This window comes from Mucilaginibacter myungsuensis, assembly GCF_015222005.1.
Lineage (GTDB): Bacteria > Bacteroidota > Bacteroidia > Sphingobacteriales > Sphingobacteriaceae > Mucilaginibacter > Mucilaginibacter myungsuensis.
On record NZ_JADFFL010000006.1, the window covers coordinates 115,344 to 173,014 of the forward strand.

Here is a 57,671-nt window from a genome sequence, read left to right on the forward strand (position 1 = left end):
TTTGCCGGGCCGGAATTGTCGCTGTTCGCACCCGCTACAGAGCCGCAGATGGAGATATGGCTGTCGTGCAAGTTAGGCGGTCAGGAAGCTTCGTGCGCTTATAACGAAAGTTTCGCGTTGCGGTTGCACGGCGCTGTAGATATCGAGATATTGAAACGTGCGGTCGAGGCTTTGGTGACCCGTCACGAATCTTTACGTAGTGTGTTCAGTCCTAACGGGGCGAGCATGCTTACTTATAGCTATTTGGCACCTGAGTTGAGTGTGGAGGACCTATCGTCCAAACACCCCAACATCTTGCAAAGCAGCATTGATGGGTACATCGACAGCACCATGAAAACGCCGTTCGACCTGGTGAACGGCCCGCTTTTCAGGGTGAAGATATTTAAGCAGGACGCGCAATTATATACCCTGATCCTGACCGTTCACCACATCATTTGCGATGGCTGGTCATTCGGGGTGATCATGCAGGAGCTGAGTAAATATTACTCGGCATTTTTAGCTAATACGGTACCTAATTTAGCTGTTGCGCCAAAATTCAGTCAGTACGCGCAAGATCAGGCTAATTTCCCCGCTACAGCAGATTATCAGGAGATAGAAACTTTTTGGCTGGACCAGTACAAAGAATACGTCCCCGTTGTCGACCTGCCTACCGACCGCGCTCGGCCCGCCATGCGCACCTTCGCCAGCAAGCACTATAAAAAAGACTTTGAACCCGGTCTCACCGCCGCCATTAAGCAACTGGCAAGCAAAGCCGGCTGTAGTTTAGTGACCGTTCTATTAGCCGGTTTTGAGACCTGGCTGCAACACGTGACCGGTCAGGATGAAGTGGTGGTGGGTGTCCCTGCTGCCGGGCAGCTGGCATCGGGGAATATCGATCTGGTCGGTCATTGCGTTAACCTGCTACCGGTGAAAAGCACCATGGACAGCGAGAGCACCTTCCTGCAATACCTGAAGCAGCGCCGCCCGCAGATCCTGGATGCTTACGACCATCAAATGATCACTTTTGGTCAGCTGATCAAAAAATTGAATATCAGCCGCGACCCGTCGCGTGTGCCATTGGTGCCGGTGGTGTTCAACAGCGATATGGGGATGAACGAAGGTATCATCTTCCAAAACCTGACGCACGAGCTGTTCCCGGTGCAACGCAAGTTCGAGAACTTTGAGATATTCATCAACGTGAACGATATTGGCTCGGGCCTGACGATGGATTGGGGTTACACCTCGGCCTTGTTCGATCCCGAGACCATCGAGGCGATGGCAGGCGGCTTTGAACAATTGCTGGCGATCGTGACCGCCGATCCCGAAAAACGCATCCGCGATATTTTCAGTGGAGATAAACAGGATCAGGTATCTGACGCATCTATCTTAGCGGATACTGATGCCCCATACCCTGCCAAACCTTTGCATCAGCTGATCAAAGGCATCGCACAACAATATCCTACTAATACCGCCGTACAATTTGGCGATACCAAGCTAAGCTACAAACAACTGGACGAGGCTTCGGATAAACTGGCAGCCTTGCTTATTGGCAAAGGCATCCAAAAAGGCGATCTGGTGGCTTTGGCCGTAAACCGTACCGCCGATATGATGACCGCCTTGTTAGGCATCCTGAAAACAGGCGCGGCTTATTTGCCTATCGACCCGGAATATCCGGTGGAGCGCATCAAGTACACCCTTAACGACGCGGATGCCAAACTGATGATCATCCCGCATGATCACAGAGATCATTTTGTAACCGACACCGAGCAGCTGTTGATCGAGGACGCTATAGTTGAAAGTTCTGCGATCGACAGTCCTTCGCCGGATGTCCAGGTTGACCCAAGCGATCTGGCTTATGTACTATACACCTCGGGCACCACAGGTTACCCTAAGGGCGTACAGATCACGCATGCCAATCTGGTCAACTTTTTGGTGAGCATGCAAAGCGCACCGGGGATGAAGCCAGCTGATAAATTGCTGGCCGTTACTACCATTTCTTTCGATATTGCAGGTTTGGAATTATTTCTTCCGCTGATCACCGGGGCTTGTGTGGTTATTACCGATACACAGACCGCCCGCGATGGCCGTGCCTTATTGCAGATCGTTCGTGATCAGCAGATCAGCATGATGCAGGCTACGCCTTACACGTGGAAAATGTTGCTGGAAGCGGGATGGAACGAACAGTTACCGCTAAAGGTATTATGCGGCGGCGAGGCTTTGCCAAAAGACCTGGCCATGAAACTGCTGGAAAAGTGCGGCGAACTTTGGAACATGTACGGCCCGACCGAGACAACCATTTGGTCGACCGTGAAGCAGGTGACCCCATCGGATACCATCATTAGCATCGGGAAACCGATCGCTAATACACAAGTATATATTTTAGACGAGAAACGAAAGGCTGTGCCGATAGGCGCGACCGGCGAGATATACATTAGCGGCGATGGCGTAGCGCCGGGTTACCTGTATCGTGATACACTGACCAGGGAACGCTTTGTGGCCGACCCATTCCGCCCGTCGGCTACCATGTACCGCACCGGCGACCTTGGCCGTGTGATGCCAAGTGGTGAGATCCAATGCCTTGGCCGTACCGATCAGCAATTAAAGATCCGCGGTTACCGCATCGAACCGGAGGGCATCGCCCAACATATCAAAGACATCCATAACGTTAAGGACGCGGTAGTTACCTCAAAGAATGACCCGGCGGGTAACGCCCAATTGGTGGCTTACGTAGTGCTTCGCCATAAATTACATGTCGACGTACCCTTGCAGGTAAAAGAATGGCGCGATGAATTGCGCAAGCACCTTCAGGAATACATGGTGCCTAACTACATCGTCATCCTGCAAGCACTACCGCTCACGCCAAATGGTAAGATAGATATCAAGTCGCTGCCCGAGCCTGATTATACCCAGAACCGCCCCGCCTACGTGGCCCCACGTACCAGTATAGAAAAACAGGTGGCCGAAATATGGCAGCAGTACATGAATATCGAGAAGGTAGGTATATATGATGACTTTTTCGAGTTAGGCGGGCACTCACTGACCGCGGTAGAGATCATGACCGCGTTGGAAAAGCAGACCGGACAGGTATTGCCGCTGGCAAGTTTGTTCAATCATGCTACAGTAGAGAGACTGGCGTTGTTGCTAAAGATGGACGGCCGCTCGGTAACCTGGGATTCGTTGGTGCCGATAAAACCTTTGGGCGATAAGATGCCGTTGTACATCGTCCATGGTGCGGGGCTGAACGTATTGCTGTTCAATACCCTGGCCCAAAATATGGCGCCCGACCAGCCTGTCTACGGCTTACAAGCCCGTGGCATGAACGGCATCGACGAGCCGTTGAACCGCATGGAAGATATCGCAGGCCATTATGTGTCCGAGATATTGGCCCAAAACCCCGAAGGGCCTTATGCGCTGGCGGGATATTCTTTCGGTGGTATAATCGCTTACGAGATGGCCAAACAGCTGGATCAGATGGGCAAAAGGGTGAAGATGCTGGCCATGTTCGATACCTATGCTTATCGGTCGGACTATTTTGACCCGATGATCAAAAAGTTGGCGCACAGGGCATGGTTCTTTATTATGCAGGTACTCCACTCGCTGTGGTTGCTTATCAAAAAGCCAAAGGATACGTTCACTTATAAATCAGAGATGATCCGCCGCCGTTTGATACGGAAGTATTGGGCCATCCGCTATGGTAGAGAGCAGCAGCAGGAAGGTTTTTTTGGCTACTCTAACAAGATCGACCTGATGAATGAGGAGGCCGAGCGTAACTACAAACTGGAACCATACCCTATCGAGGTAGAACTGTTCCGTGCACGCGAGGTCACTTTCTATATGGAGGACTTTAAATACCTGGGGTGGAAGAAATACGCGCTGAAAGGTGTCAACATCCACGATATCCCCGGCGAGCATAACTTTATTTTTGCCCCTCCTAACGATAAGGAATTTGCCCGCGTGTTGCAGGAATGCCTGAACAAGGCCGAGCAAAAACGCTAAGCGCAAAACATATTGTACAGTGGTCCGGTTTACCGGATCACTGTTACCCAACCCGTCAATCTGCCCTTCAATTTAGTATCTATCACGTAGTAATAAACCCCGGCGGGTACTTGCTGTCCGTTAGCTGTGCCGTCCCATGGTACAGGGTAGCCTAACGAGCGGAAAACGCGCTGCCCGTTGCGGTTGTAAATGTCCACAGTGGCTTCTTCGTAAGCAACCAGTCCTGTAATGTTCCACCGGTCATTAATACCATCGCCGTTAGGGGTAAAGGTATTAGGGAGTGTTAACTCGGGCGATACGCGCACCATCACTTCTGCAGTTGTGGTACAGCCGCGGTTATCTGTTATTGTTAGCGTGTATCTGGTATCTACATCACCGGTGATCACCGGGTTCTTCACCGTAGTACTGCTGATATTTACATTAGGCGACCATGAATAGGTCACGCTCTCGTCGCTCACCGTTGGCACCAGGGTGATCTGCCTGCCTTTAAGCACATATCGCGTACCGCCTGCATCAAGTGTCGGTGGCGGAGTGAATACGATCGTGACTTCATCGGCAGGGCTATAGCAGCCTCCTGCATCAGCAACAGTGAACGTCAGCTTAACTTGTCTGGCGGCTATATCGGCAGCGCTTGGGATGTAAACAGCATTGATCTGCGAGGCATTGTTAAATACGCCCGATCCGCTGGTGGTCCATGTCCCACGTGTCCCGGCCAATATCCGGGCGTTCAATTGTACGGCGGTCGACTGTGCGCACACATTCTGATCCGCGCCGGCTTCGGTGGCAGGTTGCAGACCAAAGGTAATGGTCAGGTTAGATGCAGCGGCCGCGCAATCATCGGTGCTGGTAGATGTTAACGTTAGTATGACCGATCCGGCTGTTTTATCGGCAGCCGAAGGGATGTAGGTTGCGTTGAGTACATTGCCGGCGGGTGAGAAAGTCCCGGTGCCGGATGAGCTCCACAGTCCTGTAGTAGCTCCGCCACCTATACGCCCTGTCAGCGGGATCGCGGTTGCCGAAGGGCAAATGATCTTGTCATCCCCGGCGGTAGCTGTCGGGGCCGGGTTAACTATCACGTCAACAAAAGACGAAGGACCGGGACAACCGTTGATCTGCAAAGTAAGCGTATATCTGCCCGCTGCCGCGGCTGATGCCGGGATGGTCGGGTCTTGCTCTTGCGAGGTAAAGCCGTTAGGGCCGGTCCACAGGTAAGTAGCCCCGGCAACAGGTTTTGCAAAAAGCGTGATGGTACTGGCCACGCACACCGGCGAATTGCTGGTGACCACCGGGGTAGGCGGTGTAGGGTAAACTGTAACTGCATAGGTGAAAGAAGCGCCTGTGCAGCCGAATGCCGTAGGCACGATCGTATAAACGGCAGTGATAGGGTTGGATGTGGTGTTTACTAATCGCTCGTTAATAATACTACCGGTCTGGTTCCCGCTTGCAGGGTTGTTGCCTACTGCCGGCCTGCTCCACGCAAAGGTGGCCGATGGTACGTTGGACTGTATATTGTAAGGCAAGGCTATATTATTACAAGCGGTGCCTTTATCGGCGCTGGTGATATCTACCCTGGGTTTTACATTAACTGTAAAAGTGAATGTGCGGTTGCAGGTGCCAAGGCTGTAACTGAACACATAGACAACATCGATAGGTGCGTTGGTGGTATTGAACAATACTTCGCGGAGTATCGGTGCGCCCTGCCCCGATACTGCCGTATTGCTAATGCCGGTCACGGCGGCCCTGCTCCAGGTGAAACCACTTACCGCTTTATCAAAGGTAATGGTATAGTTGCTTGCGTTGCCATTACAAACGCTCATGGTGGCAGGGCTGGTCACGGTCACATCGGGGTAAACGGTCACCACATAGTCGAATGGTCTGCCCGGGCATGTGCCCATCAGCGGTACAATGTGGTAAGTTACATCGATAGCATTCGCGCTGGTGTTGATAAGGGTTTCGGTTATCGTGCCCGATGTTTGGTTAGATACTGCCGTGTTGGTAATGCCTGCCACTGCCGCCCTCGACCAGGTGAATGTAGCCTCAGGCTCGTCTGACGTGATAGTGTAATTTAACGGTGTGCCGCCGCAAACTTCGCCAAAGCCCCCGCTGACTATCATGGCATGTGCGTTAACTTTTACGTTGACACGGGTGCGGGTACTCACACAGCCGTTAGCAACCGCTTCTACATATAATGCCGTAGTGGTGTTCAACTCCGGGGTGGTGTAGCTTGTACCGATGTCCAGCAGATTGCCGCCCGTAGCGGCGCTGTACCAATTATAAGTTGCAGTCCCGGCATTGCTGACGGTAAGTACCGCTTTATCACCCATACAAATAGCGGGCGAATTAACGATGGGTGCCAACGGCGATGCGGCTACCGTTACCGTTACGGCCCGCCTTACGCCGGTAAAGCCGTTCAGTTCGGTAGATACGTAGAAGGTGCGGTTGGCGGTCAGCACAGGTGTTAGGTAGGTATCGCCTGTGCTTAGCAGGTTGCCGCCCGTAGCAACATCATACCAGCGATAGATACCACCCGGCGCGGTAGCTTGCAGTGTAGCCGTGTTGCCCGAGCAAATGGTAGTGCCCTGTGCAGTTGGCGCAGGTGGTACATCATTAAAATATATCCTTACCACATCTGCACCAGGACCACAAGACCCTGCCGGGTTTGCAGATGTGAGCGTTAATGTGGCCACCGTTTCGCCCGGGCCTGCTGTGTAAACGGGGTTTAGTGCAGTTGGATCGGAGAAGGTACCGCTGCCTCCGGTCCATCGGCCTGTGCTTGCACCGCCGGTGATGCTTCCGTTCAGTTGGGCGATGTTGCCGCTGGCTATCGACTGATCAGGGCCCGCATTCACCGCCGCGCTTGCATCAATGGTAACAGTATATTGGGCGGTCCTTGGCGCACAAACTCCCGATCCGTTAATGGTATTGGTGATGGTATAAGTGCCGGGCAAACTCGCTGCCAGGTTTATTTGTCCCGTGGCGGCGCTTACAAATACCAGGCCCGCCGGCGATGCTGTAAAACTACCTGCGCTATTGCCGTTAGGGAACGCGGGTGATGGGTTGGCATTGCTTTGGCAAAATGGGCCGGCATAGCTAAAAGTCGCGCCTTGCCCTGCCCCGATAGTGAATTGGGCCGTGGTTACGCCGGTACAGGATCCGCTGCTTGCAAAAGATATGGTGTACGTGCCGGGTAAGCTGGCGTTCACATTTATCTGCCCAGTGGTGTTGCTCACAAATGTTAACCCTGCAGGCGACGCGCTGAAGGTACCCCCGGCCGGATTATTGATCACAGGTGTGGTGTTACCCGAGCCTGCACATACCGTGCTGCTTGGATACTGAAATTGTGGTGTTGGCCCGGTGATGAGCGTCACGGTAACAGCCGTGCGCGGGCTTGCGCAGCCGTTGTTCTGAGTTTCGGCGTAGAAGGTTGTTTGCTGGTTAATGGCCGGTGTGGTAAAACTGTTACCGGTACCCACCATGTTACCGCCAATGGCAGCATCATACCAGGCAATAGTGCCTGTACCTGTACTTGCTGACAGTGTAGCCGTGCTGCCCGGACAGACCAATGCCCCCGTACCCGATGGTGCAGACGGCAACGGAGTTACAACTACTGATACCGCGCTGCGGGCACTTACACAACCATTGGCAGATATGGCCTGCACATAATAATCAACACTGGCCGTTAATTGCGGGCTAACGTAGGTAGATCCGGTACCAAGCAGGTTGCCGCCGGCAGGGGCATCATACCATTGAAAATTAGTGCCGCCCGTTGCTGTTAATACGGCCCGGTTACCCGCACAAATAGTGGTGCTGTTGGCCACAGGTGCGGCTACCGGTGGTTGCACTGTAACATCTACAGCGGTGCGGTTACTGGCGCAGCCGTTTGCCGACATAGCCTGCACATAATAAGTAGTTGTTGCGGTTAAAGCCGGGGTAGTAAAAGTAGCCGTGCTTGCCAGCAAATTACCCCCTGTGGCGGCATCGTACCATTGGTAGTTACCTGTAGAGTTGGTTGCAGTAAGCGTTGCCGTGCTGCCATTGCAAATAAGGGTACCGATGGCTCCTGGTGCATCCGGTCGGGTATCTATGGTGACCATGACCGGTATGCGCGCACTAACACAGCCACCATTATTGGCCTGCACATAGTAAGTGGTATTTATGGTGAGCGGTGGTGTATCAAAAGTATTGCCCGTAGCCAGCACTGCGCCACCCGATGGCCTGGAGAACCACTCGGCCACGCCGATGGTAGTATTAGCTACCAAACGTGCCGGTGCATCGGGGCAACTGGTTACCGGCGATGCAGTAGGGGCGGGCGGCGTTTGCGTCACCGTTACTGTCACCGGTGTGCGGGTGCTCTCGCAACCTGTGGTGGCCTGTACATAATAGGTTTTTGTGGCGGTCAATACCGGGGTGGTAAAATCGGGACTGGTGATGAGTGATGTGCCACCGGTAGGTACATCGAACCAATCTATATTGCCCGCCGGGGCGCTGGCCTGTAAATTTGCCGATGTGCCCGAACAAATGGTCACGCCCGATGCCGCAGGCGGCTGGGGTAAAGCGGTAATATACGCCGTAGCCTGTGACCGTGCCGTAACGCAGCCATTGATCACTGCCGAAACGTAATAATTAGTAGTAGCGTTGAGTGGCGGTGTGGTAAAAGTACTGCCTGTTCCAACCTGTGTCCCGCCCGAGGCGGCATCAAACCAGATATAATCATTATAGTCCGTAGCGGTAAGGGTAACACCCATACCAGCGCAGGCGGTTCCGTTGATAGTGCTGGGAGGGCCATATACAAAAACGGTAACGGCCTTACGCGGACTAATGCAGCCCGATACCGTGGTCTCTACATAAAATACCGTTTGCCGGTTAATGGCCGGTGTTACGAACAGTTCTCCCGAACCTAAAAAATTTCCGCCGATGGGAGCGTCATACCATTGATAGGTGCCACCCGGACCGGTAGCCCGTAATGTGCCCGTGGTACCCTGGCAAACAGCTATGTCGGCCACAGTGGGTGCAGCAGGACTGGCGGTAGATGTGATCGTAATACTTTTGCGGATAGGCTGGCAACCGGGCGTGGCATCGGTTATGGTAACGGTATAAGTGCCGGATTTATTTACGCTGATAAAATCGGTGGTTTCGCCGGTGCTCCAACTGTAGGTATATGGCCCGGTGCCGTTCTCTGCGACCGCGGTAAGCACCACGCTACTGCCCGAACAGATGACCGTGCCAGGCGACTGGATATTAGCGGTTAAAGTGCAGGTTTGCGCGTAGCCGATAACTGCGCACAACAAAAAAGCCAATAAAAGTAAACTTTTCTTCATACCACAAAAACCTACCGCGTACCGATCAATTTATCAATAGCTTTTACAGTTCCGGATCAAATTTTTAAATATTGTGTTATTACAAATATTCCTAAAAGTGGTTTTTGAACTGCCGGGAATTTTATTATACGGTGATGAACACCGCAATGTTCATTTTGTTCACGGTTTTTAATATCGTTTTAATATAAAGGTACTGTAGGTAAGATGTTTATGATCTTGTTTGCCCATTGCCCCGCACCACCCATTTGTAGCTGGTGAGCTCGGCAAGGCCCATGGGGCCACGGGCATGCAGTTTTTGGGTGCTGATACCGATCTCGGCACCAAGGCCAAATTGTGCCCCATCAGTAAATGCTGTTGAAGTATTAGCATAAACGGCGGCAGCGTCAACGCTGTTAAGGAAACGTTCGATATTGTCCGGATCTTGTGATACGATGGCTTCGCTGTGTTTTGATCCGTAGCGGGAGATGTGATCTAAAGCTTCACCCAACGATGCAACCGTTTTAATGGCCATCTTTAAGGATAAGAATTCCGTGCCGAAATGTTCAGGTTCGGCTGGCAGAAGTAATTCAGCAGGGTAGGAGCCGTCCAGTGCCTGGTAAGAAGCTTCGTCGGCAAAGAGCTGCACTTGCTTATCGATCAATGGCGCGGCTATCTGCCCTAATAATGGTAATAAGTCCTGATGTACGATCAGGCAATCCAGCGTATTGCAAACGCTTGGCCTGCGCGTTTTAGAGTTGAACACGATCTTGCCCAGCATATCCGCATCGGCACTTGCATCGCCGTAGGTGTGTACGATGCCGGCCCCGGTCTCTATTACGGGTACTTTACTGTTCTGTCGCACATAGTTGATCAGCCCCTGGCTGCCGCGCGGGATCAGTACATCTACATAGCCCGATGCGTTCAGCAAAGCCTCGGTAGCTTCGCGTTCGGCAGGAAGGAGAACCACTACGTCCGCGTTTATCCCGTTGTCGCCAAGTACATGATGGATCACTTCATAAATAGCTTCATTTGTATATGATGCATCACTGCCACCTTTCAACACAGCTACATTGCCCGTCTTAAAGCAAAGTGAGAACACATCCACAGTCACATTTGGTCTTGCCTCGTAAATAACACCCACTACGCCGAGTGGCACGCTTACTTTAGCGATATGTAACCCATTGGGCATATCCTTTTCTTCGAGCACGCGGCCGACCGGGCTTTCAAGGTTGGCAACATTCCTAACCTCGGCGGCAATATCTTCAATGCGTTGCGGGGTCAATTTCAGGCGGTCGTATTTGGCATCGGCGGGATCCATGCGGTCCAGGTCCTGTTGGTTGGCGCTGATGATGGCATCTGTATGCGCGATCAGTCCGTCAGCCAAAGCCAATAACACCTCTGTGATACGCTCTTTAGTCAAGCCTAAAAATACTTTTTGCGCGGCTACCGCTTTTTCAAAATAGGTTGTATAGCTCATCGCCTTATGCGTTCAGGTATAAATAATCATAATGTACCAATGGTCGCTGTTTTTTTTGACCGATGCGCTCGCGGGCTTTGTCAGATCCGTATTCGGCAATGCCCAGGCCGATCTGTTTACCGGTATCGTCTATCAGTTTAATAATGTCGCCTTTTTGGAAATCGGCCTCGATACTGATCACCCCCACTGGTAATAAGCTATTGGCCTTGTTAGATGTAAGCACAGCTTTGGCACCTTCGTTGATCTTCACTACCCCCTTAGCAAAATTTTGCGAGTGCGCTATCCACTTCTTTTTGCCCGATGTGTTGCGGCTCGGTATAAACTGCGTGTGCGTAAGCTTGCCGGCCAGCAGATCCAGCAATACATTATCCCGTGTGCCGTTGGCTATATGTACAGTGATACCGAGTTGTGCCACCTTTTGGGCCATATTGCTTTTGGTAAGCATACCACCACGACCAAATGACGAACGCGAGGTAGTAACGAACGACGCGAAATTAGTGGCCGTACCATCTATCTGTTCGATCACCTTGCTGCCCGGGATCTTGGGGTCGCCATCGTAAATGCCATCTACGTTACTTAGGATGATGAGCGCCTGGGCATTCAGCATCGAGGCGATCAGTCCGGCCAGTTCATCGTTATCGGTGAACATCAGTTCGGTTACCGATACCACATCGTTCTCGTTCACCACCGGGATCACGGCGTGTTGCAGCAGGATCTCCAAACAGTTCTTCATGTTCAGGTAGTGCATACGATCGCGGAAATCCTCTTTGGTCACCAGCACTTGCGAGCATAGCGTTTGATACTTCTCTAACAGCTGCGCATAGGTATTGATCAGCTTTACCTGCCCGATGGAGGCCAGCAATTGGCGGGCGGCTACGTTGTTGGTCTTTTCGTCGATGCTGATCAGGCTTCTGCCCGATGCTACCGCGCCTGATGATACCAGGATCACCTCGGTGCCCTGCTGCCTGATTGCCGCCACCTGATCCACCAAATGACTGATGCGCGCGGCATCGGGCAACCCGTTGGCTTGCGTAAGTACATTAGAGCCTATTTTGATAATGATGCGTTGATATTTTGCCGACATAGATGATGGGCCTAATATACGGCTAATCTAAATACGACCGAAATAGTAGATAAAACCTATCGCATGCGCCGAACACCTAATTTTATATCTTTACCGGGGATGAAGAACCGACCATCGACCTACCGGAAACAACTGATCGCCATGGCGGCCCTGTGCGTGCCTATTATTCTGCTGAGCTGGTTCCAGAACTATCCATATGCGGTGGAGCGCTTTTATTCGTCGGGCTTTTACCGCGGGATCAATTATATCATCAGGCCGGTGGTCAATGTCGTGCCGTTCAGTATCGGCGATTTTTTTTACACGGTCATTATCATTTTGCTACTGAGCGGGATATATAGGTTCTTCCACGCGGTGTTTAAGGGCCGGTTTAAAATAGCGGGGCAGTTTGTGCTAAGGTTGATCATTGGCTTACAGATCGGTTGGCTATGGTTCTACACCTTATGGGGTACTAACTACTACCGCCCGCCCGCCGCCGAACTATTGCACCTTACCGATACCAGCTACACCCTAAAAGACGTTGCCGATGTGGCCGGGCGCATTATAGACAGCGCCAACACCCTGCGCGCCACGCTGGATAGTGCCGATCTTAAACAGCCCAACGATACCATTTACGTGCGGGCCTTATCGGCCGTGAACGACCTGGGTACTACATCGCCAAAAATGAAGCCCGTTTGGGACAGGGCCAAGCCATCCATGTATTCGCACCTGCTTAATTACGTGGGTACTTCGGGCTATTATAACCCTTTCACCGCCGAGGCGCAGATCAACTACCTGATGCCCCTGCACGACCGCCCCTTTGTATCCTGCCACGAAATGGCGCATCAAACCGGCTGGGCACGCGAGGACGAAGCTAACTTTGCAGGCTATGTAGCAGGCATCAGATCGCCCGATAGATTACTAAAGTACTCATCCTACTTTGCCGGGGTCGAGGAGTTTATGCGCTACCTGCGCAGGCGCGATACCGTTGCTTACAAAGATCTGCGGTCACGGATATCGCCCTTAGTAGTAGGCGACTTTAAGGCCGACAGCGCCTACTGGACAAAATACCAGGGCCCTGCCGAAGCTGTCAGCAGTTTGTTTTTTGATAAGTTTTTAAAGGCGAACAACCAGCCGCATGGCTTGCGGACCTATAACCGGATGATACGGTTGACGATGGCGTATTATAGGAAGCCCCCCGACCCCCTAAAGGGGGAGTAATTGTATCGCCCGATGCAAACAACTTCCTCACTGATAATGTTATCCCATCATGATCAGCGACGAAGCATTTAACGAGGCCTTTAAACCCCTGCATATCCCCTCAGCCTATCACGCCACCGATAGTTGGCGCGATAAGATAGCTTTCGCGCTGGCCGAGATAGAAGCGGGGACGGCTGATGATGTGGCTATTGAGTTGCTACGCCTCGATCCGGCTCTTGATAAGACCGAAGTAGACCGTCAAACCCAAAGCATCCTTAAAACCCTATTCGATAGCGGACTGATCAAGGGGACAAAATTACACCACGGTGTATTATATAATCTTAGTAAGATCTTGGTGCCGAATTCGGGCAGTACCCACCCGGGCAGGTAGGGATATTGGGTCGGTGGTGTCATTGTGTTTTACCAATAATTAACATCAAACGCAGCCGATCTAACTTTAATGAAATTTTAATAAAATCGTGCAAAAAACGACCGGTGTATTTGGAATACCGGGGTCGTTTTTGTATCTTTAAGGGTACTAACCCTTACAATGAAAACTATTATCACAACCTTATTGATGTGCGCCGTCGCGGCAACATCAACAAAAGCCCAACAACAAACTGCTTATCAAGGTCCCGGCGTTCAGCCCTATGGCAAGGTAGATGTTACCGACCTGCAAATGAAAGAATGCGACTTTGAGAAGGATGCCAACGCCATGGTATTGTTCGACAAAGGCCTGATCTGGTACGACTCGGACTTTAACATCAACATGGAGCGCCACAAGCGCATCAAGATCTTTAACGACAACGGTAAGAACGAGGCCAACGTGCGTTTGGAGTTCTACAGCACGGCACATTTCGAGTATATCAGCGGTCTGGAGGCGCAAACCATCAACATGGTGAACGGTAAGGCTGAGGTTACCAAGCTGGACAAAAAGTCCATCTTTACCGAGGTGATCGATAAGTCGCGCTCGGCATATGTGTTCACCTTCCCTAACGTAAAACCGGGATCCATCATCGAGTATAAATATAAGTGGGGTACCAACTCGTTAAGCAATATGCCCAGCTGGTATTTTCAGGGGATGATACCTACGCGCTACAGCGAGGTTGATACCCAGATACCCGACGTGCTTAGCTTTAGGGAGCAAAACAAAGTGCGCCAGCTCTATGTGCTTAACAAGCCTACGTCCGAGTCGCGCAGTATCGGCTTCGGCGATGATGCTTTCCACTACTCTTTAGATGGGCGCAACCGCGCGCTGGCAAATATCCGGTCGGCCCCTAACGAGCCTTATATGTTCTCGCCTGCGGATAATATGCAGTCCATCTTTTTCACGCTTACCTATATCAAGCCGGTGAATGGTTTTACCCGTTCCTACTCGGATAGCTGGGCTAAAGTTGGCGGTATGCTGGCCGAGTACGAAGATTTTGGCGGTCAGCTGAAAAAGAAGATCGATAACGAGGATGCCATTATCACAAAGGCCAAAGGCTTTAAAACTAATAGCGAAAAGATAGCCTACATTTATAAAGAGGTGCAGTCGGCCATGAAATGGAACGAGCAGGACCGCTGGTACACCAACGAGGGTATATCTAAAGCCTGGGAAAAGAAGACCGGCAACTCGGCCGAGATCAACCTGATCCTATATCACTTGCTTTACCGTGCAGGTGTAGAAGCCTTCCCGATGGTGGTGAGCACCCGCAACCACGGCCGCGTTAACCCGGCGTTCACTTTCCTGTATCAATTTAACCGCGCGGTGGTGTATGTGCCCGGCGATAGCACCGTTAACCATATTTTGGATGCGACGGGCAAATACAATAGCTATACCGAAACGCCCGACGAACTGCTTAACTCATCGGGCTTGTACATTGATAAGGACCATAAGAAATTTGATATGGTTTTCATCAGCAAAAAGGTACCGGCGCAGCGCTCTATCCTGATCAATGCCGATATTAAACCCGATGGTAAAATGGACGGCAACGCCCAGATAGCCAACTATAGCTATAACCGTATCACCGGTATTAAACGCTACAAAAGCGACGGCGAGCAAAAGTATATCGACTTTTTAAGGGGTAACGATAACAACATCAAGATAAGCGAACTGAAGATGGAGAACATGGAGGACGACAGCCTCCCGCTTAACCAGGCGCTTAAGTTTAAAATGGATCTGACCGGCAGCGATGGCAATTACATTTATTTTCACCCGGCGCAGTTCTCGCCTTTAAAGACCAACCCTTTTTTGAGCGAGACCCGTTACTCGGACATCGACTTTGGCTATCGTGATAACTTTTCGCTGATGGGTAACTACACCATCCCTGCCGGCTATAAGATAGATGTGTTGCCTAAGAGCACATCGCTGGTAATGCCCGATAAAAGTATATCGTTTAGAAGGCTGGTGTTTGAGGAGGATGGCAAAGTATCCGTCCGCTACACGGTAGATCATAAAAAGGTGATCCACTTTAAAGAGGAGTACGACCTGATGTTCGACTTTTACAAGCAACTGCACGAGTTAATGAACGAGCAGATCGTGTTGAAAAAGATCTAAGTTGATGCAGATGATCACATTACGTAAAGCGTTAATAACGGCGGCTTGCCTGTTGATAGGCAGCATAGGTTATGGGCAGGATAAAAGCATACCCAAGGAGTATTACGATGCCGGTACTTTGCCCGCAGAGTTAAAAACGGATGCGCACGCGGTTATCCGGTACTCGGCCGATGATATTTTTGTGAAAGGCCCGGGCAGCCAAACCGTAAAGCACCATAGCATTATTACCGTGCTTGATCAAAAAGGCGACGACGCGGGCGAGATGGTGATGTTCTATAACCGCAAATTTGATACCTACAGCAATATTGAGATAAAGGTTTACGGAGCTACCGGTCAGCTTTTAAAAAAGTATAAAAAGAGCGACATGTACGAGCGCTCGGCCGTAAACGACGAGACCATTGTGACGGACGACCGCTTGCTGGCTATTCAGCATACCATACCCAGCTACCCAACCACGATCGAACTGGTTTACGAGGAAAATATCACCAGTTATATTAACCTTAACAGTTGGATGATACGCCCTAAAGCAGATGTTTCGGTGCAATTAGCTACCTGCAAAGTAACGGTAGACCCGGCCGCGGGCTTTAGGTACCAGGCGCAGAATATTGCCGTGCAGCCACACAAGGACACCCAGGGCAGCAGCAAAATGGAGACCTACTTTTGGGAAGTAAAAGACCTTAAAGCCAATAAGCCCGAAGAGAATACCCTGCCCTGGCAAATGCAACAAAAGGTAAGTTTTGCTATTAACAACTTTGAGTACTATGGCACCGGCGGCGCTATGGATAGCTGGCAAAACTTTGGCAAATGGATAGCCAAACTTAACGGCGATGCCAATGTACTGCCGCCTGCCCGTGTAGAGGCTATTAAAAAAATGACGGATACCATTAAGAGCGATAAGGATAAGGCCCGTTTCCTGTATAATTACGTTCAGCAGAATATGCGGTACGTAAGCATCCAGTTGGGGATCGGTGGTTTAAAGCCGTTCCCGGCTACGTTTGTGGATCAAAAAAAGTATGGCGATTGTAAGGCGCTTACTAATTATATGAATGCGCTGTTGAAAGCGGTAGATATACCATCGTACTATGCTATTATCAACGCCGGTACCAACGCCAAACCTGCCGATCTGGATTTCCCGAGCAACGTATTTAACCACGTGATCTTGTGTATCCCTTTTAAAAATGATACCACCTGGCTGGAGTGCACCAGCAGCACGCAACCCTTTGGCAAACTGGGCACGTTTACCGAGAACCGCCGGGCTTTGTTGATCACCGAGGATGGGGGTAAGTTAGTAAGCACGCCAAAAAGTGCCATTGAGGATAACGTTTTTGACAGCTTTGCCAACGTGAGCCTTAAACCTGATGGCAGCGCGGTGGCGAAACTAAAGCTCCTTTCGACAGGGGAATACCGGAGCCTATACACGGGTATGGAGAGCATAAAAATGGACGAACGTAAGGAATACCTGCTACGCTCGCTCAATATCAAACAACCTATCGTATTTGACCTGAAACCGTCCGTAGACAAACTTGGGGTAAAAGAGATGAACCTTGAATTGCTTTACGATAAATTTTGTGACATGAAGGTTGGCGATAAGCAATTTTTAAAACCTGCAGCCTTTGATCTTTGGCATAACACTTTTCCGGAGCTGACCGAGCGCAAGAACGACTTTTACTTTGAGCACCCCATGAAAAAAACCTGTCTCACCACTATCGACCTGCCCGAAGGTTACGAGGTGGAATCGCTGCCGGCCGAGGTGAAATTAAAGTTCAGTCATGGTAATTACGATGTAAGCTATAAATACGATAAGGATAAGAACCAGGTGATAGCCTCGTCGGCTTTTAAACTATCTGAGCAGGTTATCCCCGCCGCTAAATATGCCGAAATGCAGCAGTACATGGAGGAGATAGCCCGATCGCAAAGCAAAAAACTGGTGATCAAACGGAAAGCGTAAATTTGCCCTGATGATATTCAGGCTTGATGAACGTTTGCTATTCCCCAACCCCGAACTGGCAGAAGATGATGGCCTGCTCGCCATAGGCGGCGACCTGTCACCCGAGCGGCTGTTGCTGGCTTATCAAAATGGCATCTTCCCCTGGTTCAGTGATGATGACCCTATTTTGTGGTACTCACCGCATGAGCGTTTTGTGTTCTTTCCGGAGAAGATCAAAGTATCTAAAAGCATGCGCAAGGTGCTGGCATCAGGCCAACTTAAAGTGACGTTCGATCGGGCCTTTGCCGAAGTCATCCGTGCTTGCGCCGCCATCCCCCGTAAAGATCAGGACGGAACATGGATAACGGCTGATATGATCAATGCTTATATTACCCTGCATCATCTGGGCCACACGCATTCAGTAGAGGTTTGGCAGGATGACACGCTGGTAGGCGGGCTTTACGGCGTAGTGATCAACAAAGTGTTTTGCGGCGAAAGTATGTTCAGCAAAGTTTCCAATGCCTCAAAAGCAGCGCTGATCAGCCTTTGCCAAAGCGGTTTGTATGATATGGTAGATTGCCAGTTCCATACTGATCATTTAGAATCGATGGGTGCAGAGATGATCGGTAGGGAAGAGTATATGTGGGTGCTTCAAAGTTCGTCGCCTGGGGTGTCATGGTGAGCTTGTCAAACAATGGTGCGGGGCTTAACGCTATGCAATTGGCGTTCCTGCATAGTGGCAGATCCCGCGCACGTCGCCCTTTGACAAGCTCAGGGTTACACCCTATGTTATATCTTGCAAACGACGCATTTGCACATTTTTTTAGTATTTTTACCACCGCATGCAGCAGGAACCAAAAAAAGAGCGGATAATTTTAGGGATAGACCCCGGCACCCAGGTAATGGGTTACGGATTGGTGAAAGAGGTTGGTAACAAACTGGAACTGATCAGTCTGGGTGTGATCAAAATGGGGTCGCTGGATGACCATATCCTAAAACTGCAACGCATTTTTGAAAAGACCGTGGCGCTAATAGACAATTACCACCCGGATTGTTTGGCTATCGAGTCGCCGTTCTATGGCAAAAATATCCAGGTCGCTTTAAAGCTTGGCCGGGCGCAGGGGGTTTGTATGGCGGCTGCTTTATCGCGCAATGTGGTGATCACTGAGTATGCCCCGCGTAAGATCAAACAATCTATCACCGGTAACGGATCGGCCACTAAAGAGCAGGTTGCCGCCATGCTGCAAACATTATTAAAATTTAAAGAAACGCCCGAGTTTTTAGATGCTACCGACGGACTGGCCGCTGCTGTTTGTCACAGTTTCCAGCGCATCAGCACAGGTCGAGGAGGGAAGGTTTCCTACTCGGGTTGGGAGGATTTTGTAAAAGACAATACCAAGCGGGTAGCGACCAAACCCATCGTATCGCCGTTAAAGATCAAAAAAAGTTAGTCCTTGTCTTGCAGCAGATCGGGGCGGCGTTGTTGGGTACGCTCCAGGGCCTGGTCAAAGCGCCATTTGCTGATCAGCGCCTCGTTGCCGCTCAATAAAATATCAGGCACTTTGTGGCCATTCCAATCCGCCGGACGGGTGTAAACAGGCGCGTCCAGCATATCATCCTGGAAGGAGTCGGATAGCGCCGAGGTCTCGTCTGACAACACACCGGGGATCAACCGCACTACCGAATCTACCAATACCGCTGCCGGCAATTCGCCGCCCGAAAGCACGTAATCGCCTATAGATATCTCGCGGGTAACATAAATATCGCGGACGCGCTGGTCGATGCCTTTGTAATGTCCGCACAGTAAAATGATATTCTGTTTACTAGATAGTTGGTTGGCTATACCCTGGTTCAGCGTTTCGCCATCGGGTGTCAGGAAGATCACCTCGTCGTATTCGCGTTCGCTTTTTAGATGCTCTATACACGCCGCGAAGGGCGCTATTGACATTACCATGCCGCTGCCGCCCCCATAAGGGTAATCATCTACGCTTTTTTGTTTGTGGGTAGAGTAGTCGCGCAGGTTATGTACGTGAATTTCGGCGATGCCTTTTTTTTGCGCACGCTGCAAAATAGAGTGGGCAAAAGGGCTTTCTAAAAGTCCGGGCAATACAGAGATGATATCGAAACGCATGGGGCAAAGGTAAGGTTCGGTGATCAGAGAACGATGATCGGTGATCAGTTTTTTGTTTGAGGGTTTCGGGTGTTTCGGTAACAATTTATACCTTGACTGCTCAAATATGCGTTATTAACTGTAAACAGCGCATTTTATACCAATGGACCTGAACAACGATCTGCATAAAACAAAAAGAATTGGCCTGGCACTTTCGGGCGGCGGGGTGCGTGGGGTATCACACCTGGGGGTGATCAGCGCGCTGACCAAGCATGGTATCACGTTCTCGCACATATCGGGCACCAGCGCTGGGGCTATTGCTGCTGCCTTTTTTGCGGCAGGGCTACAGCCCGAGGATATCTTGCAGATCATTAAGGATTCCAAATTGTTCCGCCTGCTCAGGCCGTCGTTCGCAAGGACGGGGCTAATGTCGATATTGAACGTACGTTCGCTGATCAATAAGTACATCCCGCATAATTCTTTTGATAAACTGAATGCCCATGTAACCATTGCCGCGGTAGATCTTGGTTTAGGCAAACTGGTTTATCTGAACGATGGCGAACTTGATCTGGCCGTGCTGGCATCCTGCTGTTTGCCCGGCATCTTTAGGCCTATTGTGATCAACGGGCATATGTATGTGGATGGCGGGATCCTGAACAACTTCCCGGTAGAGCCACTGGTGGGTAATTGCGATGTGATCATTGGGTCGAGCTGTAATCATTTGCCCATAGTAAACGAGATACGATCATTCGGCCACCTGATAGACCGGGCTGCCATGATCGCCATCAACGCCAATCTGGGCGCCCATAAAGACCTGTGCGATGTGGTGATAGAACCCCACAGCCTTGGCGGCTACGGCATTTTTGATACCGAAGCCGCCGAAGAGATCTTTATGATCGGCTACGAAGAGGGTTTGAAAGCGATAAAGGGAAATGAGGTGTTGAAGGGATTAGTGGAAGAAGCGAAGCAAGCTTAAATAACAACGTCATTGCGAGGAACGAAGCAATCTCTACACATGAAGGTCGGACCTTAAAAGCTGCTCTGCTAACGTAGAGCTCGCTTCGTTCCTCGCAATGACGGGCCTTTATTTAACCCTTCCATTCCGGCGATACGGGTATCCTGCATTGCAATATCCATTGATGGCCGAAAGGGTCTTGCAAGGTTCCCTGCCGATAGCCGTACTCGTAGTCGGTCACAGATTTTAAACTTGTTGCACCGGCCGCGATGGCTTGGTCGAACAGGCCGTGTACGTCGTCGACAAAAAGGCCTACGGTCACTACACCGCTATGTGGCTCGGGATCAAAGTCGGCATGAGGATAAATTTCGTGTAGGTGAAATACTGCGCCATCGATATCGAACTCAGCTACGTGCACGGTCCCGTCATCATTGTTGACCCGGAAATGTTCCACAGCGCCGAAGGCGTTCTTGTAGAAATTGATATCGCTGACGCCGTTGCGGATGCGCAGCATGGGTGCGAAGGAAGCCCCCCGGCCCCCTAAAGGGGGTGTAGTAGTTTGGTCGGTCATGGTATATTTAATGTTTGATCTCAATACTAACCCCCCTTTAGGGATTGGGAGCTTAATCTGTTTCCTCCAAAGTAAATATAGCTTCTACCGGCTTCTCGAACACCCTTGCTATTTTCAATGCCAATACCGTCGACGGCACGTAGCGGTTGCTCTCGATGGTGTTGATAGTTTGGCGAGATACGCCTACCAGTTCGGCCAGTTCGCCTTGGGTGATGTTTTTGATGGCGCGTTCAACGCGGATGTTGTTCGTCATATTGCGCCGGCGTTTTTAGTGAATAGTGGCTTTAATCTTAACAGGTATTCCATCCGTAGGATACTGAAGATCAAAATTACATTAATTAACACATCCGCGCGCCATGCTTTGCCGGGGACATCAAAATAGGCTACGCCTTTGGGGTTGGTCAGTATCACCGTTTCTATCTCGGGTACGTAGAACTTTTGATAGAGGATCATAAAGAACAACAACAGCACCGCCAATTGCAACGATTGTGTACGATACTTGCTGATCAGTTCGTCCTCCACGCGCTCACGGGCAAAGGCCAGGAAGAGCAGGCCTACGGGTAAGATCATGGTGAGCGGCGTAATGATGATAGAACTGCTGTGTTCTACCCGGCCGCCGGCCTTCATATCGTTGTAGATCTTTTGCTGCTCGTCGGTCAGTCCGGTTTGGTCGGACGGTAGCATGACCTCGCGATGCCAACTTACCGTCGTAGAGCGGCGATAACCATATCTGTCTGTGGTAGCATATAAAATGACAAGTGCCAAATAGACGTAGCCTACATACTTAAAATAGTGTGGCAAAAGTAACCTGTTGACCAGCGACCCATCCTCATTTTTATCCCTGCCGATGATGATGAGCGCGACCGCCAGCAAAAACGTGATCAGGCCGGCCCATTTGCAAAAACCTTCGGCCTGGACATTTTCGGTAAATTCATCCCTGAAGAACAGTAAAGACAACAAGCCCGATGTTGTAATGAATAAAATAGTGGCCGCAACCACCAGCAGGATATATCCTGCTGTTTTGGTGCGCGACGAAGTGTTCGGTTTTTTCATATCGATAAAGTTTAGGTTGTTTATAAACAGCTTAAAGTTGCGCCGCCACGTGAATCTTGTGAGCGAAGTTTATACAACAAGTATTGGAACCTGATCAGAAAGATTAAAGGAATAGTGATCAAATTGAGTTGCTGCACCAACAGGAACAATATCCCGTAGCAAAAGAAATTTGCCAATAGTAAAACCACATAGTTAACGTAGATGGCTATTTGCATCGAACTGAGTTTTATGCTATTGATATACTCGTCCTCCACGCGTTCCTTAGAGTATATCCATAGCAACATTGCCAGCGGTAAAAAGTAATAAACTGCATCAAGCCAGTTGGCGCCAAAAAAGTCGAAAAGTGCATATATGGCAGGCAACAACAGGATCAAAGTCAAAGCTTTACCTATCAGGCCATAAGGTCTGTTAGGTAGAAAATGGACCGGTGCCTCAACATACTCGTTCTTGCTTTTGTTGAGCAGGAAGTAAAACCGCCCAATGAATATGCTAAGCGGCAAAAAGAAATTATTGAGCGAGAAATGCAGTGGTCCGCTCAATGCACTACTCATCATTTCCCAATGAAATAATTCTGCCGACCCCGACATCAAGAACCAGATGGCGTAAATAATATAATTGGTTAGTATGGCCCAGTACAGCGCGTTAAGACGGATGCGGGCGGTCAGTTCATCTTCGCGCTTTACTTTCGAAAAGGCTATAAATACTAAGCCCACTACAACCAGCGCCAGCGCTAACTCATTAGTGAAATTTTCGTATTCAGCCCTGTCCAGTGAGGCGTGATCACGAAGGTGTAATACAAAGTCGGGGATCTTATACTCTTTAAAAACCACCAGGTAGCCTAATATAAAACCAGGGATGGCCATCAGGATACCCAGTATCCTAAAAATGGACGGAAAAAGGAAACGCGCTTTCATCTATTGTAAAGTTTGATTTACCAAATGTAAAACAAACTTTACAAATGTCAAGTATATTTGACAAAATATTTTTTATGCTTTACCCAACTCTAATATCCGCTTTGCGGTATCGGCTCGGCCACCATGGTATTGCCTTGCAGATCGTAATAAGAGCAAAGCATGGTACTGGTATCTACCACCCATTTTTCTACCCCGGCATCAGCCACCAGTTGGCAAAAGGTCATAAAGTCATTTTTTCCTTGTTGATGATCGGTAATGATCTGTTTGACTATAGCAGGAGATGCTTCGATCGATATCGTTTTTAAAGGATAGATGGCATCGCCTGATACTTGCTCGCCATCGGTACTGTGATAAACGGTGCGACCGTCATCAACCATAAATTGGTAGTGTGATAGACCCAGTTGTTTGATCTCTTGCACATAAGCCGGGAAATCCGCACCGCTTTTTACTTTGGCGTGTGCCGCTTTTAATTGTTGTAATGTGAACATCGTAGTATGTTTTTGATATCCAAAATTACCAAGGCGAACACATCAGTCATTGTAAAAAACCGTTTATCTTAAACTTTTCATATACTGTTCGGGGGTGAACGACGTGAACTTTTTGAATTCTTTGATGAAGTGCGCCTGATCATAAAAGGCGGATAAATGGTCGGTTTGGTCATCGTCACCACGCTCGATGGCTGCGATCACGCTCCGCGCCCTAACTATCGACGCGAACTTTTTTGGCGACGCACCCACCAGTTGCCTAAAGCGTTTCTCTAACGGGCTTGCGCTGGTATTAAGCAAGGCAGCAAGGTCTTTAATTCGGATGGTACCTTTCGACTGATTGATATACGTCAGTGCGCCGTTGACCAGCAGGTCGATCTTTTGTTCGTGAAGATGGGCGATCAGGAAAGTTTCCACCAAATCAATGCGTGCGCGATCGCCGTCAGCGAGAGCGAGGCGTTCTTGCAAAGCAATAAAATCATCGGGATGAAAAAAATGTTCTAAGGAAAGGCTTTCGCCAAAGATCTCGTGTAGCGGCGTCCGGAGGAAACTTGCCGCGCGGCATTCTTTAAACACCACCAGCACGGAGCCAATGCTTGCTGAGTTTTGGAAGGTTCGCGCAGTATCCAGTAGGCCGGTAACGCCCGTCGCAGCAAGGGCTATTTGCTTATTCTGCTCTAAATAGGCTAAACTGCCGCGATATTGAAAACCCAACACCAGAGCGGTGTCGGGAATAATGCGATATGAAGTTTCGGTCTCATTCTCCGATATGGCCAGGTGCTTTATATAAGGCTGTAACTGGGCGCACGGTGAATGGATATCGAACTTCATACCTAAAGTTAAATAATTAAGCTTTCAATGCTCACTCATTAATCGTCCGTTGGCTCCCTATCTTCCAAATAAATATCCAGCAAACCTTCGGGCAGGTCTACGGTAAGGATGTTATTCGGCACATCTATACCTTTGATCGTATTTTCGTTAAGCGGGAACAGGATCTCGGTGCCATCATAATCGCAAGCGGCAATGATCTGCTGCGGGTATTCGTGCACGGCAGTGATGATACCCAGTTCGCCCTCGTCTATATCCTCTGCCATAAAACCTTCCAGGTCGAACAAGGTGAACTCATTCTCATCCATAGCGGGTTTTAACTTGGTAGGCAGATAGATCTCTTTCTTCAATAGCACACTTGCTTTCTCGATCGTGTCCACATCCTCCAAATAAACGTAAGCCGTGTTTTTGATAGACGGCTTATACACCGAGACAAAATAGGGTACCAACTTACCCGCGATATCGATAAACAACGCATTGAACTTGATATCCTCCAAGCCATCAAACTCCACATACAGTTGCATCTCGCCTTTTAGGCCTTTGGTTTTGCCTACGGTGGCTACTTTAAAATATCCGTTGTGTTTCATTATACTTCAATGATGAATTAACCACAAAGGACACAAAGTTTTCACAAAAGACACAAAGATATTCCTTGTCGTCTGTGCATGGCTTTGTGTTCTTTGTGCTTTCTCTCTTTGTGTTCTTTGTGGTTAACTCGTCTGCAAACAAAAATAGCCCCAAAACCGGGGCTATTTTCAATTCTGTTCTCTGAAAAATTATTCAGCGCTTTCAGCAGCAGTTTCGTCAGCAGCAGGAGCTTCGGTTTCTTCAGCAACCTCTTCGGCTGGTGGAGTGTTCTTAGCAGCTACAGCGGCAGCTTTGTCAGCGTTCTTTTTAGCTTCGGCAGCCAAAGCAGTTTTTCTTGCTTCGTCTTTAGCAGAAGTTAAAGAGTCTTTTTTACCGGTGATCTTACCATCTTTGGCCTCTACCCAAGCAGCAAATTTTGCGTCAGCTTGTTCTTCGGTCAAAGCGCCTTTTTTTACACCACCTTGTAAGTGTTTTTTGTACAAAACACCTTTGTAAGATAGGATAGCACGGCAAGTGTCAGTTGGCTGAGCACCTGTGTTAACCCACTCTAAAGTTTTGTCGAAGTTGATGTCGATAGTTGCTGGATTGGTGTTCGGGTTGTATGAACCGATACGCTCAATAAAACGTCCATCTCTCGGAGCGCGGGCATCCGCTACTACGATGTAGTAAAAAGGTTTACCTTTTTTACCGTGTCTTTGCAGTCTAATTTTAGTTGCCATTTTTTCTTTTTATGTATTCAACATTCCCCCCGGAGTATTCTGCGGGGCTGCAAAGGTAATCATATTGTTTTTATTGTGCAAGTGTGTGGTAATGAATATGCAAATAGTGTTTTGGCAGGTGATATTGCTGAATTGTTGCAGGTTATGGGCAACGTATCCGGAGATGTGAACTGCCGTGGATCTATAATATGCCAAAGCTGTAACCCTTATCTGCCCAATGCGCCAATGCCTTCGGCAAAACATACTCTAACCTTGGGAAAGCTTTTAAACTATCATGAAAAACAATAATAGCCCCGTTGCCCGTATGTTTGATCACGTTGGCCAGGCAGACTTCGGGCTTAAGGTTCAGGTCAAAATCGCCGCTCAGTACATCCCACATAATAATTTCCAGATCGGGTTTAACAGCTTTCAACCGCTGTATCTGCGTCCGCTTGATCCGGCCATAGGGCGGGCGGAACAGATCGGTGTGCAGCAGGTCATCGCACTTGATGAAATTTTGGGTATAAGTGTCGTCGTCGGTCTTCCATCCTTTAAGGTGATTAAAGGTGTGGTTACCTATACGGTGACCGGCATCGACAACGGCCTGATAAACGTCGGGGTGTTTGGCCACATTGTCGCCAATGCAAAAAAATGTAGCTTTGGCATTATATTGCTTTAAAATATTTAAAACAAAGGGTGTAACAATAGGTATAGGCCCGTCGTCAAAGGTGAGATAAATTTGGGGTTTGTCCCTTTCTTTATTCCAGGTGAGTGCAGGATACAGCTTTTTAAGGGCCCAGGGCGTTTTAACCAGATACATAGCTACAAATTAAGTTAAAATAAGCCGTAAGCAATTACATCGTATCCAAGCCGAAACATAAAAACACGAATGAGACCATTAGTATCTATATTAACCAAAGCAGGCATAGGCGCAATGGCCTTGTGCTTGCTGGCTACCGGCGCCCGGGCCCAGGAAAAGATCAGCTTGCAAAAAGCCGTTGATCTTGCTTTGCAAAATAACCTGACCATAAAGCAGGCCCAAAACAACGAGCTATTTGATGCGGCTACGTATAAACAATCCAAAAATAATATGCTACCTAGTCTAAATGGTAGCATTAACGCATCAGAGAACTTTGGTCGTGCGTTGGACGTAACCACCTATCAGTACACCACACGCCCGGTATTTGCTGTCAATCCATCGATAAGTGCGCAGGTAACCCTTTTTCAAGGTGGATTATTAAGAAACCAGATTCTGCAAAACAAATTGCAGTTAGAGGTAGACAGGTCGCAAACAGCCAAAGCTAAAAATGACCTGATACTAAATGTGGTGATCCAGTATTTACAGATCCTGACCAACATGGACCTGGTAACGGCAGCCAAACAGCAGATAGATATCACCAAACTAACGCTCGACCGTACGCAAAAAACCGTAAACGCGGGTAATCAAACCATAGCCGATCTTTCTCAAGCTACGGCGGGCCAGTCGACAGCCGAGCTGAACCTGACAAATGCGGAAAATCAATTAGCATTATCCATTTTGACGCTTAAGCAATATATGGAGATGCCCCCCAATACCGAGATCATCATCGAACGGCCCGACATTAGCAAGATCACCGATGTTAGATCAAGCTTTAACGTTGATGAGGTCGTGGCTACCTCGCTAAATGTTAACCCCGATATTAAATTAGCCATCGATCAGCAAGAGGTAAGCAAGCAAAGTATCCGCATAGCTAAAGCTGGTTATTACCCAACCTTATCTTTATTTAGTAACCTAACTTCTAACTATTCTGATGTCAATAAACAAAAGCAGACAGGCACGGCGCCTTTTATTGATACAATAGGCTATCTTAGAAGTAACCCGTCAGAGACCGTACTTAGAACTGGGAGAGCAGCTATTTTTGGCAATTATCCGTTTGGCGATAAAATACGCGACAACTTTGCTCAAGCTGTGGGTGTAAGTTTGCAAATACCGATCTTTAATCGTTGGAATGCACATACCAATGTTAAAAAAGCGCAGATCACTTATGAGAATGCGCGTATCAGTACCGAGATTGCGAAGCGTACCCTTACCAAAACTATTAATCAGGCTATACTGGATGCCCGTGCTGCCGAAAGGCAATATCAAAGTGCGCAGCAAACGTTCAAAGCTAATCAAGATGCTTTTAGGGTCATCAGGCTTAGGTACGAACAGGGTTTAGAAAACTCGCTGAACTTCAACACATCGCAAACTAACCTGAATAAGTCTGAATTTGACATGATCCAGGCGCGATATAATATGATCTTCCGCAGTAAGGTGATAGATTATTACTTAGGAAACCCAATTAGTTTATAAACAACACCCACATAAAAATACAAAGAACACACCCCATGGGAAAGACCACTAAATACATCCTTTTCGGCATAGGCGGCTTGATATTGCTGCTTGTTATCGGTAAGATGACCGGCATCATTGGTAAACCTAAAGTAACGCAAATTGCTACCGAGAAAGCCGAAGTACGCACTATTAACGAAACCGTATCGGCCAGCGGCAAGATCAAGCCAGAGGTTGAAGTAAAGATAAGCTCTGAAGTATCGGGCGAGATCGTTGATCTGCCTATTAAAGAGGGCGATGTAGTAAAGAAAGGCCAGCTATTGGTGCGCATCCGCCCGGATATTTTAAAGTCGGGTTACGAGCGTGCAGTGGCATCGTACAATTCGCAAAAAGCCAGCGTAGGCAACACCAGCCAAATGCTTAACCAAAGCAAAGCTACTTATGAAAACTCTGAAGCAAAATACAAACGTAGCAAAGAACTGTTCGATCAAAAGGTGATCACTGCTGCCGAGTTCGATGATGCTAAGGCTGCCTACTTTGGCGCTAAAGCCAGCTACGAGGCCGCTAAACAAAGCGTTACCGGTGCAAACTTTGGTTTGGCACAATCGGCCGCCTCGGTTAAAGAAGCATCCGATAATTTGGCCAAAACCACCATTTACGCTCCTGTTGATGGTGTGGTGGCTAAACTATCGGTAGAGAAAGGCGAGCGCGTTTTGGGTACGGTACAAATGGCCGGTACCGAGTTAATGACCATATCTGACCTGAGCAAAATGGACGTCAACGTGGATGTGAACGAGAATGACATTAACCGTGTGGCCCTTGGCGATCCGGCTAAGATAGAGGTAGATGCTTTTCTTGGTAAAAAATTCACCGGTGTGGTGACCGAGATAGGTGCATCGGCAAACGTGGTTGGTACTAACGCCGACCAGGTGACCAACTTTACCGTTAAAGTACGTATCGATTCGGCATCATACGCTAACCTTACCACCCGCGGTGCCAAAAGGGTTTCGCCGTTACGCCCGGGACTGACAGCGACTGTTGATATCGAGACCAATAAAACTACGTCTTTATCTGTCCCTATCCAATCGGTAACTACCCGCGAGGATAAGAAAGAAAAGGTAGGCAACAAACCTGCCGATGAGGAAGAAAAGAAAAAGACCGGTGCTAACGATGTTAAAACCTACGTATTCGTATTCGAAGCAGGTAAAGTAAAACAAGTAGCTGTTACCACAGGTATCCAGGACGATAGCAATATCCAGATACTAAGCGGCCTGAAGGCTGGTCAGGAAGTAGTGGCGGCACCATTTGATGCGATCACCAAAACCTTGAAAGATAAAATGGATGTAGAAAAAGTGGATAAGTCGAAGCTTTTTAGTACAGAGAAGAAATAGATCCTTTGAGGTGAAAGCTGAAAGGTTAAAGGCGAAAGGTCGGTGGATCTTTCGCCTTTTTTGTTTGATAGCTATTCGCGCATAATAATTTCTTAATTTTGTCCCCTTACTTCGTACCCCTCCTTTAGGGGGTCGAGGGGGTTAAATGAATAATAACACAATAGCAGTAATAGGCGGCGGTAGCTGGGCCACGGCAAATGTGAAAATGCTGGCCGATAACAGCACGCCTAAAGATATTTATTGGTGGATGCGCGATGAGCAGGCTGTTGATCACCTGGTACGTTTTGGGCATAACCCTAACTACCTGAGTTCGGTGCATCTTAATGTCCCTGCCGAAAATATCAGTACCGATATCAAGCAAACCATTGCCAAAGCCAAATTTGTACTGCTGAATGTGCCTGCAGCATTCTTAAAGGATGCGCTGAAAAATATTACCCCCGAAGATCTGAAAGGCAAAAAGATCGTATCGGCCATTAAAGGTATCGTACCGGATGAGAACCTCATCATTGGCGAATTTATGAACCAGCGCTACGGCATCCCGTTCACCGATCTGTTAGTGATCAGCGGCCCCTGCCATGCCGAGGAGGTGGCTTTAGAGAAGCTATCGTACCTCACGATCGCCTCGCCGGATACCGACTTAGCTGCCCGTTTTGCCAGCCTGATCAATACACGTTACATCAAAACCGTTGTGTCTGATGATATCTACGGTACCGAATACGGCGCTGTACTAAAGAACGTTTACGCGGTAGCCAGTGGCATTTGCCATGGATTAGGTTATGGCGACAACTTTCAGGCGGTGCTGATATCCAACGCCATCCGCGAGATGGAGCGTTTTGTAGAGGCGATACACCCAATAGAGCGCGACATTAAAGAATCGGCCTATTTGGGTGACCTGATGGTAACGGCCTATTCGCAATTTAGCCGTAACCGTACCTTTGGTAATATGATAGGGAAGGGCTACACCGTAACCTCAGCCCAGTTAGAGATGAACATGGTGGCCGAAGGCTATTATGCCGTAAATTGCCTGCAACAGATCAATAAACAGTACAATGTGTTTATGCCCATATGTGAGGCCGTCTACGCTATTTTATACCAAAAACGTTCGCCCCGTACCGAAATGAAGCTTTTGGCAGAAAATTTGAGTTAGATAGCTACATCTAATTTAATATCTGTTATGAAAAATATATTCAAGACCGTATTGTTTGCAGCAAGCTTGTTCGCAGTAGGTCAAACTCAGGCCCAAACCAAGGATACTACCCTGGGCCAAAAGATCAACAAGACCGCCAAAAAAGTAGGCAAGGGAACATCCAAAGCCGCTAAAGATGTAGGTAATGCTACCTCTACAGCGGCTAAGGACGTTGCCAAAGGAACTTCGACAGTAGCTAAAGACGTGGCTAAAGAAACATCCACCGGCGCCAAAGCTGTCGGCAAAAAAACATCCGAAGTTGCTGCCAAAGGCGCATCAAAAGTGGTTGACAAAACTTATGATGGCGTAACTGCCCCTAACGGCGAAACGGTCTACATCAACAACAAGTCGCAATACTATTACGTAAACAAAAAGGGTAACCGCGTTTATGTGACCAAGGCGCAGTTGGTTAAAAAGCCATAACCAGCTGTAACAATAATTAACGCATCCCGTCAAACCGGTGGGATGCGTTCCTCATTAATATCGACATGAAAACCTTAGCTCTGATACTCGTACACCTTGCCGGCGCTGTTATGTTATTTGCCGGATCCTGCTCTCATGCCGGTAATTCGCCTATCAAAGGCAAATGGAAAAGTAAGGACGGTAGCACCAACCTACAGATCACCCATAACAAATTCATAGAAGCAGGCAACGATGGACACGACCCATCTACCGAAGATTACTTTATGAAAGGTGATACCATTTTTACCTCTTTCGAGGGTAATCAACCTTACACCAAATTTGTGGTGGAGAAAGTTGATGAGCATAATTTGACTTTGCTATATCCGGACTCGGTGAGTGTGGAGTTTATTCGATAACAGTGATCAGTGACCAATGGGTCATTGATCAGGTATTATTATAGCCCAACGTCATCGTGAGGAGCTTCTATCAGCGACGTGGCGATCCCCGATGATGAAAGCAGCTATTTAGGTGTTATGCTCAGTATCAAAGTTGGTCCGCTCATAGCCGCGGGGGCTTAGTTTTTGGCAGTTGCCCCAAAGTAACCAAAAGGCATGACAGTGCTAACGCTTCTTCTCACAGGCCTTTCCGCTGCAGGAGGCCAATAGCCTATACCGCACACCCCAAATGCATTGGCCCCCTCACCCGAAGCCGTAACGCTGTCGGGAGAAGATGAAATATACCCACCCCGCGCTCCGCCCATGCCAAAAAACAAAGGCCCCGCCGCTTTCGCGCCGAGGCCCTGTTAAACTAAACTAAAAACTATCTTATGCTCGGTGGTCAGTGTTTGGTTAACCAGTGATCGGTCTGTGCGTACCGATAACTGGTCACTGATCTACCGGTTAACTGATAACTTAAAAACGTCTGCGACGCTCTCCGGTTCCGCCTTCTTTGCGTTTGCCAGAGAAATCGCGGAAACCGCCACCACCTTCGCGGCGTTCGCCACCAGCTGGTCTTTCACGGCGTTCGCCGCCGCCGTTATTGCCACGGTAGCCACCGCCACCATTGCCACCGCTATAGCTTCTGCGTTCGCCACGTGGTGAACCACCTTCGCGACGTTCGCTGCTGCCTTCGCCTGCTACTTCAATGCGGACCTCGCGGCCTTCAAAGTTAGCGCCAACAAAGCCTGAATTAACTGCGGTCACTTCCTCGTTAGGTACTTCGAAGAAAGAGAATACTCCCTTCACATCGATCTTACCAACAACACGTCCGCTGATCTTAGCTGTGTTACAGATGTAACCCAAAAGATCGCCGCGGCTAAAGCCGTCAACCGAACCCAGGTTGATGAACAAACGGGTATAATCCGTATTGCCACCACGTGGGGCACGCTCACCGCGTTCTCCGCGCTCGCCATCACGACCCATGCGGTCATCAGCAGGAGCGTTAAGATCAGGTGCATTTTTGTAATATTCCAAAAAGCTGTTAAACTCTAACGAGGCGAAACGTTTAATGATGTCCTCTTTAGAAAGATCAGCAAACTCGTTCATAATACGTGGCAGGTATTGTTCTATCTGCTGCTCGTTCACTTCAACATTGTGTACCTTTTTGATCAGGCCGAACAATTGTTTTTCGCAAACGTCGAAACCGGTAGGTATCTCAGCTTTGATGAATTTTTTACCAATAACACGCTCTATCGAACGGATCTTGCCTAACTCTTTAGAGTTAATGATCGCGATAGATACACCAGATTTACCGGCACGTGCCGTACGGCCGCTACGGTGGGTGTAATTCTCTATCTCGTCTGGCAAGCTGTAGTTAATAACGTGTGTAACGTTGTTAACGTCGATACCACGGGCAGCTACGTCAGTTGCTATCAGCAATTGCAAGCTACGGTCGCGGTAACGTTTCATTACCTTATCGCGTTGTTGTTGCGAAAGGTCACCGTGTAAACTATCGGCATTGTAACCGTCCTTAACTAAAGACTCAGCAATTTCCTGAGTTTCGATCTTAGTACGGCAAAACACGATACCGAATATGTCCGGGTTAAAATCTACGATGCGTTTAAAGGCAGCGTACTTGTCACGGGCACGTACTACGTAGTACTCGTGATCGATGTTTTGGTTACCGGTATTTTTTTCGCCCATGGTCAACTCAAACGGGTTGTCCATGTATTTTTTTGCTATGCGGCGAACCTCGCTTGGCATAGTGGCCGAGAATAACCAGGTCTTTTTCTCGTCGGGTGTAGTAGACAAAATACTATCAATGTCTTCCTGAAAGCCCATGTTGAGCATTTCATCAGCTTCATCCAGTACTACAAACTTTACTTGAGAAAAATCAATAGCCTTACGGTTAATGATATCTAACATACGGCCTGGCGTGGCCACAACGATCTGCACACCACGTTTGATGGTACGCAACTGGTCTGAAATGCTTGCTCCGCCATAAACAGCTACAACGTTAACGTTGCGCATATTTTTAGAGTAATTTTTCAGATCATTGGTGATCTGTAAACAAAGTTCGCGTGTAGGGCACAATACAAGTGCCTGCGGATAATTTTCTTCGAAGTCCAGCAACTCTAAAAGTGGCAGGCCGAAGGCAGCAGTTTTACCGGTGCCAGTTTGAGCTAATCCGACAAAATCGTTGCTGCCTGTCAACAATACCGGGATCGACTGTTCCTGGATCGGTGTAGGGTTTTCAAACCCTAACGCGGAGATGGCATTAACAATATCATGACGGATCCCAAGGTCATTAAATGGGTTCATGAATTAAAATAACGAATTTGGCTACATCGCCAAATCGGGTGCAAAGGTAAGGTTAATTTATATGATAAGCAATAGTGTTGTGGGTAATTGTTAAATTGTTGATACGATGACAGTTAAATGATGAATATACATTGATACTCAATTAAGTAGTTTATTCGTTATATTTGAAACAAGCATTTTAATTTATGAAAGCTGAAGCAATTAAGATAGACCTGCACGATAAAATAAATCATGCAAACCCTAACCAATTAAAGGATCTTTACGGTTTGGTTGTGAACTATCTTAACGGAAGTACCGATGAACAGGGTGGGAAACACTATCTGAACCCATGCGTGCAAAGCTTACCAAAAGCATTGTGCAAGCAGATGCCGGCCTGGGGATACCAGCTCAAGATGCTATACGCAACGTACGAGCCAAGTATAAGCTAATATCATAACAATCTTCGATACCCGGCAAGAACCCGGCAAACTCAATATGCTACTTTAACGACTCGCTAACAATATCATGGCGATGCCTGCGGCCCGGGCTATCCTCTCCAAGTCCTCGCTTTGCCGGCGCACATCCCTTACACGCGCTGCGGGCTTTCCGTTCCTATTCCTATCGCGGACGAGCTTGTCTATACATCTGTAACAAAAATACTATTAAGCAGATCGCGCCTTTTATGTATTTTCATCCCATGCATCATCCCGAAGAAAATCCCTGGAAGGTAACTTCCGAGCAGCCTGTATATGATAATCCCTGGATAGGTTTGACCGAGTATAAGGTCATCAATCCGTCGGGTAATCCGGGTATTTATGGTAAGGTGCATTTTAAAAATAAAGCTATTGGTGTGGTGGCGTTGGATGATGAATTGAATACTTACCTGGTAGGCCAATACCGTTTTGTACTGAACGAATACAGCTGGGAGATTCCTGAAGGCGGCGGTCCGCTGGGTACCGATCCGCTTGATTCGGCCAAGCGCGAGTTATTAGAAGAGACCGGCCTGAAAGCCCGCGACTGGCAAGAAGTGCAACGCATGTACCTATCCAATTCGGTCACCGACGAGCATTGTATAATCTACCTGGCCCGCGGTCTGCAGCAGTACGAGCCTGAACCCGAGGAGACCGAGCAACTCATTGTAAAAAAACTTCCATTTGCGGATGTTTACCAAATGGTGCTCGATGGCGAAATATTAGATTCGGTATCGGTAGCGGCCATTTTAAAGGTACAGCTGATGTTGACCCAAGGCATAATATAAATACAACACAAGCGTGTAGTACAGGTATTTATCTCAAATAGATAAATTATTACCTTTGCAGGCTAATGAAAAAGTTCTTCGGATATATTCTTACACCGATACACTATGTAGCTTTTTTTGTGCTGCTGTGTATTTTCCATCCTATACAATGGATCTGTTTTAACCTGTTCGGTTATAAAGCCCATAAAGCATCTGTTGATCTGCTGAATTTCTTTTTGACCGGTACACTGTATCTTTTAGGCAATGTGCCAACGTTCGTCAATAAACAAAATTTACCTATTGGCCGCCCCATTATTTTTATGGCCAATCATCAAAGCACCCACGATATACCCGCGCTGATATGGCATTTGCGTAAATACCACGCTAAGTTCATCTCTAAAATAGAGCTGGTGAAGATGAATATCCCATCAGTATCCTATAACCTTAAAAAAGGTGGTGGCGCCAATATCGACCGTAAAGATAACCGCCAATCCATCGGCGAGCTGGTGAAATTAGGTACCCGCATGCACGAGAATAAATGGTCGGCCGTGATCTTCCCGGAGGGGACACGTGGTAAGGATGGCAAGGTAAAAATGTTCCAAGCCGGTGGGATGGGTGCTTTGCTAAAAAAATGCCCTGAGGCCTTGGTGGTGCCTGTCGCTATCTCTAACTATTCGTCGATGCTGAAATGGGGATTTTACCCGTTGGAGGCATTTACGCCCATCCGTTTTGAAGTTTTAGAGCCGATAGAGCCGGGTACTATGTTGCCTAATGATCTGGCTTTGCTGGCAGAGAATAAGGTGAAGAGGGCGTTGGGGCAAATGTAAGCAGATCAAACAAATGTCTTTGCTTGACTTTTGTATCGCTTAACAAATTCTTTAGCGTCTTGCATCGTAGTAGGATATTCGGCTAATATTAAATATCCGTATCCTCTGTCCGGCGTGACATATTCTTTGTTGATGTGCTGATAATTAAATCCGTGATCATATAAATAGGAAACAACCTTCCAGGCGTTAATATCCGATCTTGTAGGTGGTCTAAATTTATGATCGTAAAGAGCATAAGAACCACCGCATTCTGAACACTCTTTTGGAGAATGCAAATTATCAGTGCCCCTGCTGAATGCTTTTCTGCATTTTAAGCAAACTATCTTATGCCCCATAATATCTTTCTATATCAAATATAAATAAAAAAAAGGATGCGAATTTCGCATCCCATAATATCTATTAGGGCCTGAACTCTAATTAACTAACCTATAACTCTTACTTTACCAAAGTACCGATCGGCTCGCCTTTGGCGATCTTATCAAAGTTGCCTTCTTTGTTCATGTCGAACACGATGATCGGTAGTTTATTTTCCTGGCAAAGGGTAATGGCGGTCATGTCCATTACGTTCAGTTTTTTGTCGAATACTTCCTGGAAGCTGATTTCGTCGTAACGGGTAGCGGTCGGATCTTTCTCAGGGTCGGCGGTGTAGATGCCGTCAACACGGGTGCCTTTTAGTACCACGTCGGCTTTCATCTCAATAGCACGTAACGAGGCAGCAGTATCTGTAGTGAAATATGGGTTACCGGTACCGGCACCAAAGATCACGATCTTGCCGTTCTCTAAATGGGTCATGGCACGGCGGCGGATGTAAGGCTCGCAGATCTGCTCCATTTTAATGGCCGATTGCAGGCGGGTCTCTACACCAAGGGTCTCCAGGGCGTTTTGCAAAGCCATACAGTTGATCACCGTGGCTAACATGCCCATGTAATCGGCCTGAGCGCGCTCCATGCCCGATTTTTCGGCACTTAAACCACGGAAGATGTTACCACCGCCTACAACGATAGCAATTTCAACGCCTTGTGCGGCTACGGCTTTAATGTCTTGTGCATATTGCAACACCTGCGTGTTGTCGATACCATACTGGCGTGCGCCCATCAGCGACTCGCCGCTTAATTTGAGGAGGATCCTTTTATATTTCATTAGGCGGGTAATTTGTCAAAAATAGCTAAATATTGTTCTTGTTAAAATTTTATGTAGACATTGTTAAGCCGCCATTAAACATGGTCGACCTCACCTGAAAGTCCTTGTCGAAGATAATAAGGTCAGCATCAAAACCTTCCGCGATCATACCCTTAGTTGATAGTCCTGCCAATTGCGCAGGATATAAACTCGCCATGTTAACAGCTTCGGGCAGCGAAATGTTGCAGTGATCCACACAATTTTGTACGGCCGTTAACATGGTAAGGCATGATCCTGAGAGTGTTCCATCCGGCATGGTAAATCTATCGCCCGTAAATACATGCTGATAAGTTCCTTCGCTTGCCTCGGCCACCGCATCGGTGATCAGGAATAACCTTTCTCCCAACTCCCGTTTAGCCAAAGCGATCATGGCAAAATTTACGTGGATGCCATCGGCAACAATGCTGGTGTATGGCCGCTCCTCAAATATGGCAGGGATAATTCCCGGCTCGCGATGATGCATTTGCGGCATGGCATTGTACAGGTGCGTAATGGCTTTGATCGGCTGATGGAGAAAACCTTTGGCTTCATCATAAGTAGCATCGCTATGGCCTGATGACAGGATGATGCCCTGCTCATCCATATAAGCTAACACCTCGTCATCCTGCAACTCCGGCGCAACGGTCATCATTTTGATCTCTCCATCGGCCATATCTACCCAGCGTTTTACCTGATCGAGGGTGGCTTTTTTAATGAACTGATCCGGATGCGCACCTTTGCGTTTGGCATTCAGGAATGGCCCTTCCAAATGCAAGCCTAAGAACATGCCCTTAGCCATCGGCCTGTAGGCCTTGGCGGCGGCTATGCCGGCTTCTACCACCTCACCGCTATTGGTGGCCATGGTAGCTAAGAAACCTGTGCAGCCCTGGTTAAACAGCTCCGTTTCCATGCCACGTAAGGCATCGGTAGAAGGCAGGCTGCCAAAAAGATGCTTGCCTGCGCCGTAGATCTGCAGATCTATAAAACCGGGAGCAATGAAATTGCCGTTAAGGTCGATACGTTGAGCATCTGCCGGGAGGGCCTGCTCATCTACAATAGCTTTGATCTTACCGTTCGCTATCAAAACAGCTTTGCCGGAGAGGGTTTCTCCGTTGGTGATGATGTTGGTGTTGTGAAGGGCTGTAAGCATAAACCTCTATTTGATCACGGTGGATGTGTGAAGCGAACTCATAAAACCGGTGTCATCCTGAGCTTGTCGAAGGATCTGCGTTATGGCTCTGCTCGCGGTGGTTCGACAGGCTCACCATGACACAGCTGGAATGCCGTCGACAGGGATAATTCGACCCAAAAGGTCAAAAAAAATCCCCCTCACTTGGTGAGGGGGATCGTATAATTAAGCTCCTAAAGCTACTCGCTTAAAGGCGGTAACGGTAAGGCCTTTCTCTACCGTTGCTAAGAATTGAGCAACAGTTTTGGAAGAATCCTTTACGAACTCCTGGTTCAATAAAGTAGAGTCTTTGTAGAATTTGTTCAGTTTACCTGTAGCGATCTTCTCAACCATTTCTTCTGGTTTGCCTTCAGCGCGGATAACGTCTTTAGCGATCTCTAACTCACGCTCGATAACTGAAGCGTCAACACCGTCTTTATCAACAGCGATAGGGTTCATAGCGGCAATTTGCATCGCTACGTCTTTACCAGCCTCGTCAACACCTGCAGGTGCAGCGGTTAAAGCTACTAATACACCTAAACGGTAGTTACCGTGGATGTAAGCAACAACTTTCTCGCCTTCGATCACTTCAAATTTAGATACGCCGATCTTCTCGCCGATCTTACCTGTTTGCTCAATGCAAGCTTCAGCAACGGTGATACCGTTGATAGTAGCAGCGTTCAAAGCGTCCAAGTCAGCAGGAGCTGCTTCAACAGCTACGTCAGCGATAGCGTTAGCAAAAGCAACGAAATCAGCATTCTTAGCCACGAAATCGGTTTCGCAGTTAAGTTCGATGATCACACCACGTTTACCATCAGCGCTGGTACGAGATATAACAACACCCTCGTTGCTTTCGCGATCCTGACGGCTCGCAGCAACTTTAGCGCCTTTTTTTCTTAAAAAATCAACGGCAGCTTCAAAATCACCGTTGGTTTCAGTTAAAGCTTTTTTGCAATCCATCATGCCCGCACCGGTCTGTTGGCGCAGTTTATTTACATCAGCTGCAGAAATTTGTACTGTAGACATTTTTTGTATGTTTTAATGTTGTAACGTTGGGATGTTGCAAAGTTATATGAAATATAACCGCCACATGTTAAATTAAAAAGTTGCAAGGGAATAACGTTGGAACATTTAAACATTCCAACGTTACAACCTTACAACTCTTGTATTATTACTCTTCTGTCGACTCAGCAGCAGGAGCAGCGTCAGCAACCGCAGGGGTAGCTTCAGTCTCGGCAGTTACGCGTTTGCGTTTGCCTTCAGTTTGCTCAGCAGCAGCAGGGGCATCGATCTTTGATTTAGCAGCAACTGCTTCTTTCTCAGCTTCGTCCTCTTTGTCGCGTTTGCGCTCGTCTAAACCTTCCTGGATAGCCTGGATGATGATACCGGTGATCAAAGAGATCGATTTGGTAGCGTCGTCATTAGCCGGGATAGGGAAATCGATGTTTGAAGGATCAGAGTTGGTATCCACCATCGCGAAGGTAGGGATATTCAATTTGATCGACTCAGCCACAGCGATGTGCTCTTTCTTAACATCAATTAAGAATAATGCAGCAGGTAAACGGTTCAGGTCAGAGATACCACCCAAAAGGGCCTCTAACTTGATACGCTCACGCTGGATCATCAAACGCTCTTTTTTAGATAAGTTGCTGTAAGTACCGTCTTTGGTCAATTTATCGATGTTAGACATCTTTTTGATCGACTTACGTACAGTTGCAAAGTTGGTTAACATACCACCTAACCAACGCTCGGTCACGAAAGGCATGTTTACGCTTTTTGCATAATCAGCCACGATATCCTTAGCTTGTTTTTTGGTAGCTACGAATAAAACCTTGCGGCCTGATTTTACTATTTGTTTGATCGCTGAAGCAGCTTCTTCAACTTTTACTAAAGTCTTGTTCAGATCGATAATGTGGATACCGTTACGCTCCATGAAAATGAATTGAGCCATTTTCGGATCCCATTTACGGGTAAGGTGGCCAAAGTGCACACCTGCATCCAGCAGATCTTGATATGTTGTTCTTGCCATTGTGTTGTCCTCCTTAAAATATTAACGTTTACTGAATTGGAATCTCTTACGTGCTTTCTTGCGGCCCGGTTTCTTACGCTCAACCATACGGTCATCGCGGGTCATGATACCTTTTGCACGCAGTGCAGGTTTTTTCTCAGCATCCAGTTCAACAATAGCTTTAGCGATAGCTAAACGTACAGCTTGCGCTTGTCCGTTCACACCACCACCGGCAACGTTCACAACAACATCATACTGGCCGGCTGTGCCCGATACTTCGGTAGCTTGGGTGATGATGTATTGCAATGGCAATGTTGGGAAGTACTCTTTGTAATCTTTACCGTTAACGGTAACTACGCCGCTGCCTGCGGTCAGGTAGATGCGGGCAACTGCAGTTTTTCTTCTGCCTGAAGTGTTAGTTGTTGGCATTTGTTTTTTCTCCTTTGATAATTAGATTAAATGGCTGTTGGGTTTTGTCCTGCGTGAGGATGCTCTGCACCTGCATAAACATGCAGGTTACCGAATAATGCACGGCCCAAACGATTTTTAGGTAACATACCACGTACCGCTTTTTCAATTACGCGGGTAGGATGCTTTGCCATTAACTCCTTAGGAGAAATGAAACGCTGACCACCTGGGTAACCAGTGTAAGAAACATACTCTTTTGCGCTGAATTTGTTTCCGGTCAGTTTTACCTTGTCTGCATTAATAACGATAACGTTATCACCGCAGTCTACGTTCGGGGTGAACTCTGGCTTGGTCTTACCACGGATGATCATTGCGATCTTGGTAGACAAGCGCCCCAATATCTCGCCTTCAGCGTCAACAACAACCCATTGTTTGTTAACGGTCTTTTTGTTGGCAGAGACAGTTTTGTAACTTAACGTATTCACTTGCTTTAAATTAAAATAAATAAATTGATATAACACCCCTTATTTAAGGGACTGCAAAGTTACGCTTATTTATTTGATCGTCAAGCGGCGGCGGAAGAAATTTTTGAGATTTTGTCTGAACTGCTGATCGTTAGGGTCTGAAACACTGATCTTAATGTTTTTTGATCCCGCTGATCCCCTAAAATGCAAGAAAGACCTCTCTAACAGAAGTCCTCAAAATATTCGTCATCATCAGTAGGATCGAAGGATCAGCGCCTCAATTCCTCAATAACCCGCTTACATCCCGCCTCTATCAGCTGATAAGCGTCCTCAAAAAGGTTGGTCAGATACGGGTCCGGGACTTCTTTGTCGCCTAATAGCAAGCGCACTTTCTTGCGGTCAGCATCATTACGAGCCATGGCCAGGATGTTGGATAAGTTACTTTTATCCATCACCAGGATATGGTCAAAAGTATCAAAGTCGCTTACGCGGAACAGGCGGCAGATCTGACCACTGATATCGATGCCGTATTTTTTAGCTACCTGTACCGAGCCACGGTGCGGACCTTCGCCCACGTGCCAATCGCCTGTACCGGCCGAATCGATCTCCCAATCCAGTCCTTCTTGTGTTACCAAATGCTGCATAATACCCTCGGCCAACGGCGACCGGCAGATATTACCCAGGCAAACCATTATGATCTTCATATTAATTGTTTTAAAGTTGGAATGTTAAAAGGTTGTAAAGTTGTTTCGACCACAAATTGGGAAGTTGTAAAGTTAGCGGAATGAATAACCTTCCAACTTTAAAACCTTCCAACCTTTCAACAAACAACCTACCGCCCAAATATATCATTCAATACACCCGCTAACCTTACACCGCCTTTTAGCAGTTGCTGGTTAAGGATATCAACGTGGTTGAAATTGTATTTATAGTTCAATACCTCGTCTGGTTTAACATCGGTGTAAAGTTTTTCAGCAATTTGGCTGCTCTCATACAACCAGGTGCTGATCGGCTGTTTTTGTAGTTGAGCAACTTGTGCAGGCGTGGTAAAATTTATCCAGGATACGTATTCGGTATAACTCAAATTTTGGAACTCGATCAACTCGGTATCCCAAACGCTGTGCAGGTTGCTGGGCTTAGCAAACCACGTTACCTTAAAGCCATTACCTCCCTGGTCGTCTTTGTGGCCGGTGTGGAAGGGCTGGTGAACGTCTTCCACAATATGGATCAGCATGCGCAGGTAAAGCAATTTATTCTCTTTAGTGGTCGACGGTTTTTTAAGCTCGGCGATCATGAATTTCATTTTGGTATAAGCATCTACCTCTGTATCTTTCTCTAAATAGCCGATCATGTCGGCTTGACTCATCGGTTTATCAAAATCTACGTAATGCCAGGTAGATAGGTATTTGTAATTCTCGTCAGACTTAATAAAATCAGCCCAGTTGCTGGCCATAGCGATAGACTCGTTACCCAAGATCGACTTAACAGCAGCAGCAGCCTTAGGTGTAAGGTAGCGCGAAGCGATCTCGCCACTGATACGGTGACCGTTGGTGCCCCAGGCAAATGTCATAAAAGGCAGGGTGCTCAAGCAGGCTGCCAAACTTATTTTTCTGAACAGTTTCATAAACTTGTTAAAGTGGTTTTTGCGTGCAAATAGTTTTTTTTGTGCGATGCAAAGTTAGGGGAATTACGCTGGATGTACCCGACAATTCGATCAAGGTATCCGAAGTTTTACTAACCTTAAAAAACTCCTGATAAGGCCCGCTGCGGAAGCAGGCGGTGTTGTCCTTAACATCATAATCTTTGGTAGCGAACTGTCCTTTTAAGAACAGCGTATCCTGCTTTTGGGCATAAGTACCGCGGATGAATTCGGTCCATTGGCCGTTCTTTACGCAGGTATCGCCTGTGAGGTTGGAACGGGTCTTGTTATTGATCTGGATAAAAAACGAATCACAATCGAACCTGACATGGTAACGATAACTGGTCAGTAGTTTTTGCTGCACCGCGCCGCTGTCCTGCAACCAGGTGCCTTGCAGGTGTGCTTCGCCTTTGCCTTGCAGGTTGGGGTTGAAGGAGCAGCTTGTTATCAGGCTAAAGGTGAAAGGTAAAAGGAGAAAGGTCAGAAGTCGGAAAGTCTGGAAGACCGAAAGTCCGAAAGTTTTTTTAAGACCGGCTGTCACCCTGAGCTTGTCGAAGGGCGACGTGCGCGGGGCATGGCCGATCTGCTTAGTCACCACTTTCATAGTGTCAAGCCCACCGCACCATGGTTCGACAGGCTCACCATGACTCCCTTTAAAAACATAGGCCGTCGCCCTGAGCCTATCGCAGCGTAGAGCGCAATGGCCCTGCTCGCTATGCAAAACGCCGGAGGCCCTCGCGCCATTCTTCGACAGGCTCAGCATGACATCCTTTATTATATCAACAAGATCACGGAGGGTATATCGCATGTACTACTGTCCTAAGTCGCGCTTCCCCGCTTAAGCGGGGTCAGGGGTGTGTCCTCAGTTAGCAAGGCCTTACAGAGGACACACCCCTAAGAAAGTTTCTGCAATGATGATCGACCTCTGCGTCCCCTCTCAAGAGGGGAAACATGGGCCAATACTATTTTTTTAAAGCCCTCCCTTTAGGGAGGGTTGGGAGGGTTTACTTCAAACTACCGATCATATCCTCTGGGCGAACCCATTGGTCAAATTGCTCGTTGGTCAGTAACTCTAATTTTAAAGCGGCTTCGCGTAGCGACAGGCCGTCTTTCAAGGCGGTCTTAGCTATTTTGGCGGCGTTCTCGTAACCGATGTGCGGGTTAAGGGCGGTTACCAGCATCAGGGAATTTTCCAGGTGCTTTTTGATGCCCTCGTAATTAGGCTGAATGCCGGCCGCGCAATGATCGTTGAACGATACGCAAGCATCGCCAATTAAACGCGCCGACTGCAAAAAGTTAGCTGCCATTACCGGTTTAAATACGTTCAACTCGTAATGGCCATTAGATCCGCCAATGCTGATGGCAACGTCGTTACCCATAACTTGGGCGGCAACCATGGTAACGGCCTCGTTCTGCGTAGGGTTAACTTTACCCGGCATAATAGATGATCCCGGTTCGTTATCTGGAATGTGGATCTCGCCAATGCCCGAACGCGGACCAGATGCCAGCATGCGGATATCGTTAGCGATCTTCATCAACGATACCGCGATCTGCTTCAACGCGCCGTGTGTCTCAACGATAGCATCGTGAGCGGCAAGAGCCTCAAATTTATTTTCGGCAGTGATGAACGGCAGGTTAGTGAATTTGGCGATATAATCAGCAACCAAAACATCATAACCTTTCGGGGTGTTGATACCGGTACCAACTGCAGTACCACCTAAAGCCAACTCAGATAAGTGGGCCAAAGTATTATTTAAAGCACGCAGGCCATGATCCAGTTGAGAAACATAACCCGAGAACTCCTGACCCAAGGTAAGCGGCGTAGCATCCATCAGGTGGGTACGGCCGATCTTTACCACGCTCTTGAATTCTTCAGATTTTGCCTTTAAAGTATCGCGCAGTTTGGTCACACCCGGGATAGTTACATCCACCAGGATCTTGTAAGCCGCGATGTGCATAGCAGTAGGGTAAGTATCGTTTGATGATTGTGACTTGTTCACGTCATCATTCGGGTGGATGAAGGTCTTGCCTTCGCCCAGTTTATTGCCTTGTAACACATGCGAGCGGTTAGCCACCACCTCGTTCACGTTCATGTTAGATTGTGTGCCTGAACCGGTCTGCCAGATCACCAACGGGAATTCGCTTGCCAGTCCACCGGCTAATATCTCGTCGCATACTTGAGCGATCAGGTCGCGTTTCTCGGCAGTTAGTACGCCAAGATCGGTATTGGTATAAGCGGCCGCTTTTTTAAGGTAAGCAAAAGCCTCAATGATCTCTACCGGCATACTTGCCTCGGGACCGATCTTAAAATTGTTACGGCTACGCTGTGTTTGCGCGCCCCAGTATTTGTCGGCAGGTACTTGTACCTCGCCCATGGTATCGTGTTCTATCCTGAAACTCATGGTTTTTTATTTTGCGCCAAAGTTAGTTTATTGAGGCGAAAGGTAAAAGGTTAAAGGCGAAAGGTTGCCCCCACTTATCCTAAGGCACCTTATCCTAATAAGAACGAAACATTAAACAATAGCCATTGTTGCTCAAATACACATTCAGACAAGCACACATGATCCAAACAGAGATAATTGAACTGACCAAAGCCAACGGCACTACAGCATACATAAAAGCCGAACCAGAATACGAGAACGATGGCCAAGGCCAATATTTTAATAATGCCTACCAACTGTACACTACCGACGAGGCCGGTCATTTACATTTTACTACCATGGGTATCTCGCCCGAAATCGGAGAGAACACACCCGTCCAAAAAGATGTTGATAACGCCGATCACATTGGCCACCTCACCTTCGACCAGTATACCGAGCCACAATGGAAATATTTTGGGGAATACCTGACCGACGACGAACGAGAGCAACTGATAGCGCATTTACAGGCCAAAGGTGATGTATCTTAAAACCCTTGAAAATAATTAACATGGCAACTGACCAATTTGCAGAAGGCTTCGCGCCAAGGGCGGTCGACCTGATCATTAGCGAATTTAATGATAAGCTGAACGACCGATTTTTATCAGAGACCAACCACGACAGTAAACTTGTGACGGTAGCAAAGATCCCGGATGGTGATAAAGAAGAGCTGACAAGGTTGGTGACGGATCAGGGGTATGAGGTGTCGTATGTTGACTGATGGCGAGTAATTATGTCCATACGTTATCTCCGTTGTTGTCCAAGTGATCCAAAATCAGAGACTTTGAATATTGACAGAAAGGGAAAAGGACAAGTTGGTCGGTGTTGATGTATTTTTGCATTCGAGCATAAAAGGTTTATTCTGATCAAAAAAATATAAATTTGAACATCGCACGCAAATGAAAGATGTCAAATATGAATTACAAAATATCATTTTCAGAGATGAACAAGCTGGCGCAGCAAGTCAACTCAAACAAACCCAAAATTTCCTTAGACGACATGCGAAAACAAGTGTCGATGCTAAAGAACAGCAGCAGCTCAAAAGTAAAGAAGCAGAAGTAATTTTAGCTTTTGCGCAACAGCATGGCCTGATATACGAGCCACCTATTCTTGAAGTTGACTTTATAGGCGAAGGTGCTGAACAGCGTGTTTACAAACTTAATGACACCCAGGTCGTCAAAACCAACGGTGGTATTTTTTATGAAAGTTGGCTGGACTACTTCAACAGTCTGCTTATCCACAATTACTTCTTCCCTGCAACCGCCTATTCATTTCTTGGTTTTAAATTGATCATTGGCGAATTGCATTCAGTAATTAAACAAGAATTTATCATAACTTCCGAAGAAACGGATCTTAACTACGTAAAAGAATTTCTTCTTTATAACGGTTTCGAGAACGTTCGTAACAACGATTATATCAACAGAGAACTTGGTTTGATATTAGAAGATCTGCACGATGAAAACGTGCTATCAAACAATGGCATACTTTTCTTTATTGATACGGTATTCTTTTTAACGGATAAATTTTATTCTGGGAAATAGAACTATAAAGCCTTGCTTCCTCATTTAAAAACAAAGGAGAGCTATCAAAAAACCGACCATCATAGACCGGGGCTTGGTCCTATTGATTATCGTGATTAATGGCCGGACAGATATCCCTCCTTAATTCCTACTAATACTACCCCCAACCTGCGTCAACACATTAGTAGTGGTGAACGTTGTCGACGTTTTGGTTGCCTTATTGTAAGTCCCCGTCAGGTACAAGCCGTTAAAGTTGGTGCCGCCGGTCACAGTGCCGCCGGTGTAAACGGTATAGGTTGTGTTAGCTATCAGTTTGCTGCTGGCGTAGATCAATGTCGAGTAAGCCTTAGGAGCCAGGAACGTCAGCGCTTCGGTACCGTCCGCAGCCTCAATGTGGACGATGGTATTGGCCGCGCCGCTGCCCATCACTACCGAACGGATGGTTGATGTGGTGCTCGGTCCGCTGGTAGCACCTGCTATGCCGATCACCGTCCCGCCGGTGATCTTAAAGGCGCGGGCATCGCAATCAAAACTGGCTTCGGGCTGGTTAGCGCCAATGGCTACCGTTGTTCCTCCCGTAATGGTGATCGTTCCGTTAGAGTCTATCGCATCGTTATTGTTGGCGTAGCAGTAGAGGCTGCCGCCGTTAATGTAAATGGCTTTGGCGGCATTAATGCCGTCATCATAAGTATTAGCGGTGATGGTGCCCTTGTTAATGGTCATTACGCCCTTGCTTTCTATGCCCTCGCCTTGGGTGGTTTTAATGGTGATCGTTCCGCCGTTAATGTTCACATAAGGTACGATGGTTGCATCCGTACCTTCGTATGATGCGGCGATGCCGTCATCGACAGTGTTCAGCGTCAATGTGCCATCGTTAATGATCACGTGGCCTTCTTCCGCTTCAATGCCGTCGCTTTTAGCGGTGATGGCAATGGTGCCACCGTCCACAATTACCGCGTCGTTGGTGTGGATGCCGTCAGTAGCGGCAGCAGATATGCTGATATTACCGCTGATGATACGGATATAGTCATCGCTGGCTATGCCGTGCTTCACGTTCCCTTTAACCGTCAACGCTCCGGTGCCTACGAAGATCAGCTGCCCTTCGCTAAAGATGGTGCCTTTTTGGTCCTCGGTAGATGTGGCGTAGCTGGTGCCGTCGGTGAGGCTGTTAGTGCTGCCGGCGGTCAACTCAATGAACGCGCGTTTTGATGATTGTATATTCAGCGCCGGGCCATCGTTATTGGTGATGTTGGCGTTGTTCAGTGTCACCTTAAATTTCTTTTCGCTATAGATCTTTACCGAACCGTTGGTGGTAGTGCCGGTGATCTGATAGTCGACGCCGGTAGCGGTGGAGTTCACCACCACATCGCCATTGCTTTGAGTGATGGTCACGGTTGATGTAAGCGGATTAGTGATCGTAATGGTCGAACCCAAATTGATGATCACCGCGCTGCCAAAAGTAGAGTTGGCGATCAGGTCATCTACATTAGCGCCCACCTCGGTCGACCCTTCGGCGGTGCCGACGGTTGCCGATGCCGCTACAATAGCCGATGTCCCGGTGGTGGCAGTACCGCCTGTATTAGTGTCTGTCGATGAATTATTATTTGTGGTGGTGTCTTTACGGCAGCCGGTCAGTATCATAGCAAAGGCCATGGTCAGCGCCATTGTTTTTAGGATAAGGTTGTGGTTCGTTGTTCCGGTCTTGCTCATCTTTATGTTTTCGGGTTATTATGATCAAAGATAGCGGGCTTAACATAAAGATAATATTTGTATCGATGGTTAAGGGCATCGTATCGACGAATGGCGCATTCTAAAAGAAAATAGTTAACAAGCACATCCTAAAAACCATTAGCTTTGATAACATCAACCAAATAACCATGCACATCATCCCTAAAAGAATTTCCACCGTAGCGTTGCTAAGCTTATTGCTGATCGGCTCGGCAATATCAACTGCATCTGCAAAACCAGTCTTTAAAAGTGACCCTACCGACGAATTGAAGATACGCGAGGTGTTGGTGAGTCAGCAATTGTTCGTTACCAAATTTTCGCCTGCCAAAGGTAAAGCATCGAAAGGCAAAAAGCTTGTCAACTTCAGCGCCGAGCTAAAGGGCGTTTTTATGGTGGTGTATATGGATAACGATACCACCTACACCGTCACCGACTGGATCAGGTGCCCCGAAGCAGGTTGCCCGGCTATGAAGACCTACAATTACGGCACGGCCGAGTATCGTAAGCTGGATACCATGATCACCATATCAAAAAAGAACAGCGTGGCTTTGCAAAAGAGATTTGCGGGGTTAGTGGCGAGTAAACGGTAGAAATGTTAAGCATCCGCAACCTATCAGTTGCGCGTTTTGCAAAAATTTTCAAACCGCGAAAAAACGCATCAAAACGCATCTTTTTTGATCAAAAAGCGCGCTTTTTCAAATACGTTTAAAAGTTGTTCTTCCACATCATACTCTCTACCGGGCGGGTGGTAGGGTTGTTGTATTTGGCGTTGCCTTTGCTGTTATACATGGTCTCGATATCGCCCTCCACGGCAAAATAGATCAGCTGACCAATGGGCATACCGGCGTAAATGCGCACAGGTTGGGCGCAGGATATCTCCAATGTCCAGGTGTTGCAAAAGCCAACGTCGCCTTTACCGGCAGTCGCATGGATATCTATACCAAGGCGGCCCGTGCTCGATTTGCCTTCTAAGAACGGGACGTGTTTGTGGGTTTCGGTGTATTCCAGCGTCACGCCTAAGTATAATACGCCGGGTTGCAGTATAAAACCTTCTTTAGGTATCTCGAACGAGTCGATCTCGTTATGCACTCTGGCATCCAAAACACGGCTGCGATAATTGGCCAGATACTTGCCCAAATGCACATCGTAAGAGTTGGTACCCAGGCACTCGCGCTTAAAGGGTTCGATAATGATATTGCCCTTTTCTATTTCCTCTAAAATGCGCTTGTCCGATAAGATCATATTCCCTGTGCTGAGTGGACTAAATTATAATTATTTGGAGTAATTTTGCACAGGTTTTTGCAATTTAGAATATGGCCATAGCGTTCACTAAGCAGGTTGATGACGATACCGAATTCGCCCTCTGGAAAATAGAAGAGGACGCCGAGGACCTGTACGCCCAATTACAGCTGGACGAGGATGAAAAAGCGGCTGTAGAACAATTGCGCAACGGCAAGCGGCACCTGCATTGGCTGGCTGTACGCGTGTTACTGCGCACAATGCTAAAGACCGAAGAGTACATTGATTGTAAAGTAGATAGTCACGGCAAACCTTACCTGGTGAACCTGCCGCATAAGATATCCCTGAGCCATTCTTTCGACTATGCCGCCGTAATGATCAGCAAGAGCGGACAGGTAGGTATAGATATTGAGCAGATCCAAGAAAAGGTAGAGCGCATTGCCCCCCGCTTTCTGAACCCGGATGAGCTGGCATTTGCCCTGGCCGATCCGCAAAAAGTTAATAATCTGTACGCCTGCTGGTGCGCCAAGGAGGCTGTCTATAAGTGTCACGGGCAAAAAGAGGTGTCGTTTTTAGATAATATTAGCTTAAGCCCGTTCACGGTTAAGGCAGAGGGTAGTTTGCAGGCGGCCTTGGATAAGGATGCCCTGCATTTACGCTACAGGGTAGATTACCTGCAATACGAAGATTACATGATCGGCTACGTTAAAGGAGCATAAAATGAAGAACAAGAGAGTACAGTTTGCCGATTGGGGACTGATCGATTATAAAGAAGCCTGGGATCAACAGGAAGCCATTTTTAGCGAAAGCGTTAACCTGAAGATAGCCATCCGCAATAACCAGTTGGCCTTGCCCGATGGCGAACCTGCGGAGGATGTGCTGACACCTAACTATCTTGTTTTTTGCGAACACCCGCATGTTTACACCTTAGGCAAAAGCGGCGACGCCAGTAATTTGCTGCTGGATGAGCAAGGGCTTATAGACAAGCAAGCTACTTATTACCTGATCAACCGGGGCGGCGATATCACCTACCACGGTCCGGGCCAGGTAGTTGGTTACCCGATATTAGATCTGGATAACTTTTTTACCGATATCCATAAATACCTGCGCACGCTGGAAGAAGCCGTGATCCTCACCCTGGCCGATTACGGACTTACTGCCGGCCGTTACAACGGCTACACCGGTGTATGGTTCGATGCAGATAAGCCTACTGCACGTAAGATCTGCGCTATGGGCGTGCGTTGCAGCCGCTGGGTCACCATGCATGGTTTCGCGTTTAACGTAAAACCCGATCTGGATTACTTTAAGAACATCGTGCCTTGCGGGATAGATGATAAGGCCGTGACCTCGCTCGAAGCGGAGCTGGGCCGAAAAGTTGATATTGAAGAAGTTAAAGAAAACCTTTTGCATCATATATCCGTACTTTTTGGTATGGAGATGATAAGATGAGGGTTCTTTGGATATTAATTACAGTTATAACATTAACGGCTTGCAAAAAAAGCACTACCCCGCAACCCGTGGCAGTGACCGATACTACTAAAACCACCACGAAGCCCGATACTACAACTACGACCCCGCCTGTGACACCGCCATACTTACCCCCACCTGTACGCCCGCCGTCGCCGCAACCACCTGCAGCGGTCAGTTACATTGCCCTAGGCGACTCATATACCAAAGGAGAAGCTATCCCTACAGAAGACTCTTTCCCTTACCAGTTAGCGGCTTTGTTAGGTAAAGACTACGGCCTGCAAAAGCCACTGGTGATAGCCCAGACCGGCTGGACCAGCGACGAATTGATCTATCAGATAAACGCCAGTGGCTATATCACGGTTAAGTACGAGATCGTTACGCTGCTCATTGGCGTTAATGATCAGTACCGCGGTATCAGTAAAGACGAATATCGTAAGAACTTTATCCATTTGGTTAACCAGGCACTGGATCATGCAAGCGGCAGGCCTAAGCGTGTATTTGTGATATCGATACCGGATTACGGCGTAACTCCATTTGCTAACGGACAAGGTGCACGTATTGGTGCCGAAATAGATCAGTTCAATGCGATCAATAAAGAGGAGAGTGATAAAGCCGGTGTCAATTACATCAACATCACCCCCATATCAAAACAGGCCGCAACAGACCAAACGCTGACCGCTAACGACGGCCTGCACCCGTCAGCCAAAATGTACACGGAGTGGGTCAAGCTGCTTGCGCCGAGGGTGGTTGAGCAGATCAAAGTCCCGTAAGGTGATCTCTGTAGAGACACGATACCTCGTGTCTCTCATTAGAAGGTCAAATTTGCCTATAGACTTCCGCCAAGTCAAGTGTCCACACTTGACTTTTGCATAGTTGCAAGTGTCCACACTTGCGTAATTACTGGAGCGGAACGCTCGGATAGTACCATCAGTCAAGTGGCACGCTTGACCGGGCAATTCTCTTAACCCCAAACCCCATTGTCCTTGGTCAAAATAATTGGCGCGCCATCGGTCACGATGATGGTGTGCTCGTGCTGGGCTACGTAGCCGCCTTTATCGCCGATCAAGCCCCACTCGTCGCTGCCTTCGCGGGCGTAGGTAGACTTGGTGGAGATGAAGGTCTCGATAGCTACTACCGAATTTTTGCGGAAGCGTTCTTTATTCTCGCGATCATAACAATTTAATATCTCGTGAGGAGGTTCATGCAGGGAGCGACCAACGCCATGGCCCGCAAGGTTCTTTATGACTGTAAAGCCACGTTTTGATGCCTGGGTTTCGATGTATTTGCCAATGTCGGCTATCTTAACACCACCTTTTATCTGAGCGATGGTATTCTTCAGTATCTCTTTAGATGCTTCTACCAGTTTGGTGTGGCCGTTGGTGTCCTCACCTAAAACAAAAGAGCAGCCGTTATCGGCCCAAAAGCCGTTCAATTCGGCTGATACATCGATATTGATCAGATCACCGTTCTGAAAGATCTTTTCAGCCGATGGGATACCGTGCGCAACCTCGTTATTAACGCTGATGCAGGAATGCCCCGGGAACTCGTAAGTAAGATATGGTGCCGATACCGCACCGAAGCTTTTCAGCAGCTCGCCGCCAAAGTCGTCCAACTCCTTAGCCGACATGCCGGCCGCGCACTTATCGCACATGGCTTTAAGGGTTTTAGCAACAGCTTCGCTTACTTTTTCTATTCCTATGCGTTCTTCTTCGGAGTTGATGGACATATCGATAATGGTATTGTGTAACATTGACCGGCAGTTAGACACCTGCCAACGGGACCGCAAATGTACGAAGATAAGCGCTAATAATATCGCCGGAAATGCTTTAAAGTCTCGCTTCCCCGCTTGAGAGGGGTCAAGGGGTTATCCTTCATTTGCAAGGTATGCGAAAGGACACACCCCTATGAAAGTTTGTGCTTTTTGTGTTCGTTCCGTGCGTCCCCGCTCAAGCGGGGAGACTCAAGCTTGCAATTCTTTCTTGAGTGTTCTTCTCACCCCTTTACCGCTGCCACTTTATTCCCTGCTGTCGCAGCTATCTCGGTTATCGCTTTCACCAATCGGTCAACATCAGCTATCGACGTATAAACATGCGGGGTAATACGCACGCATTGGATATTCTCTACATTGATGGACACGGTGTGTATCCTATACTTGCTGAACAGTGCATTATCCAACTCGGCAGGTGTCATCCCATCTATGCTGATACCACATATCGCACAAGAGTACTCGGGTTTTAATGATGTGTGCAACTTCACTTTGGGCAAATGCTGTACGCGGCTTGCCCAGTAGTTCTTCAGGTAGTGGATACGCTCCTGCTTGCGCTTAGTGCCTATGGCTAACTGAAAGTTCACCGCCTCGCCAATGCCTTGTTCTAATGCGAAACTACGCGTGCCCAGATCTTCGAACTTGCGGATGTTTGGCCCTTGCGGGTTATCGTTACAAAGCAGCGTCCATACCTTGGCTATCTTTTCTTTTTTGATCCACATCATTCCGGTGCCGATAGGCGCTGAAAGGAATTTATGCAGACTGGTGCCGTAGTAATCGCAATTCAGGTCGGATATCTTATAGTCAAGCAGTCCAAAGGAGTGCGCGCCATCCACAATAACCTCTATGCCTTTATCCTTGGCCATGTCGGCTATCTTGCGCACCGGCATGATCTGCCCTACCCAGTTAATGATGTGGGTAATGTGGATCAGCTTTGTCTTTGGCGTTATCGCATCGGCATAAGCTTTAACTATAGCCGCGTCATCCTCTATCGGGAAATCGAAACTGATCTGTTTGTATACTATGCCCTCGCGCATTTGGCGTTGCAGGTAAGCCTGGCGCATGTGCGGATAATCTTGTTTGGCGCCGATCACCTCGTCGCCTTTTGCAGGGGCAGGCCAAATATGATGGTATTTAATGCTTCGGTGGCATTACGGTTAATGGCTATCTCTTCGGGATCGCAACCGGCAAGCAAAGCCAGTTTCTCGCGTAATGGCTCGCGCCCCTGGTCTAATATGCGCCACATGTAATAGGACGGGCCTTGGTTGGATAGCTTGTTGTAACGCTCCACGGCTTCCTGCACAACAATGGGCGACGGCGATACACCGCCGTTATTCATGATCATGATGTTTGTATTGGCCGAGTAGGAACGTTGGATCACGCCCCAAAAGTCTTCGTCCTCGGCTACCTGTTGCGGGCTGAGGTGCGCTACTTTAGCGGCGGCTTTTTGCCAATCGGCGGCGTGCGCCTGGTTAAACAGGCTGGTTGCACTAAAAGCCCCCGTCAGCGCGGCGGCTTGTTTAATGAAAAGGCGGCGATGGTTGCTCATAGTGTTCACAATTTAAATAATTGTAAACTAATAAGCAAGAGGGAGTTAAGTGTTTATTGTTTTCTGGGCGAATTATTAAATTGTTGATTCGATAGATGTTGCTTTTAAGCAGTCAACGCTACGCCCGGCAATTTGATGCCCGCCGCTTTAAGGTCTTTAATGATATTTTCCTGCAATTCCATTTTGGCCGATATAAAATTGCTTGGCTGTACCCAAACCCTTACGGTAAAACGGATGCCATCCAATTCCAGCGCTATCACACCTACGTTGGTTGCTGGTGTGGTCAGGATGTTTTTAGTGCGTTTGATGGACGTGGTGAGCGATTCTTTTACCTTGTCCACATCTACGGCATATTCCAATTTGAACTCGAAGTCCAAACGGCGTTTGCCCTCGCGGGTAACGTTGGTGATCACCTCGTTAAAAAGCTTTCCATTGGGAATAATGACCGTCTTGTTATCAGCGGTAAGTAATACGGTATAAAAGATCTGTATCGATATCACCTTGCCATCCTGCCCTTGGGCTAAAATGCTGTCATCCAGTTCAAAGGGCTTCAGCAATAATATGAGGATACCACCCGCGAAATTTTGGAATGTGCCTGATAGTGCTAAACCTGCCGCTACCGTAAATGCACCAAAAATGGTGGTGAACAGGGTAACACCTATGCCCATAATGTTAAGCACCACGGCAACCAGCAATATATTTAAACCAGTTATACTTACACTAAGAAAGAAGGGTTGTAACGAGGAGTGTACCTCTCGTTGACTCATTTTTGCGCGGATGCGCGTTTTAAGAAATCTTATGAACCATAAGCCAGCTAATAGAACTATTATGCCGACTATGAAACCCGGACCGTGATCGAGTAGCCAATTATAGGCTTTATCGTAAAGTTCTTCTACACGGTCGTGGTATGTTATTTTATTTACTGCCATAGGGTGGCGGCAAATTTAGGCAAATATTATTTACCGTAAATGGCTACGAACAATTCTGGACCTTTGATCCAGATCAGATCTACCAGGGCGCTTTGTATTTGTTTGTTCTTTTGCTTGATAAATTTCATAACGGTTGATCTATTGCAAATGTCATGCCTTAGGCACGCTATTTCAGTACATTACGCAAAACTTAACCTAATTGTAACACAGATGATAACAAATGGCGCGGTGCAGGGCGCGGGGCGGGTTTGTAGATATTGATAATGTCTACATACTGTGTATAGCTGAAGAGGCGGTGTATGTAAATAGATACAGACACTTGCATTTTCTACGACGATCAAAAAGATCACATATCTTTATGGAAAAACCGTGATCTTGTCATCCTATAATTATATGGCCGGCCGTTATTTGCAAATTTTAATGTTAGCAATGTTCATGCTGCTGCCCTTTAACAGGGTGCAGGCAGGCGGAATTATTGTGCCCGGCCCATCCGTGGTAAGGGTGTGGCAGGATACCATCCCTACGCCTGATAGCATCAGGATACAGCAACTGGCTAACTTGATATCGTACCAGTATAATCGTGGCGAACGTAATTGGGATATTATTGTTGGCTGTGCCGACAAGATATGGTCCATAGACTCGGGGGCTTATTATAAGCAATCGGTTCTGTATTATATTGCCGATGCCAAATTCAATATTGGCGACCATGCAGGGGCGTTGAAGGACCTGCTGGCGCTATATGATATATACAGCAAGAGCAGGACAAAGATTTACGGCTCGCGAGATATGAAAGAGAAACTGGCGCAATGCTACCTTAGGTTAGAGCGACCTGAACCTGCTGTTATGCTTTATGCCAATATAGCTTTACCCCAGGCTTTTGCCCAGGTATTTAAAGTTTGCAAGGACTACAACAACAGGAAGCTTTACCGCCGTGCAGTAGATACCGCCATTGCTGGCCATCAAGAGGCGTTTACCCATTTTAATATAGACCGTTATAGCAGATGGAGCAAAACTTTTGTTGCTAAAGGTCATTATCCGGCGCATGTGCTGATAGACTATGCCTACCTGCTGCTGATGGTGAATCGTCCGCAAAAAGCCTTGAAAGTGATCAATATGCCTTTGCAGGCCTCGCCAGGCAACGAGGCTGATGAGTCGATGTTAGCTATGGTGAGGGCTATGGCGCAATACCTCATCAAGCCGGGGTCTTTTAATAGCATCAAAATGGACTTTACCGCGTCTGTAACAACTCACGGTAAGATCACCTATCAGGGGTATTCGCCGCTTAGCGATTGGCTTAAGTACTCGGATATCCCGATGGGTAGGCGACAGGGGTTGTTGGAGTTGGAAGCGATAGCGAAATAAACTTTATCATTTATGCTCAAACTTAGATCTACCTTATTAACAATTTTGCTGGTATGTTATTTTGCTCCCGGTTTTGCCCAGCACAAGGACCATCTTTATAAATACATTACGCACGATGTTAGCAAGCCGGATTATCATCAGGCGCAATTCCTCATTAAACCTTACTCATACGAGGATAGGTTCCCGTCCGACTCGCTGAATGTGGAGTTTGGTAGTGTACAGCAGATACAGGACTTTATTGATAAAGGGCTCCATAAAAAGGTGGTCGGCATTAGGTTAAAGGTAGATAGCGCCAATATTGACCGGGCTATCGGTCTGCTTAAAGCTTATCCCCGTTTATGTTTCCTTGGTTTTGACGAGTCGCCGATATTTGCTTTCAAGGTTAAAAAGATCCTGTTGCCCGGGTCTATCAAAGAGCTGAAGAACTTACAAGGCGTCGAGTTCATCTTTACCGGGATAGATATCCCTGATGCTTTGGTAAAGTTGAGACCCTTAAAAAAGCTATCGGCTATCTCGCTGGCATTGGTAAAAGGCCCTTTGCCAAAAGAGGTGCTCCAGCTTAAAAACATAACCACTATCAAACTCAACGCTACTCACATACGCGATCTGGATATCAGCGACACCAAGTGGGAGCACGTTTTTTTTGACGGTGTTGATCCTAAATTAGGTATAAATGTACCCGCGTTGAAGAAATTGGCCGCCTTGCCAAGCCTGAAAAATTTGCAGCTCAACTCCTGTGTTTTAGATAACAATGCGGCCGTGTTGCAGGAGTTTAAAGGGATCAGGTCGTTAAAAGTACAGTTCGTAACGTTAAGTAAGGGCCAGCAACTTTTCGATCATATCGGCAAATTAAGGCAATTAGAGGCGCTTTCCATCCGGCCGTATTACGATAGTACCCAAACCACTGAAGGTTTGGAACAATTGACCAACTTAAGGTTGCTGAGTATCGAGAATATGCCCCGCATAACCCGCATGCCCGACGTTTTTGATGCTTTATCCAAATTGAAAGTACTTTACCTGTCCGATTGCAACTTTACGCACGTCCCTTTAAATATTTTCCGATTGCGAGATCTGGAGC

56 protein-coding genes (2 of these 56 cut by a window edge) are annotated in these 57,671 nt (G+C 47.8%); 25 read left to right on the forward strand and 31 right to left on the reverse strand.

Features of this window, described 5'->3' with window-relative positions; translation table 11 throughout:
* A protein-coding gene (locus IRJ16_RS15925) for a non-ribosomal peptide synthetase (RefSeq protein WP_194112610.1) crosses the window boundary here: on the forward strand, positions 1 to 3,975 show its 3' portion. 54 nt of this gene lie to the left of the window's left edge; only the last 3,975 of its 4,029 coding nucleotides appear in the window; its start codon lies beyond the left edge, outside the window; the stop codon is at positions 3,973 to 3,975.
* 29 nt (positions 3,976 to 4,004) lie between these two features.
* On the opposite strand, the gene IRJ16_RS15930 is transcribed toward IRJ16_RS15925, so the two are convergent.
* From IRJ16_RS15930 to proB, 3 genes are all read right to left on the reverse strand, one after another.
* Positions 4,005 to 9,293, reverse strand: a complete 5,289-nt coding sequence (locus IRJ16_RS15930; RefSeq protein WP_194112611.1) for an Ig-like domain-containing protein — start codon at positions 9,291 to 9,293, stop codon at positions 4,005 to 4,007.
* Positions 9,294 to 9,501: 208 nt separating this feature from the next.
* On the reverse strand, positions 9,502 to 10,749 hold the full coding sequence (locus IRJ16_RS15935; protein ID WP_194112612.1) for a glutamate-5-semialdehyde dehydrogenase: 1,248 nt from the start codon (positions 10,747 to 10,749) through the stop codon (positions 9,502 to 9,504).
* A gap of 4 nt (positions 10,750 to 10,753) precedes the next feature.
* Positions 10,754 to 11,833, reverse strand: a complete 1,080-nt coding sequence (proB, locus tag IRJ16_RS15940; protein ID WP_194112613.1) for a glutamate 5-kinase — start codon at positions 11,831 to 11,833, stop codon at positions 10,754 to 10,756.
* Between the two features lie 63 nt (positions 11,834 to 11,896).
* Here proB and IRJ16_RS15945 point away from each other — a divergent pair, with 63 nt between their 5' ends.
* The 6 genes from IRJ16_RS15945 (at position 11,897) to ruvC (ending at position 18,926) form a co-directional block, all read left to right on the forward strand.
* A complete protein-coding gene (locus IRJ16_RS15945; RefSeq protein WP_194112614.1) occupies positions 11,897 to 13,030 on the forward strand; it encodes a DUF3810 domain-containing protein in 1,134 nt (377 codons plus the stop codon).
* Positions 13,031 to 13,079: 49 nt separating this feature from the next.
* Positions 13,080 to 13,400: a hypothetical protein gene (locus IRJ16_RS15950; RefSeq protein WP_194112615.1), complete on the forward strand. Its 321-nt coding sequence runs from the start codon at positions 13,080 to 13,082 to the stop codon at positions 13,398 to 13,400.
* 159 nt (positions 13,401 to 13,559) lie between these two features.
* Positions 13,560 to 15,548 (forward strand): DUF3857 domain-containing protein, encoded by a 1,989-nt coding sequence (locus tag IRJ16_RS15955; RefSeq protein ID WP_194112616.1) that lies wholly within the window; start codon positions 13,560 to 13,562, stop codon positions 15,546 to 15,548.
* Between the two features lie 4 nt (positions 15,549 to 15,552).
* On the forward strand, positions 15,553 to 17,496 hold the full coding sequence (locus tag IRJ16_RS15960) for a DUF3857 domain-containing protein (protein ID WP_194112617.1): 1,944 nt from the start codon (positions 15,553 to 15,555) through the stop codon (positions 17,494 to 17,496).
* A gap of 10 nt (positions 17,497 to 17,506) precedes the next feature.
* Positions 17,507 to 18,157 carry a leucyl/phenylalanyl-tRNA--protein transferase gene (gene aat, locus IRJ16_RS15965; protein WP_194112618.1) on the forward strand — a complete coding sequence of 217 codons (651 nt, stop codon included), beginning with the start codon at positions 17,507 to 17,509 and terminating at the stop codon, positions 18,155 to 18,157.
* Between the two features lie 160 nt (positions 18,158 to 18,317).
* A complete protein-coding gene (ruvC, locus tag IRJ16_RS15970) occupies positions 18,318 to 18,926 on the forward strand; it encodes a crossover junction endodeoxyribonuclease RuvC (RefSeq protein ID WP_194112619.1) in 609 nt (202 codons plus the stop codon).
* On the opposite strand, the gene trmD is transcribed toward ruvC, so the two are convergent.
* Complete coding sequence (trmD, locus tag IRJ16_RS15975) at positions 18,923 to 19,606, reverse strand: tRNA (guanosine(37)-N1)-methyltransferase TrmD (RefSeq protein WP_194112620.1); 684 nt, start codon at positions 19,604 to 19,606, stop codon at positions 18,923 to 18,925. The genes ruvC and trmD overlap by 4 nt on opposite strands.
* A 142-nt stretch (positions 19,607 to 19,748) precedes the next feature.
* On the opposite strand from trmD, the gene IRJ16_RS15980 reads away from it, so the two are divergent.
* Entirely contained in the window at positions 19,749 to 20,561 is an 813-nt protein-coding gene (locus IRJ16_RS15980) for a patatin-like phospholipase family protein (RefSeq protein ID WP_194112621.1), read from the forward strand.
* Between the two features lie 112 nt (positions 20,562 to 20,673).
* Here IRJ16_RS15980 and IRJ16_RS15985 read toward each other — a convergent pair whose 3' ends face one another.
* The 9 genes from IRJ16_RS15985 to IRJ16_RS16025 form a co-directional block, all read right to left on the reverse strand.
* Positions 20,674 to 21,054: a VOC family protein gene (locus IRJ16_RS15985; RefSeq protein WP_228080240.1), complete on the reverse strand. Its 381-nt coding sequence runs from the start codon at positions 21,052 to 21,054 to the stop codon at positions 20,674 to 20,676.
* A 109-nt stretch (positions 21,055 to 21,163) separates the two neighbouring features.
* Positions 21,164 to 21,364: a helix-turn-helix transcriptional regulator gene (locus IRJ16_RS15990; RefSeq protein WP_194112622.1), complete on the reverse strand. Its 201-nt coding sequence runs from the start codon at positions 21,362 to 21,364 to the stop codon at positions 21,164 to 21,166.
* A complete protein-coding gene (locus IRJ16_RS15995; protein ID WP_194112623.1) occupies positions 21,361 to 22,164 on the reverse strand; it encodes a hypothetical protein in 804 nt (267 codons plus the stop codon). Before IRJ16_RS15995 ends, IRJ16_RS15990 begins: the two co-directional genes overlap by 4 nt.
* A 20-nt stretch (positions 22,165 to 22,184) precedes the next feature.
* On the reverse strand, positions 22,185 to 23,078 hold the full coding sequence (locus IRJ16_RS16000; protein WP_194112624.1) for a hypothetical protein: 894 nt from the start codon (positions 23,076 to 23,078) through the stop codon (positions 22,185 to 22,187).
* Positions 23,079 to 23,167: 89 nt separating this feature from the next.
* Positions 23,168 to 23,566 carry a DUF1398 domain-containing protein gene (locus IRJ16_RS16005; protein WP_194112625.1) on the reverse strand — a complete coding sequence of 133 codons (399 nt, stop codon included), beginning with the start codon at positions 23,564 to 23,566 and terminating at the stop codon, positions 23,168 to 23,170.
* Positions 23,567 to 23,629: 63 nt separating this feature from the next.
* Complete coding sequence (locus IRJ16_RS16010; protein ID WP_194112626.1) at positions 23,630 to 24,394, reverse strand: helix-turn-helix domain-containing protein; 765 nt, start codon at positions 24,392 to 24,394, stop codon at positions 23,630 to 23,632.
* A 38-nt stretch (positions 24,395 to 24,432) separates the two neighbouring features.
* Complete coding sequence (gene rimM / locus IRJ16_RS16015; RefSeq protein WP_194112627.1) at positions 24,433 to 24,978, reverse strand: ribosome maturation factor RimM; 546 nt, start codon at positions 24,976 to 24,978, stop codon at positions 24,433 to 24,435.
* Between the two features lie 189 nt (positions 24,979 to 25,167).
* The gene (locus IRJ16_RS16020; protein WP_194112628.1) at positions 25,168 to 25,698 is read right to left on the reverse strand and encodes a 30S ribosomal protein S16; all 531 of its coding nucleotides are present in this window, start codon (positions 25,696 to 25,698) and stop codon (positions 25,168 to 25,170) included.
* A gap of 181 nt (positions 25,699 to 25,879) precedes the next feature.
* Entirely contained in the window at positions 25,880 to 26,497 is a 618-nt protein-coding gene (locus IRJ16_RS16025; RefSeq protein ID WP_194112629.1) for a polysaccharide deacetylase family protein, read from the reverse strand.
* A 69-nt stretch (positions 26,498 to 26,566) separates the two neighbouring features.
* Between IRJ16_RS16025 and IRJ16_RS16030 the strand changes: the two genes are divergently transcribed.
* The 5 genes from IRJ16_RS16030 (at position 26,567) to IRJ16_RS16050 (ending at position 31,383) form a co-directional block, all read left to right on the forward strand.
* Entirely contained in the window at positions 26,567 to 28,009 is a 1,443-nt protein-coding gene (locus IRJ16_RS16030; RefSeq protein WP_194112630.1) for a TolC family protein, read from the forward strand.
* A gap of 35 nt (positions 28,010 to 28,044) precedes the next feature.
* Positions 28,045 to 29,379, forward strand: a complete 1,335-nt coding sequence (locus tag IRJ16_RS16035; RefSeq protein WP_194112631.1) for an efflux RND transporter periplasmic adaptor subunit — start codon at positions 28,045 to 28,047, stop codon at positions 29,377 to 29,379.
* Positions 29,380 to 29,524: 145 nt separating this feature from the next.
* Positions 29,525 to 30,526, forward strand: a complete 1,002-nt coding sequence (locus IRJ16_RS16040) for an NAD(P)H-dependent glycerol-3-phosphate dehydrogenase (protein ID WP_194112632.1) — start codon at positions 29,525 to 29,527, stop codon at positions 30,524 to 30,526.
* 27 nt (positions 30,527 to 30,553) lie between these two features.
* On the forward strand, positions 30,554 to 30,988 hold the full coding sequence (locus IRJ16_RS16045) for a hypothetical protein (RefSeq protein ID WP_194112633.1): 435 nt from the start codon (positions 30,554 to 30,556) through the stop codon (positions 30,986 to 30,988).
* Between the two features lie 65 nt (positions 30,989 to 31,053).
* Positions 31,054 to 31,383, forward strand: a complete 330-nt coding sequence (locus IRJ16_RS16050; protein ID WP_194112634.1) for a hypothetical protein — start codon at positions 31,054 to 31,056, stop codon at positions 31,381 to 31,383.
* Between the two features lie 495 nt (positions 31,384 to 31,878).
* On the opposite strand, the gene IRJ16_RS16055 is transcribed toward IRJ16_RS16050, so the two are convergent.
* The gene (locus IRJ16_RS16055) at positions 31,879 to 33,726 is read right to left on the reverse strand and encodes a DEAD/DEAH box helicase (RefSeq protein WP_194112635.1); all 1,848 of its coding nucleotides are present in this window, start codon (positions 33,724 to 33,726) and stop codon (positions 31,879 to 31,881) included.
* A gap of 185 nt (positions 33,727 to 33,911) precedes the next feature.
* On the opposite strand from IRJ16_RS16055, the gene IRJ16_RS16060 reads away from it, so the two are divergent.
* From IRJ16_RS16060 to IRJ16_RS16070, 3 genes are all read left to right on the forward strand, one after another.
* Positions 33,912 to 34,154 carry a hypothetical protein gene (locus IRJ16_RS16060; RefSeq protein ID WP_194112636.1) on the forward strand — a complete coding sequence of 81 codons (243 nt, stop codon included), beginning with the start codon at positions 33,912 to 33,914 and terminating at the stop codon, positions 34,152 to 34,154.
* A 248-nt stretch (positions 34,155 to 34,402) separates the two neighbouring features.
* The gene (locus IRJ16_RS16065; RefSeq protein WP_194112637.1) at positions 34,403 to 34,963 is read left to right on the forward strand and encodes an NUDIX domain-containing protein; all 561 of its coding nucleotides are present in this window, start codon (positions 34,403 to 34,405) and stop codon (positions 34,961 to 34,963) included.
* 65 nt (positions 34,964 to 35,028) lie between these two features.
* The gene (locus IRJ16_RS16070) at positions 35,029 to 35,769 is read left to right on the forward strand and encodes a lysophospholipid acyltransferase family protein (protein ID WP_194112638.1); all 741 of its coding nucleotides are present in this window, start codon (positions 35,029 to 35,031) and stop codon (positions 35,767 to 35,769) included.
* Between the two features lie 5 nt (positions 35,770 to 35,774).
* Here the strand turns inward: IRJ16_RS16070 and IRJ16_RS16075 are convergent, their stop codons facing one another.
* From IRJ16_RS16075 to fumC, 11 genes are all read right to left on the reverse strand, one after another.
* A complete protein-coding gene (locus tag IRJ16_RS16075; RefSeq protein ID WP_194112639.1) occupies positions 35,775 to 36,104 on the reverse strand; it encodes a hypothetical protein in 330 nt (109 codons plus the stop codon).
* 100 nt (positions 36,105 to 36,204) lie between these two features.
* A complete protein-coding gene (pyrH, locus tag IRJ16_RS16080) occupies positions 36,205 to 36,909 on the reverse strand; it encodes a UMP kinase (protein WP_194112640.1) in 705 nt (234 codons plus the stop codon).
* A 49-nt stretch (positions 36,910 to 36,958) separates the two neighbouring features.
* Entirely contained in the window at positions 36,959 to 38,077 is a 1,119-nt protein-coding gene (nagA, locus tag IRJ16_RS16085; RefSeq protein WP_194112641.1) for an N-acetylglucosamine-6-phosphate deacetylase, read from the reverse strand.
* A 204-nt stretch (positions 38,078 to 38,281) separates the two neighbouring features.
* A complete protein-coding gene (tsf, locus tag IRJ16_RS16090) occupies positions 38,282 to 39,121 on the reverse strand; it encodes a translation elongation factor Ts (RefSeq protein ID WP_194112642.1) in 840 nt (279 codons plus the stop codon).
* Between the two features lie 145 nt (positions 39,122 to 39,266).
* A complete protein-coding gene (gene rpsB, locus IRJ16_RS16095) occupies positions 39,267 to 40,124 on the reverse strand; it encodes a 30S ribosomal protein S2 (RefSeq protein ID WP_194112643.1) in 858 nt (285 codons plus the stop codon).
* A gap of 21 nt (positions 40,125 to 40,145) precedes the next feature.
* Complete coding sequence (rpsI, locus tag IRJ16_RS16100; RefSeq protein WP_194112644.1) at positions 40,146 to 40,532, reverse strand: 30S ribosomal protein S9; 387 nt, start codon at positions 40,530 to 40,532, stop codon at positions 40,146 to 40,148.
* A gap of 26 nt (positions 40,533 to 40,558) precedes the next feature.
* On the reverse strand, positions 40,559 to 40,996 hold the full coding sequence (rplM, locus tag IRJ16_RS16105) for a 50S ribosomal protein L13 (protein ID WP_194112645.1): 438 nt from the start codon (positions 40,994 to 40,996) through the stop codon (positions 40,559 to 40,561).
* A gap of 248 nt (positions 40,997 to 41,244) precedes the next feature.
* Positions 41,245 to 41,679 carry a low molecular weight protein-tyrosine-phosphatase gene (locus IRJ16_RS16110; RefSeq protein WP_194112646.1) on the reverse strand — a complete coding sequence of 145 codons (435 nt, stop codon included), beginning with the start codon at positions 41,677 to 41,679 and terminating at the stop codon, positions 41,245 to 41,247.
* 128 nt (positions 41,680 to 41,807) lie between these two features.
* Positions 41,808 to 42,599 carry a S1/P1 nuclease gene (locus IRJ16_RS16115; protein ID WP_194112647.1) on the reverse strand — a complete coding sequence of 264 codons (792 nt, stop codon included), beginning with the start codon at positions 42,597 to 42,599 and terminating at the stop codon, positions 41,808 to 41,810.
* A 7-nt stretch (positions 42,600 to 42,606) separates the two neighbouring features.
* On the reverse strand, positions 42,607 to 43,377 hold the full coding sequence (locus tag IRJ16_RS16120; RefSeq protein WP_194112648.1) for a hypothetical protein: 771 nt from the start codon (positions 43,375 to 43,377) through the stop codon (positions 42,607 to 42,609).
* Between the two features lie 241 nt (positions 43,378 to 43,618).
* On the reverse strand, positions 43,619 to 45,016 hold the full coding sequence (gene fumC, locus IRJ16_RS16125) for a class II fumarate hydratase (RefSeq protein WP_194112649.1): 1,398 nt from the start codon (positions 45,014 to 45,016) through the stop codon (positions 43,619 to 43,621).
* Between the two features lie 158 nt (positions 45,017 to 45,174).
* Between fumC and IRJ16_RS16130 the strand changes: the two genes are divergently transcribed.
* From IRJ16_RS16130 to IRJ16_RS16140, 3 genes are all read left to right on the forward strand, one after another.
* Positions 45,175 to 45,522, forward strand: a complete 348-nt coding sequence (locus IRJ16_RS16130) for a hypothetical protein (RefSeq protein WP_194112650.1) — start codon at positions 45,175 to 45,177, stop codon at positions 45,520 to 45,522.
* A 20-nt stretch (positions 45,523 to 45,542) separates the two neighbouring features.
* The gene (locus IRJ16_RS16135) at positions 45,543 to 45,752 is read left to right on the forward strand and encodes a hypothetical protein (protein ID WP_194112651.1); all 210 of its coding nucleotides are present in this window, start codon (positions 45,543 to 45,545) and stop codon (positions 45,750 to 45,752) included.
* A 178-nt stretch (positions 45,753 to 45,930) separates the two neighbouring features.
* Positions 45,931 to 46,572, forward strand: coding sequence for a putative polyvalent protein kinase domain-containing protein (locus IRJ16_RS16140; protein WP_194112652.1), 642 nt, complete (start codon positions 45,931 to 45,933; stop codon positions 46,570 to 46,572).
* A 120-nt stretch (positions 46,573 to 46,692) separates the two neighbouring features.
* On the opposite strand, the gene IRJ16_RS16145 is transcribed toward IRJ16_RS16140, so the two are convergent.
* A complete protein-coding gene (locus IRJ16_RS16145; protein WP_194112653.1) occupies positions 46,693 to 48,261 on the reverse strand; it encodes a carbohydrate-binding domain-containing protein in 1,569 nt (522 codons plus the stop codon).
* Between the two features lie 167 nt (positions 48,262 to 48,428).
* On the opposite strand from IRJ16_RS16145, the gene IRJ16_RS16150 reads away from it, so the two are divergent.
* On the forward strand, positions 48,429 to 48,869 hold the full coding sequence (locus IRJ16_RS16150) for a hypothetical protein (RefSeq protein ID WP_194112654.1): 441 nt from the start codon (positions 48,429 to 48,431) through the stop codon (positions 48,867 to 48,869).
* A 115-nt stretch (positions 48,870 to 48,984) separates the two neighbouring features.
* Here IRJ16_RS16150 and dcd read toward each other — a convergent pair whose 3' ends face one another.
* On the reverse strand, positions 48,985 to 49,521 hold the full coding sequence (dcd, locus tag IRJ16_RS16155; RefSeq protein WP_194112655.1) for a dCTP deaminase: 537 nt from the start codon (positions 49,519 to 49,521) through the stop codon (positions 48,985 to 48,987).
* Between the two features lie 71 nt (positions 49,522 to 49,592).
* Here dcd and IRJ16_RS16160 point away from each other — a divergent pair, with 71 nt between their 5' ends.
* The 3 genes from IRJ16_RS16160 (at position 49,593) to IRJ16_RS16170 (ending at position 51,758) form a co-directional block, all read left to right on the forward strand.
* A complete protein-coding gene (locus IRJ16_RS16160; protein WP_194112656.1) occupies positions 49,593 to 50,237 on the forward strand; it encodes a 4'-phosphopantetheinyl transferase family protein in 645 nt (214 codons plus the stop codon).
* Between the two features lies 1 nt (position 50,238).
* Positions 50,239 to 50,967 (forward strand): lipoyl(octanoyl) transferase LipB, encoded by a 729-nt coding sequence (gene lipB, locus IRJ16_RS16165; RefSeq protein ID WP_194112657.1) that lies wholly within the window; start codon positions 50,239 to 50,241, stop codon positions 50,965 to 50,967.
* A gap of 68 nt (positions 50,968 to 51,035) precedes the next feature.
* Positions 51,036 to 51,758: an SGNH/GDSL hydrolase family protein gene (locus tag IRJ16_RS16170; protein WP_290246146.1), complete on the forward strand. Its 723-nt coding sequence runs from the start codon at positions 51,036 to 51,038 to the stop codon at positions 51,756 to 51,758.
* Positions 51,759 to 51,949: 191 nt separating this feature from the next.
* On the opposite strand, the gene map is transcribed toward IRJ16_RS16170, so the two are convergent.
* The 4 genes from map to IRJ16_RS16185 form a co-directional block, all read right to left on the reverse strand.
* Positions 51,950 to 52,714 (reverse strand): type I methionyl aminopeptidase, encoded by a 765-nt coding sequence (map, locus tag IRJ16_RS16175; RefSeq protein ID WP_194112658.1) that lies wholly within the window; start codon positions 52,712 to 52,714, stop codon positions 51,950 to 51,952.
* A gap of 266 nt (positions 52,715 to 52,980) precedes the next feature.
* Positions 52,981 to 53,817 carry an aminotransferase class V-fold PLP-dependent enzyme gene (locus IRJ16_RS22935; RefSeq protein WP_228080244.1) on the reverse strand — a complete coding sequence of 279 codons (837 nt, stop codon included), beginning with the start codon at positions 53,815 to 53,817 and terminating at the stop codon, positions 52,981 to 52,983.
* A 26-nt stretch (positions 53,818 to 53,843) separates the two neighbouring features.
* Entirely contained in the window at positions 53,844 to 54,302 is a 459-nt protein-coding gene (locus tag IRJ16_RS22940) for an aminotransferase class V-fold PLP-dependent enzyme (protein WP_228080246.1), read from the reverse strand.
* A gap of 104 nt (positions 54,303 to 54,406) precedes the next feature.
* Entirely contained in the window at positions 54,407 to 55,069 is a 663-nt protein-coding gene (locus IRJ16_RS16185; RefSeq protein ID WP_228080248.1) for a mechanosensitive ion channel family protein, read from the reverse strand.
* A 582-nt stretch (positions 55,070 to 55,651) separates the two neighbouring features.
* Here IRJ16_RS16185 and IRJ16_RS16190 point away from each other — a divergent pair.
* Positions 55,652 to 56,593, forward strand: a complete 942-nt coding sequence (locus IRJ16_RS16190; protein ID WP_194112660.1) for a tetratricopeptide repeat protein — start codon at positions 55,652 to 55,654, stop codon at positions 56,591 to 56,593.
* A 12-nt stretch (positions 56,594 to 56,605) separates the two neighbouring features.
* On the forward strand, positions 56,606 to 57,671 hold the 5' portion of the coding sequence (locus IRJ16_RS16195; RefSeq protein WP_194112661.1) for a leucine-rich repeat protein. 1,754 nt of this gene lie beyond the right edge of the window; the window shows 1,066 of its 2,820 coding nt (coding positions 1-1,066); the start codon lies at positions 56,606 to 56,608; its stop codon lies off the right edge, out of view.

Bases quoted from the DNA above. Each gene is read 5' to 3' on its own strand.
- IRJ16_RS15930 (WP_194112611.1), bottom strand. From the start codon at position 9,293: ATGAAGAAAAGTTTACTTTTATTGGCTTTTTTGTTGTGCGCAGTTATC.
- IRJ16_RS15935 (WP_194112612.1), bottom strand. From the start codon at position 10,749: ATGAGCTATACAACCTATTTTGAAAAAGCGGTAGCCGCGCAAAAAGTA.
- proB (WP_194112613.1), bottom strand. From the start codon at position 11,833: ATGTCGGCAAAATATCAACGCATCATTATCAAAATAGGCTCTAATGTA.
- IRJ16_RS15945 (WP_194112614.1), top strand. From the start codon at position 11,897: ATGCGCCGAACACCTAATTTTATATCTTTACCGGGGATGAAGAACCGA.
- IRJ16_RS15950 (WP_194112615.1), top strand. From the start codon at position 13,080: ATGATCAGCGACGAAGCATTTAACGAGGCCTTTAAACCCCTGCATATC.
- IRJ16_RS15955 (WP_194112616.1), top strand. From the start codon at position 13,560: ATGAAAACTATTATCACAACCTTATTGATGTGCGCCGTCGCGGCAACA.
- IRJ16_RS15960 (WP_194112617.1), top strand. From the start codon at position 15,553: ATGCAGATGATCACATTACGTAAAGCGTTAATAACGGCGGCTTGCCTG.
- aat (WP_194112618.1), top strand. From the start codon at position 17,507: ATGATATTCAGGCTTGATGAACGTTTGCTATTCCCCAACCCCGAACTG.
- ruvC (WP_194112619.1), top strand. From the start codon at position 18,318: ATGCAGCAGGAACCAAAAAAAGAGCGGATAATTTTAGGGATAGACCCC.
- trmD (WP_194112620.1), bottom strand. From the start codon at position 19,606: ATGCGTTTCGATATCATCTCTGTATTGCCCGGACTTTTAGAAAGCCCT.
- IRJ16_RS15980 (WP_194112621.1), top strand. From the start codon at position 19,749: ATGGACCTGAACAACGATCTGCATAAAACAAAAAGAATTGGCCTGGCA.
- IRJ16_RS15985 (WP_228080240.1), bottom strand. From the start codon at position 21,054: ATGCTGCGCATCCGCAACGGCGTCAGCGATATCAATTTCTACAAGAAC.
- IRJ16_RS15990 (WP_194112622.1), bottom strand. From the start codon at position 21,364: ATGACGAACAACATCCGCGTTGAACGCGCCATCAAAAACATCACCCAA.
- IRJ16_RS15995 (WP_194112623.1), bottom strand. From the start codon at position 22,164: ATGAAAAAACCGAACACTTCGTCGCGCACCAAAACAGCAGGATATATC.
- IRJ16_RS16000 (WP_194112624.1), bottom strand. From the start codon at position 23,078: ATGAAAGCGCGTTTCCTTTTTCCGTCCATTTTTAGGATACTGGGTATC.
- IRJ16_RS16005 (WP_194112625.1), bottom strand. From the start codon at position 23,566: ATGTTCACATTACAACAATTAAAAGCGGCACACGCCAAAGTAAAAAGC.
- IRJ16_RS16010 (WP_194112626.1), bottom strand. From the start codon at position 24,394: ATGAAGTTCGATATCCATTCACCGTGCGCCCAGTTACAGCCTTATATA.
- rimM (WP_194112627.1), bottom strand. From the start codon at position 24,978: ATGAAACACAACGGATATTTTAAAGTAGCCACCGTAGGCAAAACCAAA.
- IRJ16_RS16020 (WP_194112628.1), bottom strand. From the start codon at position 25,698: ATGGCAACTAAAATTAGACTGCAAAGACACGGTAAAAAAGGTAAACCT.
- IRJ16_RS16025 (WP_194112629.1), bottom strand. From the start codon at position 26,497: ATGTATCTGGTTAAAACGCCCTGGGCCCTTAAAAAGCTGTATCCTGCA.
- IRJ16_RS16030 (WP_194112630.1), top strand. From the start codon at position 26,567: ATGAGACCATTAGTATCTATATTAACCAAAGCAGGCATAGGCGCAATG.
- IRJ16_RS16035 (WP_194112631.1), top strand. From the start codon at position 28,045: ATGGGAAAGACCACTAAATACATCCTTTTCGGCATAGGCGGCTTGATA.
- IRJ16_RS16040 (WP_194112632.1), top strand. From the start codon at position 29,525: ATGAATAATAACACAATAGCAGTAATAGGCGGCGGTAGCTGGGCCACG.
- IRJ16_RS16045 (WP_194112633.1), top strand. From the start codon at position 30,554: ATGAAAAATATATTCAAGACCGTATTGTTTGCAGCAAGCTTGTTCGCA.
- IRJ16_RS16050 (WP_194112634.1), top strand. From the start codon at position 31,054: ATGAAAACCTTAGCTCTGATACTCGTACACCTTGCCGGCGCTGTTATG.
- IRJ16_RS16055 (WP_194112635.1), bottom strand. From the start codon at position 33,726: ATGAACCCATTTAATGACCTTGGGATCCGTCATGATATTGTTAATGCC.
- IRJ16_RS16060 (WP_194112636.1), top strand. From the start codon at position 33,912: ATGAAAGCTGAAGCAATTAAGATAGACCTGCACGATAAAATAAATCAT.
- IRJ16_RS16065 (WP_194112637.1), top strand. From the start codon at position 34,403: ATGCATCATCCCGAAGAAAATCCCTGGAAGGTAACTTCCGAGCAGCCT.
- IRJ16_RS16070 (WP_194112638.1), top strand. From the start codon at position 35,029: ATGAAAAAGTTCTTCGGATATATTCTTACACCGATACACTATGTAGCT.
- IRJ16_RS16075 (WP_194112639.1), bottom strand. From the start codon at position 36,104: ATGGGGCATAAGATAGTTTGCTTAAAATGCAGAAAAGCATTCAGCAGG.
- pyrH (WP_194112640.1), bottom strand. From the start codon at position 36,909: ATGAAATATAAAAGGATCCTCCTCAAATTAAGCGGCGAGTCGCTGATG.
- nagA (WP_194112641.1), bottom strand. From the start codon at position 38,077: ATGCTTACAGCCCTTCACAACACCAACATCATCACCAACGGAGAAACC.
- tsf (WP_194112642.1), bottom strand. From the start codon at position 39,121: ATGTCTACAGTACAAATTTCTGCAGCTGATGTAAATAAACTGCGCCAA.
- rpsB (WP_194112643.1), bottom strand. From the start codon at position 40,124: ATGGCAAGAACAACATATCAAGATCTGCTGGATGCAGGTGTGCACTTT.
- rpsI (WP_194112644.1), bottom strand. From the start codon at position 40,532: ATGCCAACAACTAACACTTCAGGCAGAAGAAAAACTGCAGTTGCCCGC.
- IRJ16_RS16110 (WP_194112646.1), bottom strand. From the start codon at position 41,679: ATGAAGATCATAATGGTTTGCCTGGGTAATATCTGCCGGTCGCCGTTG.
- IRJ16_RS16115 (WP_194112647.1), bottom strand. From the start codon at position 42,599: ATGAAACTGTTCAGAAAAATAAGTTTGGCAGCCTGCTTGAGCACCCTG.
- IRJ16_RS16120 (WP_194112648.1), bottom strand. From the start codon at position 43,377: ATGCTGAGCCTGTCGAAGAATGGCGCGAGGGCCTCCGGCGTTTTGCAT.
- fumC (WP_194112649.1), bottom strand. From the start codon at position 45,016: ATGAGTTTCAGGATAGAACACGATACCATGGGCGAGGTACAAGTACCT.
- IRJ16_RS16130 (WP_194112650.1), top strand. From the start codon at position 45,175: ATGATCCAAACAGAGATAATTGAACTGACCAAAGCCAACGGCACTACA.
- IRJ16_RS16135 (WP_194112651.1), top strand. From the start codon at position 45,543: ATGGCAACTGACCAATTTGCAGAAGGCTTCGCGCCAAGGGCGGTCGAC.
- IRJ16_RS16140 (WP_194112652.1), top strand. From the start codon at position 45,931: ATGAAAGATGTCAAATATGAATTACAAAATATCATTTTCAGAGATGAA.
- IRJ16_RS16145 (WP_194112653.1), bottom strand. From the start codon at position 48,261: ATGAGCAAGACCGGAACAACGAACCACAACCTTATCCTAAAAACAATG.
- IRJ16_RS16150 (WP_194112654.1), top strand. From the start codon at position 48,429: ATGCACATCATCCCTAAAAGAATTTCCACCGTAGCGTTGCTAAGCTTA.
- dcd (WP_194112655.1), bottom strand. From the start codon at position 49,521: ATGATCTTATCGGACAAGCGCATTTTAGAGGAAATAGAAAAGGGCAAT.
- IRJ16_RS16160 (WP_194112656.1), top strand. From the start codon at position 49,593: ATGGCCATAGCGTTCACTAAGCAGGTTGATGACGATACCGAATTCGCC.
- lipB (WP_194112657.1), top strand. From the start codon at position 50,239: ATGAAGAACAAGAGAGTACAGTTTGCCGATTGGGGACTGATCGATTAT.
- map (WP_194112658.1), bottom strand. From the start codon at position 52,714: ATGTCCATCAACTCCGAAGAAGAACGCATAGGAATAGAAAAAGTAAGC.
- IRJ16_RS22935 (WP_228080244.1), bottom strand. From the start codon at position 53,817: ATGCGCCAGGCTTACCTGCAACGCCAAATGCGCGAGGGCATAGTATAC.
- IRJ16_RS22940 (WP_228080246.1), bottom strand. From the start codon at position 54,302: ATGAGCAACCATCGCCGCCTTTTCATTAAACAAGCCGCCGCGCTGACG.
- IRJ16_RS16185 (WP_228080248.1), bottom strand. From the start codon at position 55,069: ATGAGTCAACGAGAGGTACACTCCTCGTTACAACCCTTCTTTCTTAGT.
- IRJ16_RS16190 (WP_194112660.1), top strand. From the start codon at position 55,652: ATGTTAGCAATGTTCATGCTGCTGCCCTTTAACAGGGTGCAGGCAGGC.